The sequence below is a fragment of the Mycobacterium neglectum genome (genome assembly GCF_002591975.1).
Lineage (GTDB): Bacteria > Actinomycetota > Actinomycetes > Mycobacteriales > Mycobacteriaceae > Mycobacterium > Mycobacterium neglectum.
Genome location: NZ_NVQE01000040.1, coordinates 1 through 51,035, shown reverse-complemented (window position 1 = coordinate 51,035; position 51,035 = coordinate 1). Strand labels below are relative to the sequence as shown.

Sequence of the window (51,035 nt, the reverse complement as noted above, 5' to 3'; positions counted from 1 at the left end):
AAGAGGGGTATAAGAGACAGGGGCAGGTGCAGCGGGCGCGGTGGCGCCCGGAGGTGTCGGCACGCTGACCTTGAAGCCGTTGACGATTGCATCGGTGGCTTCGCCCGCCGCCACGACCTGGTCGACGCTGGTGGTCACCGCGAGCGACACCAGATATCTGTCCGGGCCGTTGGCGGCGATGACGTGGCGCCGCGAGGTGTCCAGCGTCATCGAGTTCTCGCGGTAGGTGCCTTCGATGGTCGACATCGGCATGCCACCGATCTCGCCCATCGACCCGTTGGTCGCTCGCCAGGCGGGCAGCTGCTGGCTGTCGAGGAACCCGTGACTGATGGCCTCTCTGGGATCGAACTCTCCGATGAGCTTGTACACCACGACCTGTGCGTTCGATGAGTACAGACCGTTGCCGCCCACGCGGTCGGCGATCACGGCGAATGCGTCGGCCACATTGGGGTCGGGCACATGCGCCCAGCCCCTCGGCATCGGCAGGACGATGTTGAGGGCTTTGAAGTCACGGCTGACCTGCGGCTCGAGGGTGACGCCCTTGTCCCTGAAGAAGTCGTAAACAGTGCCCGCTGTGGCGGGAGTGATCGCCACCTGGGCCGGAACGCCGACCTGCGGTGTGGCGACACCGCCGGGCGTCCCGGCGGTCGCGGGCCCAGCGGCGGTCGCGGGCGTCGCGGGCGTCGCGGCCGGCTGGGTCAGGGCCGCGTTGGGCATCGCCGGGGTCAGTGCGGTCTGGGGTGTGGCCGGGACGGTGAGAGCGGTGTTGGGGACGGCGGGTGTCAGGGCGGTGCTCGGTGTCGCCGCTGTCTGCGACACCACAGCCGGACCGGGTTGCGGAGGCAGCGGTTGTACGGGCTGGGCCCAGGCGGTGGCACCTGTGAACATGAAGACGCCGACGGTAGCCGCAGCCACACTGGTAGCCGGAGTCCTCCAGCGTCGGGCGCTCTCGTTCATCGCCGTTCCGGTCCTTCCCTGTTGCGCTCGTCGACCATTTGGCCAGGCGCCGACTGTATCCACGGCGAAGCGCCGGTCACTAGGCCTGGAATGGACCTGCAACCTTGTTCTGACCGACCGGTGATGCAACCGAGACCAACCCGCGGCCGAATTGCCCGCTCGGCGGGAGCCGATCGGCGGGCTTATACCCTGTTCAGGTGACTGACACGCCCGACGCTGGCACCGACGTCCCGCAGCACCGCTATACCGCGGAGCTCGCCGGGCGGATCGAGCACGCCTGGCAGCAGAGGTGGGCGGATTCTCAGACGTTCAACGTGCCCAACCCGGTGGGTTCGCTGTCGGCGCCCGACGGCGCCGCGCTGCCCGCCGACAAGATGTTCGTGCAGGACATGTTCCCGTATCCCTCAGGCGAGGGTCTGCACGTCGGACACCCGCTGGGCTACATCGCCACCGACGTCTATGCCCGCTACTACCGGATGGCCGGCCGTAATGTCTTGCACGCATTGGGCTTCGATGCCTTCGGATTGCCCGCCGAGCAGTACGCCATTCAGACCGGCACCCATCCGCGCACCCGCACCGAAGCCAACATCGTCAACTTCCGTCGCCAGCTGGGCAGACTGGGGTTGGGTCACGACGCGAGACGCAGCTTCTCCACCACCGATGTCGACTTCTACAAGTGGACGCAGTGGATCTTCCTGCAGATCTACAACGCGTGGTTCGATCCGTCGGCCGACAAAGCGAGGCCGATCGCCGAACTGATCGCCGAGTTCGACTCGGGTAGCCGGACGTTGGATGATGGCCGGGTTTGGTCGGAGTTGAGCGCCGGCGAACGCGCCGACGTCGTCGACTCCTATCGGCTGGTGTACCAGGCCGACTCGGTGGTGAACTGGTGTCCCGGTCTGGGCACCGTGCTCGCCAACGAGGAGGTCACGTCCGACGGCCGCAGCGATCGCGGCAACTTCCCGGTGTTCCGGAAACGGTTGCGGCAGTGGATGATGCGCATCACCGCATACTCCGATCGGTTGCTCGACGACCTCGACTTACTGGACTGGCCGGACAAGGTCAAGGCCATGCAGCGCAACTGGATCGGCCGGTCCACCGGGGCCGCGGTGCAGTTCGCCACCGAGGCAGGCGACATCGAGGTCTTCACCACCAGGCCCGACACCCTGTTCGGTGCGACGTACCTGGTGCTGGCGCCCGAGCACGGGTTGGTCGACGGGCTGACGGCCGCACAGTGGCCCGACGACGTCGACGCTCGCTGGACCTTCGGTGCGGCGACACCCACCGACGCCGTAGCCGCCTACCGCGCCGCGGTTGGGGCCAAGTCCGACCTCGAGCGTCAGGAGAACAAGTCCAAGACGGGTGTGTTCCTCGGCGCATACGCGACGAATCCGGCCAACGGTGAACAGATTCCGGTGTTCATCGCGGACTACGTGCTGTTGGGCTACGGCACCGGGGCCATCATGGCGGTGCCCGGTGGGGATCAACGGGACTGGGACTTCGCGACCGAGTTCGGGCTACCGATCGTGGAAACGGTTACCGGCGGCGATATTTCGCAAGGGGCTTACTCCGGCGACGGCGAGGTCGTCAACTCGGGCTACCTCAATGGGTTGTCCGTCGCGTCGGCGAAGGAGGCGATCACCAATCGGTTGATCGCCGACGGCCGCGGCCAAGCGCGCGTTGAGTACAAGCTGCGCGACTGGCTGTTCGCGCGGCAGCGGTACTGGGGTGAGCCGTTCCCGATCGTCTACGACGCCGACGGCCGCGCCCATCCGTTGCCCGAGTTGGCGCTCCCGGTGGAGCTGCCGGACATCCCGGACTACGCACCCGTGCAGTTCGATCCCGACGACGCCGACAGCGAACCGTCGCCACCACTGGGGACAGCGACCGACTGGGTGAACGTCGATTTGGATCTCGGCGACGGCCTGAAGCCCTACACCCGCGACACCAACGTGATGCCGCAGTGGGCGGGGAGCTCCTGGTACGAGTTGCGCTACATCGACCCGTACAACAAAGAAGAGTTGTGCGCCAAGGAGAATGAGGCCTACTGGATGGGCCCGCGGCCGGCGCAGCATGGACCGCAGGATCCGGGCGGCGTCGACCTGTACGTCGGCGGCGTCGAGCACGCGGTGCTGCACTTGCTCTATGCGCGGTTCTGGCACAAGGTGCTGTTCGATCTCGGCCACGTCAGTTCGCGTGAGCCGTTCAGGCGGTTGGTGAACCAGGGCTACATCCAGGCGTTCGCCTACACCGACACCCGCGGCTCCTATGTGCCCGCCGCCGAAGTCGCTGAGCGGCAAGGCAAGTTCTTCTGGACCGGGCCCGATGGCGAAATCGAGGTGTTCCAGGAGTTCGGCAAGATCGGCAAGAGCCTGAAGAACTCGGTATCCCCCGACGAGATCTGCGACGACTACGGCGCGGACACATTGCGGGTCTACGAGATGTCGATGGGTCCCCTGGACGCGTCGCGGCCCTGGGCGACCAAGGACGTGGTCGGCGCGTACCGGTTCCTGCAGCGGGTATGGCGGTTGGTCGTCGACGAGCAGACCGGCACGGAACGGTCTGGGGCGCACGAGGCGTTGGACGACGCTACCGTGCGCCTGCTGCACCGCACGATCGCCGGGGTGTCCGACGATTACACGAACCTGCGCAACAACACCGCCGCGGCCAAGTTGATCGAGTACACCAACCACCTGACCAAGCAGGGCGTGACGGCCCGGGCGGCGTTGGAGCCGCTGGTGCTGATGGTCGCGCCGCTGGCGCCCCACCTGGCTGAGGAGCTGTGGCAGCGGCTGGGCCATGACACCTCACTGGCGCACGGCCCGTTCCCGGTGGCCGACCCGCAGTACCTCGTCGAGGACACCGTCGAATTGCCGGTGCAGGTCAACGGCAAGGTCCGCGGGCGAATCACCGTGGCCGCCGACGCCGATGCCGATGCGCTGGAGGCCGCGGCGCTGGCCGATGCGAAGGTGCAGGAGTTTCTCGGCGGGGCGACGCCGAAGAAGGTGATCGTCGTGGCCGGCCGCCTGGTCAACATCGTCGCCTAGTTGCGATTTCGGTGCGCAAACAGTCGCTCACCGGTCGTCAGCGCACCGAAATCACATCGCACTAGCGGTGGCGGACGATGACCTCGTGGATGTGGGCGTCGCGGGGCGCGTTGACCGCATCCACTATGACTTTGGCGACAGTCTCCGGACTGAGAAACTGCGTCGGCGTGTACTCGCGGCCCTCGTAGGCGACCAGCCGCTCCTGCATCTCGGTGGCGATCCGGCCCGGGTGCACCGAGGTCACCCGCAGCGAGGGCTCGTCGTTGCGCAGCGAATTTGCAAACCCGCGCAGTGCGAACTTGCTCGCGGTGTAGGACGCCAGGCCGGGTGAGGCGTTGATGCCCGCCCCGGAGTTCACGAATACGACGTGGCCGCCGGCACTGCGCAACGCCGGCAGCAGTGGCAGCGTAAGTGCCACCGGTCCAACCACATTCACCGCCATCGTGTCTTGCCACTCGTCGACGGTCGACTCGGCGACGGTGCCGGGGTAGGCCACGCCTGCGTTGTGGATCAGGACGTCGAGTTCGACGATCGGTTCGACGACGGCCGCTATCGCGTCTGGAGCGTTGAAATCCACCGGCCAGGTGGTGGCACCGAACTCCTCGGCGACCGCGTCGAGTTCGGCCGACGGCCGTCCCGCAAGGAACAGAATGTGGGTCGGTGCGAGTGCCCTGGCGATCGCCGGACCGAGCCCGCGGGAGGCCCCGGTGATCATCGCCGTCGGCATGTCGTCACCCTACCGACCTGCAAGTCGCGCCCGGGCGTCGCATCATTGAGGCGATGGCCCACGATTCGAGCTTCGCTCCCACGCAACTGGCGGCCCGCGCCGCGTACCTGTTGCGTGGCAACGACCTGGGCACGATGACGACCGCGGCCCCGCTGCTGTACCCACATATGTGGAGTTGGGACGCCGCTTTCGTGGCGATCGGGCTGGCGCCGCTGAGCGTCGAACGCGCGGTGGTCGAACTCGACACGCTGCTGTCAGCCCAGTGGGCCAACGGCATGATTCCGCACATCGTGTTCGCGAACGGCGTCGACGGATACTTCCCCGGGCCCGCTCGGTGGGCGACGTCTGCGCTCGCCGTCAACGCCCCACGCAACCGGCACACGTCGGGCATCACCCAGCCGCCGGTGCACGCGATCGCGGTGCAGCGCATTCTCGACCATGCGCGCAGCCGCGGCCGGTCGACCCGGGCCGTCGCCGAGGCGTTCCTCGACCGCCGGTGGGACGATCTGGTCCAGTGGCACCGCTGGCTCGCCGAAGCCCGGGACCCGAGGTCGCGAGGCCGCGTCACGCTGTACCACGGGTGGGAGTCCGGCATGGACAACTCGCCGCGGTGGGACAGCTCGTACGCCAACGTGGTGCCCGGCCGCGTGCCCGAGTACCAGCGCGAGGACAACGTGATCGTCACCGATGCCAGCCAGCGCCCGTCGGACATCGAGTACGACCGCTATCTGTGGCTGCTCGAAGAGATGAAGTCGGCACGCTACGACGACGAGCTGCTGCCCAAGGTGATGAGCTTCGCCGTCGAGGACGTGTTCGTGTCGGCGATCCTCGCGGTCGCGTGCGACGTGCTTGCCGAGATCGGCGAGGACTACAAACGCCCGCACGCCGACGTGCGCGACCTGTACTCCTGGGCCGAGCGGTTCCGAAAGGGCGTCGTCGAAACCACCGACGAACGCAACGGTGCGGCAAGGGATTACGACGTACGGGCCGAGAAATGGGTGTCCACCGAGACGGTCGCGCAGTTCGCGCCGCTGCTGTGCGGAGGGCTGCCCCACGACAAGGAACGCGCACTGCTGCGACTGTTGGAGGGACCACGATTCTGTGGACATCCGGACCTCAAGTTCGCGCTGATCCCGACGACGTCCCCGGTCTCGCGCGACTTCCGTTCGCGTGAGTATTGGCGGGGCCCGGTGTGGCCGGTGACCACGTGGCTGTTCTCGTGGTGCTTCGCTCGCCGTGGCTGGGCGGAACGGTCGTCGATCCTCAGGCGCGAGGGTCTGCGGCAGGTCAGCGACGGCACCTTCGCCGAGTACTACGAACCGTTCACCGGCGAACCGTTGGGCAGCATGCAGCAGTCATGGACCGCGGCGGCGGTGCTGGACTGGTTGGGCTGAAGCCCTATTCGGCGATGCGCTCGAGCGGGACGAGCGCCTTGCGCAGCGTCTCGAGTTCCTCGGGGCCGAGCTTCTCGAGCAGCTTGGCGAGGAAGGCGCGCCGATTGGCCAGCGCTTCTTGATGCTGAGCCAGGCCCTCGGGCGTGATGTCGACCAGTACCGCCCGCAGGTCCGACGGATCGCGGGACCGCTTGACCAATCCCAGCTTCTCCAGCCGGCGGATCGCCACGGTCGTCGTCGGTGTGCGCACCCGTTCGTGTGCGGCCAATTCGGTCATTCGGATCGGCCCCTGCTCGAGCAGTGTCAGCAGAATCGACAACTGGGCGAGGGTCAGATCATTGGTGGCGGCGTCCCGGCCCGGGTCGCTTCTGCGGAGGATGGAGAACACCCGGGAGAGGACGCGTTGTAGCTCTCCGGCCAGTTCAGCGACCTGCGGTTCGGTCTCCACCATAATTTCGGCAGTCTAACCTGTCTGAGCCTGCCAAGTTGTGTGACGAACACGTAAGCTTCACAGTACTTGCGAAAGGAAGCGTTTCAGCCGGTCGGTCTCGGCGGCCTCGAAGACCTGCTCGGGCGCACCCGACTCGACAACCTTGCCGTGGTCCATGAACACGACGGCGTCCGCAGCCGACCGGGCGAACCCCATTTCGTGGGTGACGACGACCATCGTCATACCGTCGGCGCCGAGGTCGGCGATGAGCGCCAGGATGCCCTTCACCAGTTCGGGATCCAAGGCCGACGTGGCTTCGTCGAAGAACATCACCTCCGGGGACATCGCGAGTGCCCGGGCGATCGCCACCCGCTGCTGCTGGCCGCCCGACAGCGTCGACGGGCGTACCGCCGCCTTGTGCCGCAGCCCGACCCGTTCCAGTTGCGCCAGCCCGAGTTCGCGCGCCTGATCGGCGTCGAGCCGCTTGAGCTTGCGCGGCGCCAGCGTGACGTTGTCCAGCACGCTGCGGTGCGGGAAGAGGTTGAACTGTTGGAAGACCATCCCGATGCGCTGGCGCAAGCGGTCCGGATTGTCAGCCAGCACCGACCGCCCGTCGAGCAGGATGTCCCCGCGCTCGGGTTCGTACAACCGGTTCAGGGTCCGCAACAGCGTCGACTTTCCTGACCCGGACGGCCCGATCACCGCGGTAGTGGTGCCTGCGGGTGCGTCGATGTCCACGCCGCGCAGCACCGCACTGGGCCCGAATGACAGGTGGATGTCGTTGGCGCTCAACGAAACTGCATCCATCAGATCATCTCCTGAGAATTCGACAACACGAGCGGATCTTCCTCGGTGGGTTTGGCACCGCGACGCAGTCGGCCGTCGATGTAGTTCACCAGATGAGTCAACGGGACGGTGAGCAACAGGTAAAAGAAACCGGCCGCGACCAGGGGCGACAGATTGCCGGTCTGCGCGTTGAGGTCGCGGCCGACCTGGAACAGCTCGCGCTGATTGGCGATCAGCCCGAGGAAGTACACCAGCGAGGACGCCTTCAACAGCGAGATGAACTGATTCATCAACGCGGGCAAGACCCTTCGAATGCCCTGCGGGACCACCACCAGCCGCATCGAAGTCGGATACGAGAAGCCCAGCGCGCGTGACGCTTCCATCTGGCCGGATTCGACACTCTGGATGCCGGACCGGAAGATCTCCCCGACGTATGCCGCCGCCATCAGCCCCAGCGCAGCGATCCCGAGTGGATACGGGTTGTTGCCGGTGAGCCCGCCGACCACCGGTCCCAGGCCGAGGCCGATCAACAGGATGATCACCACTTCGGGCAGTCCCCGGAAGATGTCGGTGTACACCCGCGCAGGCCATCGCAACCAACGGTGCCGGGAGATCCCGGCCACCGCCAACGCCATGCCGAGGACCAGGCCGATCACCGCCGCACTGACGGTCAGAAGCAGCGTATTCGGCAGACCGGTTTTCAACAGATCGGGAATCGCCTGCTTGTACAGCTCCCAGTTCCCGAACGCGGCGGCGAGTTGCGCCAGGGTCGACTTCGGCGCCGCCGCACCCGAAGACGCTTCTTGGTTTTCGGCCGCGATGGCGTCGAAGTCGGGCAGCTGAGGGACCGGCGCCGCCTTCGACCCCGGCTTCCATCCGGGCGGCAGAGCGCGCGGCACCCAGTCGGTGTAGAGCCGCGACCAGGTGCCGTCGGCGATGATCGCGTCCAGCCCGGAGTTCAGCGCGTCGATGAGCGGAGGGTTGTCGTTCGCGACGGCCCACGCGACGAAATTGTCCAAGCTGAAGGTGTTTTCGATGATCTCGGCAGGATCGCCCGGCTGCACCGTGCCCACCGCCTGTTGTGACGGGGCCACCCACGCGTCGATCTGCCGGGTTTTCAGACTGGCGTAGACGGTGTTGTAGTCCGGGAACTTCACGGGATCCAGACCGAGCGTGTCAATCACGTAGGCCTCCTGGACGGTGCCCTGCACGACACCGATCCGTTGCCCGGCCGCAAGCTTGTCGAAGCCGGTGATCGGCGATCCGGTCGGCACGACGAGCGAAAAGTAGCCGAAGTCATAGCCATTGGTGAATCCGACGGTGCGGCGACGCGCCTCGGTCGTGGTGATCGAGGATGACCCGACGTCGAAGCGTCGCGACGCCACCTGTGCCAGCAGACCGGAGAATTCGGTGCCGACGAAATTGATCTCGAGACCCAGCTTTTCGGCGATCGCGCGCAGCAGCTCGTTGTCGAACCCGGTGAACTGGCCTGCCGAGTCGATGCAGATGCTCGGCGGGGCGTCCGACAGCGTGCCGACGGTCAGGGTGCCCGGCGTGCTGAGTCCCAGCGCGTCGACGTCGATGCGGTCCAGCGGTTGCACGGTCGCGGTGGTGTACCGGTCCTCGGCGGGGCCTTTCGCCGCGGCCGCGAGGTTGGTCGGCAGCGCGCTGGCGCTTTCAATGCCAGGAGGTGCGCACTGGTCGACCTGAGCCGACGCGGGCGCAGCCATGGCCATCCCGGCGATCAGTACGGTGATGAGCGCGACGGTGAATGTCTTACAGGGCCTCATCAATGCAAGGTATCCACCGACGGCGCGGTCACACCGCGTTGCGCTCAATCAGAACGCATCTGTCGGGGCGCCGGCGGGCTTGAACACGCCGCGGCGCACCAACTCGGCGAGCATGATCCGGCCCATCGCCTCGGCCCGTTCCGTGTTCGCGGCGCGTGCGGCCGCGGCGTCGCCGCGGTGAATGGCGTTGAGCTCAGCCTCGTAGAACGGCAGCAGGTCCCGGTGGTTGTCGAGGTACGCCAGCCAGAACGCCCGTGGCATGAACGACTGCGACCCCCGGATGACCGCCAGCAGTCGTGGGCCTGAGTACTCGTCGTTGATCAGGACGCGGAACTCCCAGGCCGCTTCCTGGAAGGCACGCGAGTCCACGTTGGCGCGCATCGTCGCGAGCAGCGCCTCGAGTTGTCGCAAATGCTCGGGGTCGTGGGCTTCCGCCGCGCGCGCCGACGCGATGCCGCTGAGCATTCCGTAGATCTCGTGGTGCTCGCGGACCACCGACTCGTCGAAGAGCTCTACGTACGCCCCGCGGTGGTACTGGGTGGACAGAATGCCGTCGTGCTCGAGCTGGACGACCGCTTCTTGAATCGGGACCCGCGAGACGCCGAGTTCCTGCGCGATCTCGTTGCGGTCAACGCGGTCTCCCGACCGCAGTTTGCCGGTCAAGATCAAGTTGACCACGTGGGCGACCACGAGGTCTTTCTCCTTGACCCCATACTTCTTGGGCATGGCAGCACCAGCCTCTCACGGCACCTACCCGACCCGGAGCCGTTACGCAGCTTCAGTAATTAGCCGTTGCGGCGGTCGCGCCAGCGGCATAGAGCTTCGGCCCGCGTCAGATCGTAATCAGGCCCGTTGACACCTACGGTCAGGAGGGCGACTCCGAGCCCGGCCAGCGCGTCGGCCTCCTTGATGAGCGCTTCCTCGTCGTCGCCAGAGACACCTGCCGACCTTTCGATCTCGGCTGGCTCGCGGCCTGCTTCGGCGCAGTGGCCGTCGAGGATCTGTGCCTTGCGCGGGTACTCGGCGCTGTCGGCGAAGCTGTGCCAGATGTCGGCGTACTGGGCGACCAGGCGCAGCGTCTTGCGCTCGCCGCCACCTCCGATCAGGATCGGGATATCCCGCGTCGGCGCTGGATTCAGCTTGGCCAGCCGCGACGTGATCCGGGGGAGCGCGCCGGCGAGGTCATCCAGCCGTCCGCCCGCAGTGCCGAATTCATAGCCGTACTCGTCGTAATCCTTCTGCTTCCAGCCCGACCGGATCCCGAGGATCAGCCGGCCGTCACTGATGTTGTCGACGGTGCGGGCCATATCCGCGAGCAGTTCCGGGTTCCGATACGAGTTGCACGTGACCAACGCACCGATCTCCAGGCGCGACGTCTGCTCTGCCCAGGCGCCGAGCATCGTCCAGCATTCGTAGTGCGCACCGTCGGGGTCACCGTAGAGCGGAAAGAAGTGATCCCAGTTGAACGCGACGTCGACACCGATGTCTTCGGCTCGCCGCACCGCGTCGCGGAGGTGGCGGTATTGAGGGGCATGTTGTGGCTGTAGTTGGACGCCGATGCGTACGTGTCTCTGGGAAGGGAGGCTCACCCGTCAACCGTACGTTCGCTCACACCCCGATATTCCCGTCCGCTCGCCACACCGCAACCACCGACGGCCGCGCCGTGCCGTTTCCGCCCTCGGGCCAGCGCGAAAGCGGGTCGTCGATGCTGTTGTCGTCGTTCTCGCCGGGATGCTGCACACAGACGGTCACCAGATCGTCGGTGACGATCGGGCCGCATGTCTCTGCCCCTAGCGGCACGGTGAGGAATTGCTTGGTCTCGCCGCGGTTGGGGCCCTCGAGCGCCACGGCGAACAGGCCGTCGTTGGAGTCCAAAGCGTTGCCGTCCGTCGAGATCCACAGGTTGCCGTGGCTGTCGAACGCGAGGTTGTCCGGGCAAGAGATCGGGCTGACCTTGGTCTTGTCGAATCCGCCGAAATAGGTGTCGGCCGCGGCCGGATCCCCGCACACGAGCAGCAGATCCCACGTGAAGTCGGTGCCTGCGTGGTCGTCGGTGATCTCGAGGACCTGGCCGCTCTTGTTGTCGTTGCGCGGATTGGACGCATCGGGCGCCGCTTCGCCCGGTGCGCCGCGCTCGTTGTTGTTGGTCAGCGCGACGTAGACCTTGCCGGTCTTGGGATTGGCCTCGAAGTCCTCGGGCCGGTCCATCTTGGTGGCGCCGGCTTTATCGGCGGCGAGTCGGGTGAAGACCGCGGCCTCCTGTGCGGTGACCCCGTCGACCAGCGACTCGGCTTCCCCGTTCGGGCCGGACTTCAGCAACGGGAGCCAGATTCCGGTACCGGCGAACGAGCCCTTCGACGGCAGCTTGCCCGACCCGTCGATCTGATCGGCCGGGATGTCGCTGGACAGCTTGGCGACGTAGAGGGTGCCCTCCTCGAGCAGCGTCATGTTGTGCGCCATCGCGGCGGGATCCGTGCCTGGCTGCATCTTCTTGCTGGAGATGAACTTGTACATGTAGTCGAAGCGTTCGTCGTCGCCGGTGTAGACCACCACGGTGCCGTCGTCGGTGATGTAGACGTTGGCGCCCTCGTGCTTGAGCCGGCCCAATGCGGAATGCTTCACGGGCACCGAGTTGGGATCCCACGGGTTGAGCTCGACGATGTAGCCGAACCGGTTCGGTTCGGTGGGCGTCTTGGACAGGTCGAAGCGCGGATCGAAGTTCTCCCACCGGAGAACGGACGGTTCCAGCGAGACACCGTAGCGGTCGAGGCGGTCGGCATCTACCGGCGGCGGGGCCGGCGAGCCCTCGGCGGCACCGAAGTAGTCCTGGAAGTTCTCCTCACCGGAAAGCACTGTGCCCCAGGGGGTCACACCACCAGCGCAGTTGGCGAAGGTGCCAGCGATTGTCCGGCCGGTCGGGTCGGCGGGGGTCTTGACGAGGTCGGTACCGGCGGCGGGCCCGGTCAGCGTCAGCGGGGAGTCTGCGGTGATGCGGCGGTTGTAGCGGCCCATCACAGGCTTGAGCCCTTCGGAAGTGCGCTCGACCTCGACGACGCCCATGCCGATCGCGGCGACCTCGATGTCGAACTGTTCACGCGTCGGTGCGTCGGCGTTGTATCCGGGGAACATGAACACCGGGTCGACATACTCGAAGTTGGTCACCAACAGGAAGCGGCCCTGCTGTCCTTCGATCGGCAGCAGTCCCGCGAAGTCGTTGTTGAAGCCGAATTGGCCACGCTGTGCGGCGCCGGTCTGCTTGGTGACGTCGAACGCCGGTGCGTCGGGAAGGACGGGGTCGCCCCAGCTGATCACCACCGCTTGCTCGTAGCCGTCGGGGATGACCACGACGTCCTCGCTGTTGGGTGCGACCGAGGCGAACTTCATGCCCGGCGGCGTCTCATCGGGCGCCGTCGATGGCGCCGGAGTCGCGGCGGGCTGTTCGTCGGTTCCGCAGGCGGCCAACGCCGAACCCGCGCCGACAGCGAGTACCGCGATCCCACCGGCCTGCAGCATCGAGCGACGGGACACCGCCTTGACGACGTCGCCGAAGTACTCGTTGTCGCTCGTGTTGCGCACCGGTTTGGAGCACGCGTCCCCGCACTTGTAGACGCAGGTGATGTGCTGGCGCTTGGACTTTCCGTTGTGGCTGACGAGCAGATTGAGGGGCACGAGTGCCATGGCGGTTCCTTCGGTATGGGCGGTCGGCCGGGGCTGTGGCCAGACGGCGAAAACCTACGACAGCTGGGGTAGCAGTCGGTGAGCAGAAGGTGAACGGAAGACCAACGGTGTTGGCGCGTCACTTCACCTTGCCGGATCGGCAAGGGCCTTGCGTTCAGGCTCGGCGCGTCGGTCGTCGAATCCGACGACAGCAGGTGGCGCTAGTCGGACAGCACCCCGCGCAGGATCTCGACGAGCTTGAGCGGCTGGTCGCTCTGCACGGAGTGGCCGGAGTTCTCGACAATGTGCACGGTCTGGAAACCCGGTGCGATACGGGCGAATTCGGCGGCATCGTCGTCGTTGACGAAGAACGAGTTCGCGCCGCGCACCAATGTGGTGGGCGTGTCGAGGTTGGGGACGTCGTCCCACAGCCCGTCAAAGCCCTCGCCCTTGCGGAACGAGTCGTAGCGCCACGTCCAGGTGCCGTCGTCGAGGCGTTTGGCGTTGTGGAAAACCCCGCGCCGCAACGATTCTCGGTCCCGATGCGGTGCGGCGGCCATGGTGACCTCAAGCATCGAGTCGAAAGTGGGGAACGTCTTCTCGCCCTGGACCAACGCGACCGTGCCCTTCTGCTCGTCGGTCATCTCGGTGTGCCGCTCGGGGGCCGATGGCGTCACGTCGACGAGGACCAGCTTGCGCACGAGTTCGGGCGCCGTCACCGCCAGTCGAAGGGCCGTCAGCCCGCCCAGTGACATCCCGACGACGAGGTCCGCATCCGGAGCGAATGCGCGCACGACCGGCTCGACCGCGGTGGCGTTCAGCTTGGGGCCGTAGTCGCCGTCCTCGCGCCATGCCGAGCGGCCGTGCCCGGGCAGATCGACCGACAGCGCGGGCTCGCCAAGACCGATGATCACGGTGTCGAAGGTGTGTGCGTTCTGACCGCCGCCGTGCAGGAACACCACCCGAGGTGTGCCATCGCCGAATTTCAGCGCACTGACGGCCGCGGTGTCGATGCGCTCGACGGCTGGCAGCGAGCCCGTCACACCGGCCTGCCGGGCGTTCTCTTTGAGGAAAGTGAACTCGGATAGCGAAGCGAGCTCGTCATCAGCGCTGATGTCGGTCATTAGGGCACCCTACATAAACGCCGAAATTGCATTCCCGCAGGCGTCTTCTCGAACTTTCGCTGCCGGAATGCAATTTCGCGCCGAATCAGCCCTCGATGAAATCCTCGAGCTGGGCCCGCGCGATGTCGTCGGGCAGCTGCTTCGGAGGGCTCTTCATCAGGTACGCCGACGCGGCCACGACCGGTCCGCCGATACCGCGGTCCTTGGCGATCTTCGCCGCGCGCACGGCGTCGATGATGACGCCGGCCGAGTTCGGCGAGTCCCACACCTCGAGCTTGTACTCCAGGTTCAGCGGCACGTCACCGAAGGCGCGGCCCTCGAGACGCACGTAGGCCCACTTGCGGTCGTCGAGCCAGCCGACGTGATCGGACGGACCGATGTGCACGTCCTTGGTCTTGAACTCGCGCTGCAGGTTGGAGGTGACCGCCTGGGTCTTGGAGATCTTCTTGGACTCGAGGCGCTCGCGCTCGAGCATGTTGAGGAAGTCCATGTTGCCGCCGACGTTGAGCTGCATCGTGCGGTCGAGCTGCACGCCGCGGTCTTCGAACAGCTTGGCCATCACGCGGTGGGTGATCGTCGCGCCGACCTGGCTCTTGATGTCGTCGCCGACGATCGGCACGCCCGCGTCGGTGAACTTCTTCGCCCACACCGGGTCGGAGGCGATGAAGACGGGCAGCGCGTTGACGAATGCCACCTTGGCGTCGATGCAGCACTGCGCGTAGAACTTGTCGGCCTCTTCGGAGCCGACGGGCAGGTACGAAACCAGTACGTCGACCTCGTTGTCCTTGAGCACCTTGACGACGTCGGCCGGCTCGGTGTCGGACAACTCGATGGTGTCGGCGTAGTACTTGCCGATGCCGTCGAGGGTCGGACCGCGCTGCACGACCACGTTGGTGGGCGGCACGTCCGCGATCTTGATGGTGTTGTTCTCCGACGCGAAGATGGCTTCGGAGAGGTCGAAGCCGACCTTCTTGGCGTCGACGTCGAACGCGGCGACGAAGTTCACGTCACGCACGTGGTACGGGCCGAGCCGCACGTGCATCAGGCCGGGAACCGTGACGTTCTCGTCGGCGTCTTTGTAGTACTGCACGCCCTGCACCAGCGAGGACGCGCAGTTCCCCACTCCGACGATTGCGACGCGCACGTCTGAACTAGAAGTCATGACGGCTTCTTCCCTTCTTTCCCTGTCCTGCAACCCGGTAGTACTTACGGCTGTTCAGCCCGTTGCTGCGCGGTTCGTTCCGCCGCAATCAATTCGTTGAGCCATGTCACTTCGCGCTCGCTGGACTCCAACCCGAGCTGGTGAAGCTGGCGGGTGTAGCGGTCGATCGAGCTGCTGGCCCGCGCCACTGCCTCGCGCAGGCCTTCGCGGCGTTCCTCCACCTGACGGCGGCGCCCCTCCAGAATCCGCATCCGCGCTTCGGCGGGCGTGCGGTTGAAGAAGGCCAGGTGGACTCCGAATCCGTCGTCCGAGAAATTCTGCGGCCCGGTGTCGGCGACCAGTTCGGTGAAGCGGTTGATGCCCGCTTCGCTGAGCCGGTACACACGCCGCGCACGGCGCATCTTCGGAATGCCCTCGGGTGCGGCGTCCTCGACGATCAGCCCGTCGGCCTGCATGCGGCGCAGCGCCGGATACAGCGAGCCATAGGAGAACGCCCGGAACGCGCCGAGTAGGCCTGTCAGTCGTTTGCGCAGCTCATAGCCGTGCATCGGCGATTCGAGGAGAAGTCCCAGGATGGCGAGCTCCAACATTCGAATCACCTCCCCGAAAGAGTTTGCTTGGCCGTTACGGCGGTCCAACACCTCTGGCAATAGTATCGCGCCGATATATTCGGCGCCAACGAAGGGCTAAGTCCCCACGAACTGCGACGACGTCAGTCGACGGTGTCGATGCGCTTGACCGTGCCGTCGCCGGCGAAGGTGACCGAGCCGCTGCCGAAGTCACTGGAGACGTTGGCGCGCAGTGTGAGCTCGCCGGGAGTGGTCGAATCCCGGGTGGGGTCGATGGTCAGGTAGGTGTTTTCCTTCTTCACGTCGGCGGGGTTCAGGCCGACGGTCTCCGCGGCGCCGCGCAGGATGCCGACCGCGGTTTCCACATCGAAGGCGGCCAGGTCGACGAGGACGTCGTCCTCGCTCTTCGCCTGGGTCGACGGATCGTCGAATCCGCCCCGATAGGTGTAGCTCAGCTTCCGCCGTTCATCGCTGGGGTCGGGCCGGTAGAGCACTGCGTACTCGGGATAGATCACCATGTCGTACCCCATGGTGTCGCCGAACCGCTGGCGCATCTGCTCGAGCAGGCCGTTGAGGCCGCCGAGGGACTGGAGCTGCTTCGGCGGGGTCAGGACCTTCCCGGGGATGCCGTCGGACTTGGCGCCGGGGTCGGAGGTGAAACTCAGCGGCGAGGTGGTGTTGCCATAGAGGCCCCAGCCGATTCCCACACCGAATGCGACGAGCACGCCCGCCACGGCAAGGCGCAGCCCCCAGCCGGCGCCACCGGCCACTGCGGGCAATTTGGGACGTCTCTTGAGATCGGGCAACTGGACCGGCGCGTTGGCGGTCTGCAGGTCGGAGATCAGCGACTGCAGATCGCCCAGCGTCTCCGACTGCGTCGCCAAGGCCACCCGTGTCCGGTGCTCCTCCATCGACAGCTGCCCGTCGGCGAGCGCGCTGTCGAGGATCCTGCATGTGTCGTTGCGGTCGCTGTCCTTGGCCCGCGTTCCTGCCGTCTGCCGGTTCGCCACGACGATGATCGTAAATGTCAGGCGTCCAGGTCACCGCCTACGGGGAGTAAGCCACGGCGGCGTCGCGCCTCCGCCGCCGCGCGGTCGACGTACTCTGGTCTCCGTGCGATTGCAGCGACAGGTGGTGGACTACGCGCTTCGTCGGCGGTCCCTGCTGGCGGAGGTCTACTCGGGACGCACCGGGGTCTCGGACGTCTGCGACGCCAATCCGTATCTGCTGCGAGCCGCGAAGTTCCATGGGAAGCCCAGCTCGGTGACCTGCCCGATCTGCCGCAAGGAGCAGCTCACCCTGGTGTCGTGGGTGTTCGGCGATCACCTGGGCGCCGTGTCCGGTTCGGCGCGCACCGCCGAGGAACTGGTCCTGCTGGCAACCCGCTTCGACGAGTTCTCCGTACACGTGGTGGAGGTATGCCGCACCTGCGAATGGAATCACTTGGTCAAGTCGTACGTCCTCGGCGCCATCCCGCCACCGAAGGGATCGCGCACACCGAGGCGGACCCAGACGGCGCGCAGTCGTGCGCGCACGGCCAGTGAATAGCGAAGGGCGCCACGACCGGTCAGCCGACGACGTCCGTGCAGGGCGTATGGCTGATGGTGTGAGCGACCCGGGACCCAAGCCGTCCGACGACGCGGGACGGCACCGCCAGCGGGCCGATTCGCCCGGCCCGCCCCGCACGCGCAGCCTTCCGCCCGACGACAGGCGCACCGCCATCTTGCCGCCGGTGCGCGATGTCGCTCCGCCCCAGTGGCGCGACCCCGTCGACGCGGTGAAGGCCGCCCTCGACGGCACACCGGCGCCGAAGCAGCCGCCCCCTGTGCCACCGCGCCGTCCGCCAGGCGGTGGAGGGCCGCCCGGAGGCCCGCCGGAAAGGCAGCCGGCGCACCGTCCGCAGATCAACTGGAAGTGGATCCGGCGCGGGCTGGTCGCGGCGGTGGCCGTGATGATCGTGCTGCCGATCATCACCTTCGCGATGGCCTACATGATCGTCGACGTGCCCAAGCCCGGCGATATCCGCACCAATCAGGTCTCGACGATCTTGGCCAGCGACGGCAGCGAACTGGCGAAAATCGTTCCGCCGGAAGGTAACCGCGTCGACGTCGACATCGACCAGATACCGGTGCAGGTGCGTAACGCGGTGATGGCCGCCGAAGACCGCGACTTCTACTCCAACCCCGGATTCTCGTTCACCGGCTTCATCAGGGCCATGAAGAACAACCTGTTCGGCGGCGACCTGCAGGGTGGCTCCACGATCACCCAGCAGTACGTGAAGAACGCGTTGGTCGGCGACGAACGATCGGGTGTCGGCGGCCTGATCCGCAAGGCCAAGGAAGTGGTCATCTCGACGAAGATGTCCGGCCAATGGTCCAAAGATCAGGTGCTGCAGTCGTATCTGAACATCATCTACTTCGGTCGCGGCTCCTACGGCGTCGGCGCCGCATCGCACGCGTACTTCGGTAAACCCGTCGAACAGCTCAACGTCGCCGAGGGCGCCCTGCTGGCCGCGCTGATCCAGCAGCCGTCGGGGCTTGATCCTGCCGTCAACCCGGACGGCGCACTGGTGCGCTGGAACTGGGTGCTTGACGGCATGGTGACCATCGGGGCGCTTTCGCCAGAAGAGCGTGCGGCGCAGGTGTTTCCGCCGACGGTGCCACCGGACCAGGCCAGGGTGGCCAACCAGACCACCGGCCCCAACGGTCTGATCGAACACCAGGTGCAAAAGGAACTGCTCGAGCTGTTCGACATCGACGAGCAGACGCTGAACACCGAGGGCCTGCAGATCACCACGACGATCAACCCCCAAGCGCAGCAGGCCGCCGAGGAAGCCGCGGCCGAGTACCTGGAGGGGCAGGACCCCGACATGCGCACCGCGATCGTGTCGATCAATCCGAACAACGGCGGGGTCGAGGCGTACTACGGCGGAACGGACGCCAACGGCTTCGACTTCGCGCAGGCCGGGCTGCCAACGGGTTCGTCCTTCAAGGTGTTCGCGTTGGTGGCGGCACTGCAGCAGGGCATGGGCCTTGGCACACAGGTCGACAGTTCGCCGGTGTCCATGAACGGCATCACGATCAACAACGTCGAAGGCGGTGGCTGCGGCACCTGCAACATCGCCGAGGCGCTGAAACGGTCGCTCAACACGAGCTACTACCGGCTGATGCTCAAGCTGGAGAACGGGCCGGCCGATGTCGCGGAGGCCGCGCATCAGGCGGGCATCGCCGAGAGCTTCCCCGGTGTGGATCACACCTTGTCAGAGGACGGTCAGGGCGGACCGCCGAACAACGGAATCGTGTTGGGCCAGTATCAGAGTCGCGTCCTGGACATGGCGTCGGCGTACGCGACGATCGCGGCGTCCGGCGTCTACCACAAGCCGCATTTCGTGCAGAAGGTCGTCAACTCCGCGGGCGAGGTGTTGTTCGACGCGTCGCAGCAGGACAACGAGGGCGAACAGCGCCTCGACAAGAAGGTCGCCGAGAATGTGATCGCCGCGATGCAGCCCATCGCCGCGTACTCCAACGGCCATGCGCTGGCCGGCGGTCGTCCGTCGGCGGCCAAGACCGGCACGAACCAGCTCGGGGACACCGGCGCCAACCGTGACGCGTGGATGGTCGGCTTCACGCCGTCGCTGTCGACGGCGGTCTGGGTCGGCACCACCGAAGGCACCAAACCGCTGGAGAACAGTTACGGATCGCCGGTCTATGGATCCGGCCTGCCGTCGGACATCTGGAAGGCGACGATGGACGGTGCGCTGGAAGGCACCGACAACGAGACGTTCCCCAAGCCCGAGGAGATCGGCGGCTATGCGGGTGTGCCGCAAGCGCCGGCGCCGCCTCCGTCGTCCCAGCCGCCGGATGTGCCGCCCGTGCCGCAGACAACCGTGATCCAGCCGACGATCGAGTTGGCGCCCGGAGTGACGATCCCGTGGGGTCCGCCGACCACCGTGCCCGTCGGCCCGCCCGTGCCCGCCGCACCCGGTGCGCCACCGCCACCGCCGCCGCCGGGGGTGCCGGGAGCGCCGCCGCCTCCGTGACCGACGCAGTAGATCGGGACGATGACGGCGAGCCGACTACGGGCTCGCCGTTGCCGTCGACCGCGTCGCCGGCCAACCTGGCTTATGCCGAATCGCCGGCTCGGCCGGCAGAAGACCTGCGGAGCCTCGACAACCGAGACCTGCCCAGCCGCACCGACACGATCGGCGCCGCGCTGTCCGAGACGATCGGCGGACCGGTCGGCAGGCATGCGCTGATCGGCAGGCAACGGTTCTTCACACCGCTGCGGGCGATGCTGCTGATCGCGCTGGTGCTACTCGCGCTGGGCTACTCGACCAAGGCCGCATGCCTGCAGACCACCGGTACGGGCGCACCGAACCAACGCGTCGCCAACTGGGACAACCAGCGCGCGTACTACGAACTCTGCTACTCCGACACCGTGCCCCTTTACACCGCAGAACTGCTGAATCTCGGCAAGTTCCCCTACAAGTCCAGCTGGATCGAGAAGGACTCCACGGGCCAGCCGAAGGTGCAGTACGACGGGAGTACCGCGGTGCGGTACATGGAGTATCCGGTGTTGACGGGGCTGTATCAGTACGGATCAATGGCGCTGGCCAAGTCGTACACCGCGCTGTCCAAGCTGGTGTCGTTGCCGATAATCGCCGAGGTCGTGATGTTCTTCAACATCGCCGCGTTCGGGCTGGCGCTGGCATGGCTGGCGACGGTGTGGGCGACATCGCAGCTGGCAGGCCCACGACGGGTGTGGGATGCGGCATTGGTAGCCGCGTCACCGATCGTGATCTTCCAGATTTTCACCAACTTCGACGCGCTCGCAACGGCTTTCGCGACGGGGGCGTTGCTCGCCTGGGCCCGGCGAAAACCGGTCCTGGCCGGGACGCTCATCGGTCTCGGCGTGGCAGCGAAGTTGTACCCGCTGCTGCTGCTGATCCCGCTGGCGGTGTTGGCGGTGCGTACCGGAAAGGTGCGCGAGGTCGGTAAGACGGCGATTGCCGCGGTGGTGACGTGGGTGGTGGTGAACCTGCCGATCATGGCCCTCTTCCCGCGAGGATGGTCGGAGTTCTTCCGGCTCAACACCCGTCGCGGCGACGATATGGATTCGATCTACAACGTGGTGAAGTCGTTCACCGACTGGCAGGGTTTCGATACCGACCTCGGCTTCTGGGAGCCCCCGACGGTGACCAACACGGTGTCGGCGTTGTTGTTCGCATCATGTTGTATCGCAATCACTTACATCGCGCTGACGGCCAAGCAGCGGCCGCGGGTGGCGCAGGTGGCGTTCCTCGTCGTTGCGGCCTTCCTGCTGACGAACAAGGTGTGGAGCCCACAGTTCTCGCTGTGGCTGGTCCCCCTCGCCGTCCTCGCGCTGCCGCATCGCCGCATCCTGCTCGCGTGGATGACGATCGACGCGCTGATATGGATACCGCGGATGTTGTACATCTACGGCGAGCAGAACAAGGGACTGCCCGAGCAGCCGTTCACCGTCATGGTGCTGCTGCGCGACATCGCGGTGATCGGCTTGTGTGCGCTGGTGGTCCACCAGATCTACCGGCCGGAGAAGGATCTGGTGAGGTTTGGCGGCCAGGTCGACGACCCCGCCGGCGGTGTCTTCGACGGGGCACCCGACGCTCCGCCGCGATGGCTGCCCGATTGGCTCCGCCCGGATCGGGACAGGATGCGGGTAAGCGCCCCGCCGGAGCCCGATCCCGAACTCGTCGACGCCAAGTAGCCGCGACGGCCGAACGCCGCCTCCGATTGCGCCGCCGCCGAGCAGTGCGATTTCGCAGATCAGCGGGCATTCCTGTAGCCTGGGCCGGTTGCCGACGCAGGTAACCCTCCTGCCACGGAAATCGCCGTGGCCGAACTAGACCGTAGGAGGTGATGGGTTCTTATGCGTCCATACGAAATCATGGTCATCCTCGACCCCACTCTCGACGAGCGCACTGTTGCTCCGTCGCTGGAGACGTTCCTGAACGTCATCCGAAAGGACGGCGGCTCTGTCGACAAGGTCGACATCTGGGGCAAGCGCCGGCTGGCATACGAGATCGCCAAGCACGCCGAGGGCATCTACGCCATCGTCGATGTGAAGGCCGAGCCCGCGACGGTGTCCGAACTGGACCGCCAGCTCAACCTGAACGAGTCCGTCCTGCGGACCAAGGTCATGCGGACCGACAAGCACTAAAGGCTGCCGTACGTCGGAGCGGCTCCGTAGGCTCGCCTGCGACTGACTTCGCGCGACAACCCAATCCAGGAGGATCACGTGGCTGGTGACACCATCATCACGGTTATCGGAAACCTGACGGCAGACCCCGAGCTTCGGTTCACCCCGTCAGGCGCAGCCGTCGCCAACTTCACAGTGGCGTCGACTCCGCGCATCTTCGATCGTCAGACCAATGAGTGGAAGGACGGCGAAGCGCTGTTCCTCCGCTGCAGCATCTGGCGCGAGGCGGCGGAGAACGTGGCCGAGAGCCTGACCCGTGGTTCACGCGTGATCGTCAGCGGACGGCTCAAGCAGCGTTCGTTCGAAACCCGTGAAGGCGAGAAGCGCACCGTGGTGGAGCTCGAGGTCGACGAGATCGGCCCGTCGCTGAAGTACGCCACAGCCAAGGTGAACAAGGCCAGCCGCAGCGGCGGCGGTGGCGGTGGGTTCGGTAGTGGCGGCGGCGGTGGCTCCCGCAGCGCCGCTCCGGCCGGTGGCTCCGACGCCAAGCAGGACGATCCGTGGGGCAGCGCTCCCGCGTCCGGTTCGTTCAGCGGTAGCGACGACGAACCCCCCTTCTGACTTCAATTTCAATTACCAGAAAGAGATAGACAATGGCGAAGTCCTCGACCAAGAGGCGGCCGGCTCCCGAGAAGCCGGTCAAGACCCGCAAGTGCGTGTTCTGCTCCAAAAAGGGCAAGAACCAGATCATCGACTACAAGGACACGGCACTGCTGCGTACCTACATCAGCGAGCGCGGCAAGATCCGTGCTCGTCGCGTCACCGGTAACTGCGTGCAGCACCAGCGCGACATCGCGATCGCGGTGAAGAACGCCCGCGAGGTGGCGCTGCTGCCGTTCAGCTCGTCGACGCGATAAGGACAAGATATGAAACTCATTCTCACTACCGAGGTGGAGCACCTGGGTATCTCGGGCGACATTGTCGAGGTCAAGGACGGCTACGGACGCAACTTCCTGTTGCCCCGCGGCATGGCTGTCGTCGCGTCGCGTGGCGCCGAGCGCCAGGCCGAGGAGATCCGCCGGGCCCGCGAGGCCAAGGCCGTCCAGGGGCTCGAGCATGCTCGGGAGCTCAAGACCACGCTCGAAGGTCTGGGCGCGGTCGAGCTGTCCGTGAAGGCGGCCGGGGACAGCGGGAAGCTGTTCGGTTCGGTCACGGGCGCCGACGTGGTTGCGGCCATCAAGAAGGCCGGCGGCCCGAATCTGGACAAGCGCACGGTGCAACTGCCCAAGGCGCACATCAAGTCGGTCGGCACCCACCCGATCACGGTGCGGCTACATCCCGACGTGGACGCTTCGGTGTCGGTGAGCGTCGTCGCCGGACAGTAACCTCAGCAGCAATACGGCCGGGTGAGAACCTGTTCTATTCTCACCCGGCCGTTGCTGTGCGTGCCGGAAGGTGCTGGCGAACTTCGCGCGGTAGTTAGGTGACAGCGAAGCTAACCCGCTGTTAACCTGCGCGGCCCCAAGCCGAAACACAACACGCCCGAGACCGCAACCGATGACGACACGCCGTGGGAATTCCCATCCACAGAATTCCATGGGGTTTATGGTGCGGCTATCTGCGCGGATGCTCTGAAAAAAGAAAGTTATCCACAGGTTCTCCCCAACGACTCAACATGCCTGTCCAGACCTATCCACAGGCGATGCACAGGTCTATGAACAGGGTGGGTTTGTTGTGCTCCCAGCAACGTCTAGCGTTGGCCGTCGCAAGTCCGTGAGGACGATCGATCGGGGGCGGATTGTCCGAAACTTGTCTCAATGCCGCGGTAGCCTTTAGTCGAACGAGTGTTCGACCTAGTTCTGGGGAGGTGTAGCTCCGTGGCTGTCGTGGATGATCTCGGCCATTCGGACATGGACGCCGCGCCACCCCGCGAGGACTTCGGCCGCCAGCCCCCGCAGGACGCCGCAGCCGAACAGGCGGTGCTCGGCGGCATGCTCCTGAGCAAGGACGCGATCGCCGACGTGCTGGAGAAGCTGCGTCCTGGCGACTTCTACAAGCCCGCGCATCAGAACGTCTATGACGCAGTCCTGGACCTGTACGGCCGCGGTGAGCCGGCCGACGCGGTGACTGTCGCGGCAGAGCTGGATCGGCGCGGGTTGTTGCGCCGCATCGGTGGAGCGCCGTATCTGCACACGCTGATCTCTACGGTGCCGACCGCAGCCAACGCCGGGTACTACGCGGGCATCGTGGCGGAGAAGGCCTTGTTACGTCGCCTCGTGGAGGCCGGCACGCGCGTCGTGCAGTACGGCTATGCGGGTGCGGATGGCGCCGACGTGGCCGACATCGTGGACCGCGCGCAGGCCGAGATCTACGACGTGACCGAGGGCCGCAATACTTCGGAAGACTTCGTGCCGCTGGAACAGCTCCTCCAGCCGACGATGGACGAGATTGATGCGATCGCATCGGCGGGTGGGCTGGCGCGTGGCGTGCCGACGGGCTTCACCGATCTCGACGATCTCACCAACGGCTTGCATCCGGGGCAGATGATCGTCATCGCGGCGAGGCCCGGTATGGGCAAGGCGCTCAAGCTCGATACCCCGCTGCCTACGCCGACGGGCTGGACGACGATGGGTGAGGTCGCCGTCGGCGATCAGCTGATCGGTGCCAACGGTGAGCCGACGCAAGTGGTCGCGGCGACGGACGTCATGTTCGGACGGCCGTGCTTCGAGGTCGAGTTCTCAGATGGAACGGTGATCGTCGCCGACGCCGAGCACCAGTGGCCGACAGAACGCGGTATCCAGGTCACCGCGACCTTGCGTGCCGGCGTGGATGTCGTTACCGCAGCCCGGGTTCCGGCGCTCGTGACGGTTGGTGGGGGCCACCGATCAACGTGGGGTATTGAAGCGGTGCGCAGGGTCGACAGCGTTCCGGTTCGGTGCGTCGAGGTCAGCGCTGAAGACCATCTGTATCTGGCTGGAACGGGAATGATCCCGACGCACAACTCAACACTGGGCCTGGACTTCCTACGGTCGTGCTCCATCAAGCACCGCATGGCGAGCGTCATTTTCTCGTTGGAAATGAGTAAGTCCGAGATCGTGATGCGCCTGCTGTCGGCCGAGGCGAAGATCAAGCTCGCCGACATGCGCTTGGGCCGGATGAACGACGACGACTGGACCCGGCTGGCGCGGCGGATGAGCGAAATCAGCGAAGCGCCTTTGTATATCGACGACTCGCCGAACCTGACGATGATGGAGATCAGGGCGAAGGCGCGTCGGCTCAAGCAAAAGTCGGACCTGCGCCTGATCGTTCTCGATTACCTGCAGCTGATGACCTCCGGCAAGAAGGTCGAGTCGAGACAGCAGGAGGTCTCCGAATTCTCGCGTCAGATAAAGCTTTTGGCCAAGGAGCTGGAAGTCCCTGTCGTCGCGATGAGTCAGCTGAACCGGGGGCCCGAGCAGCGCACCGACAAGAAGCCGATGCTGTCGGACCTACGCGAAAGCGGCAGTATCGAGCAGGATAGCGACATGGTGATCCTGCTTCATCGACCGGATGCGTTCGAGCGTGATGACCCGCGTGGTGGTGAGGCGGACTTGATCATCGCGAAGCACCGCAGCGGTCCGACGAAGACGATCACCGTCGCGCATCAGTTGCACCTGTCGCGCTTCACCAACATGGCGAAGGGCTGACGGCGGGCGTCCATCGCAGATGCTGAGGCGTAGATTCCGAGGCTCGCAGACACCGCCGCGGTCAGCCCAACGAGACCGGAGCCGACGTCGTCGATGTTGCTGACCCGGCACCATTTGGGCTGTGGCGCAGGACTTCCGGTGACGGCCTCGAAGGTGGCCGCCCGAGAAGCCGAACCGATCCGCTGCGAGCGCGTCGTAAGCAGTCGATGGAACCCCTCTGCTTCGGCCCAACCGGTTCCCTCAGGGAACAGCGGAGTTGCCCCCGGAGAGTGGCGCCCGTGCCATGTGCATCTCCTCGACTCACTTGATCTGAGCGAAATACGCGCTACCGTCGGGGTTATGGCGCGGAAGACTCTAACTCAAGAGGTGGCCTGGAGGTTCTTCTATCTTCCGCTGATCATCGGTTTGATGATCGGTGCGGGCATCGCATCAGCGACGGGCCAGTGGTGGTGGGCGGCGATCGGAACGGTCTGCGGGGCCGCGATGGGTGAGGCTGTCCGCAGATTTCGCCATTCCGGTGGTGCTGGAGAGGATCAGAGCAGACGGATTCCGCCCGTCAGCGGAAGTACGGATACTCCTGAATCCAGTTGAATCCGCGCTTGCGCAGTGTGAACGCCTGCAGGTCGACGCGCTCGAGCGACATCGTCACCGGCCGGCCGTCGACGTGCCCGTCAAGCCGCAGGAGGTCTGGAGAGGGCCGCTCGAAGTTCAGCGCGGCGAGCGGGGCAGGCTGGTCCGGCATGGTGAGGGTGAGGGTTCGACCGTCGACCGTTACGGGGGCGTCGACGAGATCGCCGTTCATCTGCTGATACGTGACCACCTCCGGCATGTCGAAAATGACACGCTGCCAACGGTGTTCGTCATCCGTCGAGGGAGGGACCGCCCTCTCGTCGCGGGTGAACTCCGTCACCGACCAGATGCCGTACAGCTCAGGCTTTGGTCGACCGCCGCCGTACTCGTACCAGCCCTGCCAGTTCAACAGCACGCAGCCCGCAAGCACCCAGACGCCCAGCACCGCCTGGACGACCGTCGCGGTCCGGTTGGCTCTTTTGGAGGTGAACAGCGGCGGCTGCGTCACCGGCTCCGCCGATCGCTGAAGGACAAAGACATTCGCCAATCGGCGGGTCTGCGGCACCAGCAGGACCACGCTCATCAGCAGTAGATGCAGCGACAAGATCTTGACGGGGACGTCGTAGGTCATGTTCAGTAGGAACACCTGCCCCATGCTGGCCAGGCTGAGCAGGGCGCCCAGTGTCGCGGTCCGCGGCAGGAACAACAGCAGACCCGCGCAAAGCTCCACCGCGCCGAGTGCGATCTCATACGCCGGGGAGCTACCGACCTGCAGCCACAACACCGACGCCGGGCTCAGGTCACCGAACGGGCGCAACAGCGCAGCCAGCGGCGGGGCGGGCATCTGGGTCGGAATGACTTTGGCTAGTCCGTAGAAGAGCATCTGCCCGGCCAGACACAGCCGAAGGAACGTCAGGAACCAGGCATTGAGACGGGTGTAGTCGACGCGCCGACGGTCCAGCACCGTCCACACGATCGTCGCGACCGTGGCGATGATCAGGAGGCAGCACAGCAGCAACCAGATGATCGCTTGGTCACCGCTACCTGAATCCTGGTGCAGCACGGCATCGAACCCGAAAACGTGTCGTGCGACCCAGCTGAGGGCGGGTTCGGCCAGGATCATCTGCCAAATGGCGGCCTGGTCGGGAAGTGACACGCTGAAGATCCCGGTGTATACGAACAGAATCTGGGCAAACGTCAGACAGAACAGACCGAAGTACACAAACGCGAAGCGGAATAGGACCGCGACGCCCCGGTTCCATGGCTCACGCGGCATACCCGGCCTGCGATCCTTGGCATCGACGAGTCCCGGGGTGAAAGCCATACGCCACAACCGTAACAACGGCGCACGGACGCCCGACAGTCTCCCGCCGTTGGGGCCAGTTCTGTCGGCGTGCGGAAGTCCGCTCGGTGCCCACCGCACAGCACTCGGCGCGCGACTTCGGCGGCAGCCAGGGAGTGACTGGACGTATACCCGTTGACGGTATCGAGCGGCGAATGCACAAGTGCTCCACCGCGGTCCTCCACGGTGACTGCGGCCCGATATCGGTTGCTGCGGCAGTGATCTTCGGTGGGTCCGTCAGTTATTGAACCCGTGCCCGAACATAACCGGTGATTCGAAAAGCGGCCTTGCGAGGAACACCCGGTTTCTGTGACGGTGGAGTCGAAAGGAGTTCGTGATGACCTTCACCCGGGCAAGGACGATGGTCGGGGTTCTGTTGTTCACGCTGGTGGCGGTTGGGTGTACGCGCGAAACATCAGAAACATCCGGCCCTGCCGCCGCACAACCGAAAGCCACCGGTACCCCCAGCGCGTGCAACCTCGTGTCGGCACCCATGACGCCGATCCCCTCCCGGGCCGACGAGCCACACGTCGTTATTCCCCAGCCGACAGGCTGGCAGCGTGAGTCGGAGCAGGAGTCGGAGGATCGCCGGTTCGCGATGGCGAACGGGAATTTGAGGGTCGGCCGCATCGCGTCGGCGTCAGTGGAGCTCAGGACATTGGTGGGCCATCGCGATCCGGCGACGGAATTCGAGAACATGCGTGCGAAGGCCGAAAAGGACTCCGGCAACAGAGATCTGACTGCGACCGACTCCGAGGTGTGCGGGTTTCCCGGCCAAACGTTCCGCTATATCCGGACCACGGCGGGGTTGCCTCCGGCGGCCGAGACTCTGCTGGTAGTCGTTGTCCCCGCGACCGGCAAGACCCACGAGGTCGCCCTCACCACCAGAACCACCCACGGCAACGATCCCGACTACCAGCGCGCAATAGAAACGATCCTGTCCGGGGTGCAGGTGCTGACGCCGACTGCATGAGATGTCTGGCAGGGTTTGAGCAGAACTCGCCGCCACTGGGTCGCCCCGAACGAGGGCACCCGACGGTGTCATCCCGAAGGGACCGCGCGACCGCTGCCCCGAGGACGCAGACGACGGGCACTACGTAGGTGTCGGCGTCAAAGGCGGCGGGAACCTCTGCGGGTGGCGGCATGGGTAGAGGGACACATTGACGGGTCGTCTCCGAGCCTGTCCGTCGTCAACGGTCGCGGATGGTGGCATGATGGGCGGCCACGCGGCCGGTGTAGCCGATCACGCCCTAGATCATCAATCCGCCGGCAGTATTGTCAGAGATTCAGGAGAGCAATGCTCAACGGCGCCTTCGCGGATCTTGCGTGCGGACAACGGCTCTGAGGCGGAAATCGGCGATCCGGTGCGCACCGTCGAACGAGGATTGCCGATGCGCTGCGGGGGAAAGATCTGAACACATGAGCTCCCCTGCCGACGACCGCACTGCACCGATATCGCACTGGTCGCAGATTCGCGGTTGGTTTGGGTGGCGCGACCTGCAGGAGGAGGCCGTGACGACCTTCGCAGAAGGCAGCACGTTCGTCGAGGTCGGCTCTTACCTCGGCCGCAGTCTGTGTTCGCTGGCCGAGGTGGTGAGCGAGTCGAATCGTGAATAACGCACGCGCGGCCCGCTTGCCGACGTCATCGCGGTTGAATAACAGGAACTCCTTAGGATCCCTTCGACTGAGAGTCACACGCAAGGTGTCGTAATAGGTTGTCCCGGTGAACTTGTCGATATCCAGCTGCACGAGCGTGCCGCGCCCTCAGGAAAGCGTCGTGGAGGTCCGTATCGGTGATCTTCTGCCAGGCTGAATCCCTCAGGGCGGATAGGGGTTACGAAGGCTCGTCTTCAGCGGGGGAGTCGTAGTTCGTAGCCAGGTGCTGCAGGATTCGCTCGTTAAGGGTGGCGAGCGTGTCGAGCTCATCTGGGGTCAGCAGATCGATGAAGTTCCGGCGGACGTCCGCCACGTGCCCGGGCGCCGCTTTCTCGATGGCGGCGCGGCCAACCGGGAGCAGGCAGACCAGCGTGCTGCGGGCGTCGGCGGGGTTGGGCTCGCGGCTGATCAGCCCGTCCTTCTGCATGCGCCGCAATTGGTGGGACAGACGGCTCTTCTCCCAGCCCAATGCGTTGCGCAGCTCATGGGAAGGCATTCGGTCCCCGTCGTGATCCGAAAGCAACGCCAGGACCTCGTAGTCGGCCCCGGACAGGCCCGATTCCTGCAGGCCCCGGTCTAGGTGCACGCCGACCTGGTGACGCGCGTCTACGAAGGCCCGCCAGGCGCGGTGTTCACGAGGGTTCAGCCAGTTCGGCTCCATCCGCCTCCACGCTCTCTATCAATTGGTTGACTCCTCATCCAAATCCACTTATGGTGGACGAGTCAACCTTTTTGATCGTACGTCAAGACGGGACAGGTCATGAGCAGCATCAGCATCATCGGCGTGGGGAGCATGGCCAGCGCCCTGGCCAGCCGTGCGCTCGCCGGCGGCAACACAATCGAGATCATCGGCCGCGACCCGGCCAAAGCCAAAGCGTTGGCAGCCACACTCGGCGGCGGCACTGCCAGGACGCGCGGCACGGCCCCGGCCGGGCAGCTGCCAATGGCGCGGGCACTGGAGAACGCGACCCTGCTGCAGCTGGGCCTCATCACCCATTCCGTCAAGGACACCAACCTCTTCCTCGGCGTCAGCATTCTCAGCTGAGGCGCCTCCACCTACCTCAAAAGGACATCACATGCGCGTTTTCATCACTGGCGGTACCGGCCATGCCGGTTCGCACATCATCCCCGAGCTCATCGCCGCCGGGCATGACGTCACCGGTCTGGCCCGGTCGGACACATCCGCAGACGCCCTATCCGCGCTCGGCGCGACGGCGCGTCGCGGCGACCTCGACCATCTCGACGGGCTCAAGGAGGCGGCCGCGGACTCCGACGGAGTCATCCACGTCGCGCATCGGCAAGACCTGCTTCCGACCGGCGGGATGGACGCAGTCGCCGCCGCGGAACTCCAGATCATGCTCGCGTACGGCGAGGCGCTCGCGGGAACCGGAAAGCCGCTGGTCGTGGCGGGCAGCATCGGTTCGGCCGGCAACCTCGGCCGGCCAGCCACCGAGGAAGACCCCGCCCTGCCCAGCGGCGACGAGCACAGGGGCACCCTGCGTGTTCGCAACGTCGTGGAGACCGCCGTGGTCGGCCTCGCCGAGCAGGGAGTGCGCTCGTCGATCGTGCGGCTTCCGCCCATCGCACACGGCACGACCGACAGTGCCGGCTTCCTGCCGGGGCTCATCGCGCTCGCGCAGGAGAAGGGCTTCGCCGGCTACCCCGGAGACGGTGAAAACCTTTGGGGCGCCGTGCACATCCGCGACGTCGCCTCCCTGTTTCGTTTAGCGCTGGAGCAGGGTCCGGCCGGTAGATATTGGCACGCGAGTGAGGACGGGGACACCCCGCTTCGCGAGATCGCCGAGGCCATCGGCAGCCGTCTGGGCCTGCCCGCCGTGAGCGTTCCCATCGACGTACTGATGCTGCCGGGATACTTCGGGATGTTCACGAATCTGGTCACGATGGACCTACCGGCGACCAGCATCATCACGCGCAAGACGCTGGGCTGGGAACCCATTCAGCCCAAACTGCTCGCCGATCTGGACAACGGCCATTACTTCTCCGGAGTACGCGCATGACCACGTTCGCCCCACACCGCGACACCCTGGAATCTTTCGCCGACTGCATCAACGACGGCGCAGACGGACGCACCCTCAGCGGTTTGCTCGCCGAGAACGTGGCGCTGTACGGCCCCTTCGGCGATGAGCCAGTCGTCGGCCGCGAGACTGCCGTGGAAACCATAAAGGCCGTCAACGGACTGTCGTCCGACGACACGTACATGGAGGTCCTCAGTGGCAAGACCCACCACGCCGCACATTTTCGGCTGCAAGTCGGAGACGCTGCGGTCAACGGCATCTTCTTCGTACTGATGGATTCTGACGGCAAGATCGCCGAGGTGTCCATCTTCTACCGGACGTTGCCGGCCGGCGTTGCGTTGCAGCGCAACCTTTCCGAGGTAACGGGCATGCCGCCGTGGGAACTGCGCACGAACGGGGCTGACGACGCCTCCCCGCTTTCTTGATACGTCACCAACCCGGGCTTCGGGTGGAGGAATCAACCGTTCGACAATCAATCAAGATAGGACAGCTCATGAGCAATATCAGCATCATCGGCACCGGAAATATGGCCAGCACCATCGCCACGCTAGCGGTAGCAGGCGGCAACACCGTCGAGGTCATCGGCCGCGATCAGTCCAAGGCCACTGATCTGGCCAAGACACTCGGCGGCAGCACCACGGCGGGAGAGTTCGGCGCCGTCCCGGCCGGCGACATCGTCATCGTGGCCCTCGGGTACGCCAACGTCGTACCGGTCGTCGGCCAGTACGGAGACGCCCTCGCGGGCAAGGTCATCGTCGACATCTGCAACCCCGTCAATTCCACGGGCGACGGGCTCGCCATCCCCGATGGCACCTCGATCGCGCAAGACGTTGCCGGGGCGGCCCCGGCCAGCGCCCGAGTGGTGAAGGCGTTCAACACCACCTTCGGCGCTGTCCTGGCCAAGGGCCGGCCGCTGGACGTCTTCATCGCCGGCGACGACGAGCGCGCCAAGACGGCCGTTGCGGAGTTCATCGAGAGCCTCAAGCTGCGCCCGCTCGACGTCGGCGGCCTGAACATGGCGCACTACCTCGAAGGAACGGGCCTGGTGATGATCGGTCTCGCCCAACACGGGGTGGGGAACTTCGACTTCGCCCTCGGTGTGACCGAATTTTCCGGTTGAGCCGCACCGCACCGTTAGGTAAAGCAGCGCACGAACGCGGGCACTGTCACGCCACCTAATCGTTGATGGTTCACCGAAAGGTATTGCTATGAAAGAAGTCAATGAAGGCTGGCGACCGGCTGTGGGCAGAGGGGCCTCGTGATGAAGCTAGGTTTCGCGATTCCCACAGTCGGGCCCGCTATCAGCAGCGCCGTCGGCCTGAGCGCGTTCTGCCGCGGGCTCGAGGATCTCGGTTATGACACCCTGTGGGTCGCCGATCGGTTGCTCACACCGGTAGACATGCAGAGCACCTATCCGGGCAAGGAGCAGCCGTACCCGTCGCAGATGACCCGATACCTCGATCCGGTGCTGCTGTGGACGGTCGCCGCGACGGCGACCAGCCGGGTTCGGCTCAACGCCAGTACGCTCAACACGTTCTATTACGAGCCTACGCACCTGGCCCGGCTTCTGACCACACTCGAGGTGCTCAGCGACGGCCGCCTCGACGTTGGCGTCGGCGTCGGCTGGATGAAGGACGAACTCGACATCGCGCGCGGCGCGAACTGGCACCAGCGCGGACGGATGCTCGACGACCTGCTGGCGTTCCTGCACCTGTGGTGGACGACCACCCCGGTGTCCTGGGACAGCGAATTCATCTCTCTGCCGCCGGTCCATGCCGACCTGCGCCCGGTCCAGGCTGGCGGCCCGCCCATCTGGATCGGCGGGGCAAGCGAGGCCACTATGCGCAGGGTCGGCCGCATCGGCACCGGCTGGCTCGGCGTCGACGGGCTGCAAGACTCGTCCAACCACCTGTGGTCGATTGCCCGCCGCGCAGCGCAGGACGCCGACCGCGATCCCGACGCGCTGAAAATCGCCATGCGGATCAACCTCGAACCTGGCACATCCGTTGACTCGGTTGCCAACAAGCTCGAACGACTCGCCGGGTCCGGTATCGATGAGGCGATCGTGGACACCTTCGCACTGTTCCCCATCCTCGACCAGATGCTTGACTTCGCCAGCCAGGTAATCGCCAAATGGAGTGGTCATGGGAAAGCTTGACGGCAAGGTAGCGGTGATCACTGGCGGATCAAGTGGTATGGCGCTGGCCGGTGCCAAGTTGTTCGTTGAGGAAGGAGCTCATGTTGTCATCTCAGGTCGGCGGCAGGAAGCTCTGGACGAAGCCGTCGAGTTGATCGGCCGGGATGTGACTGCCGTGCAGGCTGATTCGGCCAACCTGGATGATCTGGACCGGTTGTTCGACGCGGTCAGGCAGGAAAAAGGCGCCATCGACGTGTTGTGGACCAGTGCCGGGACGGCCGAGGAAGGCAAGCTCGGCGAGATCACCGCGGAGCACTTCGATGCCACTTTCGGGCTGAACGCGCGCGGCACGCTGTTCACGGTGCAGAAAGCGTTGCCACTGTTCAACGACGGTGGCTCGATCTTTATGACCGGGTCGATCGCTTCGGTGAGGGGCTATCCGGCCTGGAGTGTCTACGCCGCGAGCAAGGCTGCGCTGCATGCGTACGCCCGCGTGTGGTTGGCCGAGTTGAAGGACAGGAGGATCCGCGTCAACGTACTGACCCCGGGCCAGGTCGTCGCGCCAGGACAGGAGCAGATGTTCGACGACGAGACTAAGGCGGCGATGGAAGCGCGGGAGGCGTTGATCCCACGGGGAGAGAACGGCAGCCCTCAGGAGATAGCGACGGTCGCATTGTTCCTCGCCTCGGACGATTCGAGCTTTGTCAATGGTATGGAGTTGGTTGTCGACGGCGGCACTACGGCAGTCTGACTACGCACCGCGGTTGAGCAGAGGACAAACGGATCCAGCAGCTGCCGGCGGTGGTTGTCAAACACGTCAGGGGGCAACAGCTCTCTGAACACGGCGTACCGATGTTGATAAGTCGGCTTTCAGCCCTGCAGTCGCTCAACCACGCGCCAGGTGAAAAGCAATGGGGATGTTGATCTCACGGTCCGGATGCCCCGCCTTCCTTCGCTCGTCGCGAACGCGCTGTTACAGAGCTTCGCTGCCCGCTCGACCGATAACTGAGAGACCTTTGCCGGAGGCCCGTATCACCAGGTTTAGCGTTCGACTCTTGTACATCGGCGGGCTGGCTCGCCGCGAGTTCACCACGCTGTCAATCCGCGCGTGTGTCGATGACGCGCTGTGCGATGTCGACGAGCTTGGTGTTGGTGTCTTGAGACAGTTGTCGAAGCATGGCGAATGCGCGGACGTCGTCGACTTTGTAGCGTTCCATGAGGATGCCTTTGGCCTGGCCGATCCGGTCGCGCGTGGACAGCGCCGAATTGAGTTGATCGCCTTCGCGGGTCGCCAGGATCGCTGCGGCGGCATGCGCGGCGAGCACCATCCCGATGGTTTCGGCCTCGGTGTCCCACAGATTCGGCTCATATCCGAACAGGTTCAGCGCGCCCGCGGTGCGGTCGGCGGTGTACAACTTGAGCGACAGTGCGCTGCGAAGGCCGAGCTCAGCGACCTTGGGGGCGTAGTGGGGAAAGCGTGGCTCGTCGCGGAAGTCGTCGGTGCGGATCACGACCTCGTCCAGCGCGGCCTGCAGGCAAGGCCCCTCGCCAGTGGTCATCTGCAGATCGTCGAGCTCGAACATGAGGTCGGATGTGGGCGCGAGCGTTTGGTGGGTTCCGCCTGTGCCGACGAGGAGTACACCGGCGATGTCGACGCCGGGAATCAGTTCCTTCGCGGCCGCGGTGACGTCGACGAGCACGTCGTCGATCGGGCGCAACGCGATCACCTGCGCCAACTCCGCCATGCGCAGCGCAAGAGCGTGGTTCTGCGATGTCATCCCGCGATCATCCCCCTTCCGTAGGTCCGTCCGAACGTTTGGGTCGATCGGCTGCGGGGAAACGCTTGAATTCAAGTGCGTGCGGTGGCCGGCCATCGCACACATCAGGTCCCGCTGGTTCAGACACAGAGCTGGCGGGACCGCACGTCCCACCCCGAGTCGGTGAACGCGGGAGCGGGGCACCGCCAGACTTGGCACGGTCCGCCGACTCGGCATCGCTGGCGACAGATTTAGCGGGCGTTCAGGCGACGGTGGAGTTCGGTGTTGAGCGCTTGGGCCTCTGCGAGTTGATCTTCGAGAACGATGATGCGGCAGGCAGCCTCCAAGGCGGTGCCTCGGTCGACGAGTTCGCGGGCTCTGGCTGCTACCCGTAGTTGATAGCGTGAGTAGCGACGATGTCCGCCTTCTGAGCGGTGGGGAACGAGTAGGTTCGCCTCGTCGAGGCTTCGAAGGAATCCCGGTGTTGTGCCGAGGATCTGGGCAGCACTACCCATGCTGTAGGCCGGGTAGTCCTCGTCATCGAACTTGTCGTTCGGATCACCGCCGGCTGGACCGCTAGTCGTCTGAATCAACACCTTTCACAGGACCGGCGGGCGGCCTGGCGCCCGAAGCAATGGCCCACCCACAGTAAAGGGCCGGCGCCCCGGAATTAGTCGCACCGGGGGCGCCGGCCCTGAGGAGATCACTACCATCCTTCGATACTGCTGTGAAATCTGCGGCATCGGCCCGGCTGATGAACAACGCGGGCGATCCGACGGTAACTCCTCCTTCCTTGTGCGGGAACTGCACTTACCTACTACCTGCCATTCTCAGCGGCCATCGACTGTCCCGACCATCACGGACTCCAGGTCGCGGCCGCCCTTTCTGTACCTCACGGGTAGTTCCGTCATCTCCCGTGCCAATCACCCTCTGTGTCGCTACACGACGAACTCTATCCGCGCCAAAGGGAAATGTCTACCCTCGCCGCGATAGATTTTGCATCTTGTCAGGGATAGAAAGTGTTCTACGATCGCCGTATGGCTGCCTCGAATCCCGGATCGGTGGGTACGGACACGATCTTGCGTCACCTCGACTCGGAGGCCGCCGCGGTCGGCATCGAGGTGACGGTGTATCTGCCGTGGGGCGCAGCGACGGGTATCACGGTGCCCGGTTCATATTTCGGCCAGTACGTTGCCAAGTTCTTCTCCATGAACGACGCCGACGATGTCGCCGGCCGTATCGGCGCGCTCGAAACCGAGCAGCCCAGAATCTTCCTCCACCTGCGCAAAGCCCGCTGCTACGTCGCCGGTACGGTCGTCGAACACGACTCGCTGCGCATCCGCCTCGCCGATGTGTCGGCGTGGACCGTGACCGGCATCAAGATCCCCTCCGGTGCGGCCCCACCCCAGGAGTGACCGCACACACTGCGGCGACGCTCCCTACGTAACGCACCGCGGCGACGCGTCGCGGCCTAGTAGGACCAATCTCCACATCCTGCCGGGCTTGCAGCGGCGACCAGACATTCCGCGTCTAGGCAAGTTGGCCGAACGTTCAGGCAGACGCGTTTGTCGCAGACGAACTCACCTCGACAGCCGAAACGCAATCCTGAGCAGCGTTCGGGGAGCGGACGCTTGATAGCATGCTGTCATCAATACTGATGCTAGGCTGTCATATGCGCACGACGGTGACTCTCGATGACGACACGCTCGCATTGATCAGGCGGCGGATGGCCGAGCGGGGATTGTCCTTCAAACAAGCTCTGAACGACGCGATCCGAGACGGTGCTGCGGGCAGGCCCGCGCCGGCCGCGTTCGCAACGCGCTCGGCGGATCTGGGTGTCCCGTCGGTGAGTTTGGATCGAGCGCTCCAGCTGGCCGCTGAACTCGAAGACGAGGAGCTCGTTCGCCGTCAGCGGCGGGGAGCATGAGAATCGTCGACGCCAACGTCCTGTTGTACGCAGTGAATTCGGCGAGTGAGCATCATGAAGCAAGCAGGCGTTGGCTCGACGGCGCTTTGTCAGGCGCTGACATAGTTGGGTTGGCATGGGTGCCACTACTGGCCTTCGCCCGGCTCACCACAAAGCACGGTTTGTTTCCGTCTCCGCTCAGCCCGCAGGATGCGATGGCACAGATCCGGGACTGGTGCGCGGCACCGAGCGCAGTGCTCGTCCACCCGACCACCCGACACCCCGACGTGCTGTCCGACTTGCTGTCGCAGGTGGGTGCCGGCGGAAACCTCGTAAACGACGCCCACCTCGCAGCGCTGGCAATCGAGCACCGCGCGAGTGTCGTCACATATGACAGCGATTTCGGTCGATTCGATGGCATGCGTTGGAACACGCCGGAATCGCTGCTGGCCTGACCACGCCGTATCCGACCCCGGACACGCGAACGACTAGCGCTCGACGCCGCGTCGTCGGCGGTCTCGCTGGCACGCGGGCGCATTCCCACCCATGCGGCGCGAGGTTTCACGGCTCGAGTCTCGTCAGCCGACGCAGCCCGAACGCACGGTCGAGTATCCGACTGGCGTGACGTACGTCTACGAGCGTCGCTCCCAGCACAACATGCAGCCCGTCGAAATCCGCTGAGAGGCAGCCGTTCCCGCAACGCGCCACCCGGAATGGTCGCCGGCGACGCTTGCAGGTGACACAGGGGAACGGGCAGCGCAAAGCCGCCGGTGAACCCGCTGCCGAATATGAGACCATACAGGCCCGCACCGGTACCTCACGATGGAGACGGGTTGCCAAGCGACTTTCCCGATACGGCCAAGCTGCATCGAGTCCTGGAACTCGCCGCGTGGGCGCCCTCGGTGCGCAATTCGCAGCCCTGGCGTTGGCAGGTCGACGACGCAGGACTACATCTGGACGCCGATTGGGACCGGAGGGTTGGCGACGCCGAAGCCGACCGGCGCAACGTACTGCTGGGGTGTGGCTCCGTGCTGAATCATTGTTCGGTGAGCTTCGCCGCGGCGGGTTGGCAAGCTCGCATCCGCCGCTTTCCCGACGACGGCCACCTGGCGTCGTTCGAGCTGATCGACCGCGCCCCTTCCGACGCTGTCGTCGAACTGGCAACCGCGATCCCGCTGCGCAGGTCGGACCGACGCGATTACGCGGCGTCACCTCTGCCTCCGTCGACTCTCGAGCTGCTGCTCATCCGAGCCGCTCGATACGGTGTCCAAATGAGTGTCGTGCCCAAACTCCACTGGATGCGGTTGCCGGAGGGCGCAATTCGATTGACATACGGACGCGAATTCGACGACGGCCCGCGCCGCGGCGCCGCCGACGGCGCCCTGCTGGTCCTTGCCACGGAGACCGACGACGATGCCTCGCGGTTGCGTGCGGGAGAGGCGCTGAGCCATCTGCTGCTGTCAGCCACCGCACTCGGACTGGCGTCCTGCGCTCTGACCGAGCCCATCAGTGACATGCGCGACCGATTGGCGCTTGCGTGCGAGCTCTTCGACGCCGAAGCCTATCCACAGACGCTCATCCGGCTCGGCTCCGCGCCCGCGAACGCGTCCGATTGTCCCGCCACTCCGCGACGGTCGGTCGCGGAGACGACGGCGTGGATGGCCTAGTGGACGGTCTTACTCAGTGGGGCTTTCTTGCCGGCGTGAGGTGGGTCAACTCACAGAGCCAGCGCCCGTCGCGGCGTACGAAGACGTCGGAGGTCCATTCGTCGTTCTCGAACCGCTCGCCTTGATACGTACCGGTGTTGACGACCCGAGCGACGATGACCGCGACGTCGCCGAGGTCGACCACTGAGACCACCTCGCTGCTGAAGGTGTCGTGGAGCACTGCGCCACTCGCGACAGACGCCAAGAACTGACTGCCAGCAACCACACCGTCTTGCGATACGAATATCCATCCCGGTGTGGTGAAGGCGGCGATGCGATCGACGTCGTTCGCGAGGAGCGCATCGTCCCAGTTGTTACAGAGCCGCGTGAACGTTTCGACATCGCCTGTTTGTTCCGTCATGGGTCCGACGATGGCACCGTTCCGGCGAGCTGTCTTGGATAATTTTGACAGCACTACGGGCTGCCGCTGGACTGACTGAACAGATCGTCGTCGCCAGCGGAGACCACTTGCGGAGGTGTCGTCAGGCTGTGGCGTCAATCGCGCTGATGGTGAGTTCGAAGGGCCCCTGCTGTTTGTCGAGAATGTAGACCGACACCTGGCTGATGCGTGAGGGATCCAGGGTCTGCGGCGCGTTGGGTGCGGGATCGAGGCGCATGCCAACCGGCTGGAAGCTCTCGATGGGCAGTTCGTATGTCCGCTGCACGGCGGCCTCGGTGGTGAAGCGCTGGATGTAGGACCAGGGCTGCCCTTCAGTGCCCACCTTCAACAAGTAGGTCTTGCCGTCGCCCAGAGCGTGCACGCGGATTGACTTGGCGCCCATTGCTCTTCGCCCGATATCGGGGTCCTGCGAACTGCGGGCCGAGGCGAACCCGCCATTGTTCTCCAGCGAGATGTCCCCCGAGAACACGAGGCCGCCACCGTCGTCGAACGTAATCCGCGAGGTGGACATACCGCCCATGACAGGGTCGTTGACCGCTGTCCAGGTGGCTACCTCGCCGGCCACGCCAAGGTCGACGAGAACGACGTCGGACCCGTCAGACGCGACTGCCCGGGCGGACGAGCCAGCAGCCTCTGGCGCGTTCGTCGTCTCGTCTGCGGTGGGGGATCGCCCGTCGCTTCCGCACGACACAACCAGAGTCGCCGAGCATGCGAACAAGATGCCGACAAGCCCACGCTGTAATCGATGGCCTCTGAACATGTGCGCGGGGTCAACACCGACTTGGGTCGGCATTCATCTCGCGGCTTCGCATCGGCATGCCATCGATCACGCTATAAATCGTTTGAAGATCTGGTACCTCGTTGACGCGCAGTTTCTCGCCGCCGTCTTTTCCGATCAACAGCACGCTGAAGGCGTTTTCACCAATCGCATACTGGTTCGTCAAAGCCTGTGACTCATCGGCGTCGATAACGTGACCATCGAGCGTGCTGTTGCCGTCGGTTACCACCAGGCCAAGCACCATGTCACGGCTGACAAAGTCACAGCGACTGGCCTCGATTCGGCTCAGCGTTTCAACGAGCCGTGGGTCGTTTTCCGTAGGCGCGAACAGCAGTAGTGGACGCCGCTCCCAGCGATAGTCACTGAGTTCGGCGGCCGCGGCAGTAGGCGCTCCGAGGGCAGTGCTCGTTATTAAAACAACGAGCGTGAGTGCCAATCGCCGAACACTGCGCTTCTCGACCATATTAGTTCTCGACCTTACCGACTCATCTCGGTTGTCGAGATGTGCCAGCCGCGGCACCTACCGCGTGATCTACAGAATTGACGATGAGCGCCAACGCGTGACCGTCGTCGGCGTATTCCAGCGCGGTGACGCCTACCGTGGCCGATAGCAGCGGTAGGTGTGCAGGTTTGTGTCCGCGTGACGGAGTGACCGATCTGTGCGATCGGTCGGCGTGACAGGCCGAAACCGCGGACGTGTCATCCGATGCGTCCGGCGAAACCACAGAGCCGGCGACCCCGTGGGTCACCGGCTCTGGACTGCGACGGTGTCGCGTCAGCGATGTGCGATTTCATGGCGCTGGGCAATCGCCAACAGTTCCTCGCGAACCGTTGAATTGGGGAGGCTGTTGATCCGCGCGTAGAGGCGGCGCCGTTCTCTTGCCCGCTTGGCGTTGGCGCGGTACTGCGTGATGGACATTCCTTTTCAACTCCTTGATTACACCCGGATCTCGGGGGCCTTGACGGCGCTTGGTGTCGGGTGACGGGGATCGCCCGCTGAGCCGACCAGCTCAATGGTCCTTGTTAAATCTGTGTAAAGCAACCTGCGACGTATGAGATTCGATACACCTCAACGCATTTGGTACGAAAGCAATGTCGCCCCGCGGCATCGGCTGTGTGCCGGGCAACATGTCACCTCTACTGTGGCGAAGCCCACGTGTCAGGTGCTTGGCACCTTCGATCAGGAGTCGATATGGGAACGTGGCGGCGACGGGGACCACAAGGTCCGTCAAAACGACTGGACTAACCGATGCCGCAGGCGCCCACGATGCCCGTCGGCTCCTAGACGATGGACATGGACAGGATCCTGTGGTGCCTCGCCAGGCGGCATGCCGTTGATGTTGTTGTGTCGATTGCCGTGTGAAATGCCGCATTGCCATTTCGCGGTCGTGTCGGCGACACTGCGGCGAAGCTACCCTCCGTCATGCACCGTCCGGGAAAGGGCTGGAACTCGTGAGTTCACCTGCCGACGACCGCACTGCACCGATAACGCACTGGTCGCAGATTCACGGTTGGTTCGGCTGGCGCGACCTGCAGGAGGAGGCCGTGACGACCTTCGCAGAAGGCAGCACGTTCGTCGAGGTCGGCTCCTACCTTGGCCGCAGTCTGTGTTCGCTCGCCGAGGTGGTGAACAAGTCGAATCGTGAGTACACCGTGGTCGGAGTCGACTCCTGCCGCGGCAGCGGACGTGAGGGCACCGCGGCCAAGGACTCTCATGCCGCTGCCGTCGCCGACGGTGGCGGCACCCTCGCCGGGCAGTTGCACCGCAACGTCCTCGCGTGCGGGTTCGCCGACCGGGTGCACCTCTTGGTCAGCCCGTCACCAGCGGCGGCGGCGCTCTTCGCCGACGGGTCCCTGGCCTGGGTACACCTCGACGCCCGCCATGAGTACGACAGCGTGCTCGCCGACATCGACGGCTGGCTACCGAAGGTGGCACCGGCTGGTTGGCTATCCGGCGATGACTATGACGAGCAGTGGTGGCCGGGTGTTGTTGCGGCAGTGCGGGATCGCTTGCCCGATGCCCAGGAATGCTCCACCCGACAGTGGCGTTGGGTTAAGCCGCAGGCGTCGTCCCGCTGATCGCCTCCCATTGCCCATCGCGATCATCTTCCGCCGTCAGCTGTGCGAACTGCGCCAGAAGTCGTCCCATTCGGACTTGGTGCGGTAGTCACTGACGAGGTCAGCGCTCGGGAACGGCGCCATTTGATCCAGAAAGTCCTTCACGTTGGACGGGTCGTCCGGTGCGGATATCTCGGAGTTCGCAGCGGGCTTGCCGTCGGCGAGCTGAATGGCGAAGCCCTCCTCGGTCAGCATGTAGTGGATGTAGAGCTTGGCGGCGTTGGGGCTGTCCGTCTTCGCCGCGTACGCGATCACCGACGGGAATGACTGCAGTGCCCACGGTTTCATGCCGTCGCAGAGAGCCAGGTGGTAGCCCTCCTTGTCGATGTTGCGGAACTTCGCCATGGAGATGGGGCCGAAACTCGGCTCCTGCTGGCCGGGGGCGCCGACGGCCTCGGAGACTTCCTCGTCGTTACGGGTCAGCTTGGGATTGTTCTGCGCGAAACGCTTTACCCATTCGTGGGCAGCATCGGGCTGGTCCGTGGTCAGGTCCGAACCGAAATGCTCCTTGTAGGCGCTTCGTAGTGCGGCGTCGTCGTTGAGGGCCATCGTGTTGAACCAGTAGGGGTACTTGGCATTGCTCAGCGGGTCGGCCATGGCGACGCGTCCATCGAACTCTTGGTCGGTGAGCTGCCAGATGTTGGACACCGGGCAGCTCGAGTAGGTCTGATTGTTGTAGACCCAGCCCATCGGACCGTAGTGAACGATCAGGGGGTACTGATCCTCGGGCTTGATCGAGCCTTTCATGTCCCCGGGAATCCAGTTGACGAGGACGCCCTGATCCAGCAACTCGACGGCGTAGGTGGGGAGGTCCTCGTTGATGACGACGTCACCGATGACGTTGCCGGACTGGTTTTCCTTCAACACTTTGTCGATGGCTCCGAGCTCGACCTTCACCCCGGTGGCCTCGAGGCCGTATTTGGCGGCGAAGGCCTCGGCGGTGGCGACGACCTTGGTGGTCTGGTCGTAGATCGTGATGCCGGGTTCGGTGCGGGCAGCGGCGATCAGTGCGTCGAGATCGAAGCCCGCCGGATCCTCGTCGGGCTGGGTGGACTCTTGCACCAGCGGGGGCGACGTGGCGTCGGCGTCGGTATCGGTGGGACCGGGCGGCGCGCAGGCCGCTGTCACCAGCAGCGCGAGGACCGCTCCGGCACGCGTAATGCGCCGGAGGCGAGAATTGTTCTTGTGCATGACTTCTCCTTCGTTGGCGAGCAATTAGAGGATGGAGCGGGCAGAGCGCCACTGTGCGTCGACACGATCGCCTTCGGTATCGAACACGTGAACATCGTTAGGAGCGACACGGATTCGGATGTCATCCCGACGATGTTGATGCAGGGCGCAACCGTCAGCTCGGGCATACCGTCTGGTTATGTCCGGACAGTACCCAGCCCGGTCCACCGTGTCAGGTATTAGCCGATGTAGGTCGCAGCGCTGACCTCGGAACTCATTCGGTGACGGTCTGCGCAGGCCCGGCTCTTCCCTCAGTCAGCTTCTGGATCATCCCCGCGAGCGCATGCTCTCGAGGTTCGACGCGTTGGAGGTCCACCGGATCACCGGTGCGCACCACGCCGGGTCTGACCACCTCTGCATAGCTGCCGGCACAGACGGCCTCGCCCAGCGAGGGCACTTGCTTGCGGCCGACTCGAGCGATCGTCTTCAGCACACCCAGGTCCCTCGGCAAACCAGGTTGAGCGAGCGTCGTCATCACGCAACGCGGCACTGGCATGACGACATGAACGACGACCGCAGCGCCAATATTCAGGCGACAGCCGAGCCAGTCGTCTTCCTCGCCCAGTTCGCCACCGTCGTCGATGAGGATGTTCGGCCGCAGTCGCCGCGGATCCCAATCACCGGCAGGGTATTCGGCCGCCAACCCCCCTAGCGTGCGCGCGGCCAGGACGTGCAGCGCGCCGATGTCCAGGAGGGTGCCAGGCGCTGCCATGCCGACGTTGAAGTCCCTGATCTGCTCGCCGTCTTCGTCGCGGAACAGGGATCTCATTGCTCCTGGTTCGACGCCCTCGATGCCAGGCAGGGCCAACTCTGCTGAGGCGCCCTCCGGCGCGCTGGTGAGCAGGCGCACGTCGCGACCCAACAGCGCCGACACGCGGCGCGTCAGCTCGGACGGGTCATCTCGCACCACCGCGCCGTCGGGAAAGGTGACCTCTATCGGTGGGACCGGCGCGTCGGGCCGCGGCGCCGACAGGAATCGCGCGCGGCACTGCATCAGGGCGCTGTAGCGCTTGGGACGCTTCGCGCTTACCACCTTGCCTGTCTCGACGTCCAAGAATCCGTATGCGCGGTCACCCACCACACCGCCAGGGCCGATCAGGACCTCCCCGACTTCCTCGCCCATCATCGACTTGACGGGGTGATGCCAGAGCCGGCCAACGTATGCACCCGTCGTCCGTGGATTCATCGAGCCTCCATTCGAGTTTGGGGACATCCTGGCTCCTTAAAACGAATGTTCCTTCGGTATAGGGATGGTGCAATTTCTGGTGCGAACATGTCAAGAACGAATATTCATTTTGTGGCATGCTGCTGCCATGCCGAAGGTCAGCGAGGAGCACCGGGCCGCACGACGAGAGCAGATCATTGACGCGATGCTGCGTTGTGTCGCTCGCGACGGTTTTCACAAGACGTCCATGGCGGCCGTGGTCGCGGAGTCCGGCTTGTCGGCGGGTGCGGTGTACCTCTATTTCAAGGGCAAATCCGACCTCATCAGGGCGATCGCCGAGCTGGTGGCCGGCCAGGGACTGTCAGTCGTGTTGGATCGTGCCGCCGTCGACGTTCCGCCGCCACATCAGGTGCTCGCGTCTGTGCTGGAGCGGGTCATCGCAATAGGCGATGAGCGCGGGGTCGAATTGCATCGAGTGGCGCTGCAGGTCTGGGCTGAGGCCGCTCGCGACCACGAGATCATGGCGATCTACCGGCGCGAGGGTGGCCGTGGCCTCGCGGCGTGGGCCACCTATGTCGAGCGCGCGATCACCGCGGGGCACCTGCCGAGCGACGCTGATCCGGCACGGACGGCTCACACCCTGATCGGACTGATCCCGGGCTTCATGGTGCAGCGGCTTTTCTTCGAGGACCTCACCCCCGCGTCGTACGCAGCGGGCCTTGCCGATCTGATGGGCGATCCAGACCCGACGCGGTAGGCAGTTCAGCGGCCTGCTGTGGCATCGGCGCTTCGGCGGCGCCGCGCGGCGACCACGGACAACCAGGCCGCTGACACAAGGAAGTAGAAGGCGCCGAACGCGGCGTAGGGCGCGATGTCTGCGACGTTGGGCAGCGCGGTTCCGCCTGCCTCGCGGAGAAAGTTCGCGCCGGCGGCGGCAGACTGCACCCCGCTGATGACCATCACCCATTGACCGCCTGCGTGCTTCCTACGACGCACCGCCGTCGCCAATTGCAGCAGGCCCGACAGAGCCGCCCACACACCGAACACGCCCAAGACCGCGTGCATGCTGTGGGAGAGAGCGACCGCCACTGCGACGGTGGTCAGGCCGCTGACGGCGGTGTTGAACAACTGCGTCGGGTTGCGCCGGAGGCCGCCGTTGCGCCGCGCATCGATCACGTTGGCGACTGCATCCCATGCCGGATAGATGACCAACAGCACGGCCGCGACGAGAGGCAACTTCGGGCCGACGGTCAGCGCGGCGGCAACCCACGCGATCGAGATTGCGCCCCGCAGAGCGTAGTACGACTTCAGCCAACGGTCGGGGTCGGTCGACGGCCGGCCGTCGATCATGTGATCGGACATCTTTCTCCTTGCTCGATAGGCGGAGCGAACTCCCACTCGCCCCAGACTGGGCCGTGCACCTGCCGGCCGGTTATCAACGTTAGCACTTCAACGATATCGGCGGTAGCATGGGCAGTGCGGGTGACCGGACCGCACGACCTCGCCGTTGAGATGGACCACAGGACAACCCTTTCCGGCAACCGGGTTGCCCGCCGGCAACATGAAGGGAAGCTGAGATGACACACCTGACTGGACAACGAGCGCTCGTGACCGGTGGGGCGCGCGGGATCGGCGCGGCGATCGTGCGCAGACTCGCCGCTGACGGAGCTGCCGTTGCCTTCACCTATGTGTCTTCGACCGCCGAGGCCGAGGCGTTAGTCGCCGCTGTTGGGGCCGATGGCGGAGTGGCAGTGGCACTTCGAGCGGACGCCGGCGACGCCGGACAAGTCACGGCCGCTGTGCAGCAGGCGGTCACGGCCCTTGGCGGGCTCGACATTCTTGTCAACAACGCCGGTGTCGGCGTCTTCGGAGATGTCCAGTCGTTACCCATCGACGAGTTCGATCGGCAGGTCGCCGTCAATGTGCGCGGCGTCTTCGCCGCGACACAGGCGGCGATTGCTCACCTCGGCAACGGAAGTCGGATCATCAACATCGGCAGCGTATTTGCCGACCGCATGGCCGTGCCCGGATTCGCGGTCTACACCCTGACGAAGGGGGCCGTCGCCGGCTTCACCCGGGGCTTGGCCCGTGAACTGGCACCGCGCGGAATCACGATCAACAACGTTCAGCCGGGACCTACCGCCACCGATATGAACCCCGACGAGGGAGAACTCGCCGAGGTACTACGCACGTTCATTGCCCAGGGGCGGTACGGGCGACCACACGAAGCTGCGGCGGTGGTCAGCTTCCTGGCCGGCCCCGACGCGGGTTTCGTCACCGGCGCTACATGGAACGTCGATGGCGGCTACGCGGCTTGACGGGCGCATGACGGCCAAAAAGGTTGGCGTGCAGACAGTTTCCCCAATTCCACGCTCTTTTCAGGAGTCTGATTGCCTGGGTCCACCAGTGTTATCGTTGGAAACATGCCGATTGACGCTCGTGGATCCACGTCGGACCGATTATTGGCGGCGGCGGCAGAACTCCTTCAGGAGGGGGGAGTCGATGCGGTGTCCACCCGTGCGGTGGCCGCTGCCGCAGGCACGCAACCGCCGATTCTCTACCGCCGATTTGGTGACAAGGACGGCCTGATCGAAGCAGTCACCCTGCACATCCTCGAGGATTACATACAGAAGAAGCGCAAACTCCTCAAGCAATCGGGGGACCCGGTCAATGATCTGCGCCGACTATGGGACCTGTTCGTCGCCTTCGGATTCGCACAGCCCGACTGCTTCGCACTGATCTACGGAAACGTGCGGCGGGGTGACGCGATCTCAGCGGCCGCCGAGACGACGGTGGCCATGCTCCAAGAGGCGATTGCCCGGATAGCCGACGACGGCAAGCTGCGAATGAGCGTCGAGCGCGCTACGGGTCTGTTCCAATCCTGCGGCGTGGGTTTCGTCATGACGCAACTGACAATTCCGGCGGCAAAACGGGACCGAGAACTGAGCGACATCGCCCGTGAGAACGCTGTCTCGAGCATCGTGGTCACTTCGGGAGCAAGTAAGGTTCGCAGCACATTGACCGGGCGGGCTACGGCTCTGCGGCAAGCCATCGGGGACAACGACCTGCCCCTTTCCGCCGCTGAACGCGATCTCTTGGTGGAATGGCTGGGCCGTATCGCCGACCAGCGCCGTCGCTGACGTCGACGGGCAGTAGCGAACCGTGTTGTCAGTCAAGGACGTTCATCATGAGCTGTGATCAGGGGTTGTGAACGCGCCGATGATCGCGTCTTCTCTTTGGCCATGCACTCGCCCATTCGGCATACCGACGAGCAGCGATATCGACTAATTTGAGTTCCACCCGCAGCTGCCGCCAAGACGAGCACCGGAAGGGTGTGTTCTCAATGACGAGAAGCCCAGTCGATAAGACCGACGAGACCTCGCTGTTAAAAGTCCTCGGCAGCTGGGACGTATTAGCCCTGGGCTTTGGTGCCATGATCGGCTTCGGCTGGGTGGTGCTCACGGGGGACTGGATTGGCTCTGCGGGAACGCTCGGAGCCGTGCTGGCGATGACCGCAGGCGGTGTGATCATGGGCGTGGTCGGCCTGACGTACGCCGAGCTCACGGCGGCCATGCCCAAGGCAGGAGGAGAGCACAACTTCTTGCTACGCGGCATGGGCCCGCGGTGGTCGTTTATCGGCTCCTGGGGCATCGTGGGCGGTTACGTGACCATCGTGGCATTCGAAGCGGTGGCCCTTCCCAGAACCGCGCTGTACCTCTTCCCGGACCTCAACCAGGTATATCTGTGGGAGGTTGCGGGCAGCCCCGTCTATCTCACGTGGGCACTGGTCGGCGCGATTGCCGCGGTCGTCATCACCACCATCAACATCCTCGGGGTCAAGTTCGCGAGCGTGGCGCAGACGTTTGTCGTGGTGCTGCTGTTGGTCATTGGTCTGATGCTGGTCTTCGGCTCCTTCACCGGCGGCGCAACGGACAACATGGCACCGCTCTTCACCGGCGGCGCGGCAGGTTTCTTCGCGGTGCTCGTGGTGGTCCCGTTCTTGTTCGTCGGATTCGACGTCATCCCGCAGTCCGCGGAGGAAGTGAACGTGCCGGCCCGTCAGGTCGGACGCTTGGTCGTCGTCGCCGTGGTCCTCGCGACCATCTGGTACGTCATGACCATCCTGACAACGTCGTCGGCGATGAGCGCGGCCGATCTGACAGAGGCGGACATCGCCACCGCGGACGCGTTCGGTGCCCTGTTCAGCAGCGACCTCATGGCGAAGCTCCTGATCGCAGGAGGCATCGCTGGAATCCTCACCTCGTGGAACTCGTTACTGCTCGGTGCATCGAGATTGATGTACTCGATGGCGCGCTCCGGCATGCTGCCCGCCTGGTTCGGCAAGCTGCACCCGAAGTTCCGCACTCCAATCAACGCACTGCTGTTCATCGGTGGTCTTTCGTTCATCGCCCCGTTCTTGGGCGAGGCGATGCTCGGTTGGCTCGTGGACTCCGGCTCTCCGAGCATCGTCATCGCGTACCTGCTGGTGTCCATTGTCTTCGTGGTTTTGCGTCGACGGGAGCCGCAGATGGATCGGCCGCTACGGGTCGGCGGGAACGGGAACGGTGGCCTGTTGATCGGCGGTGCCGCCGTCGTGCTCTGCGCCGGGCTGTTGTGTCTCTACCTGCCGGGCATGCCTGCGTTCCTCGACATGCAGCCGTGGATCCTGTTCGGTGCGTGGTGGGTGCTCGGTGTGTTTTTCCTGCTCCGCATCCCAACGGGTGTCAAGCCCGGCGAAGACGCCGAACATCGGTTGCTGGACGCGCTGAAGCAGCGTCGAGTGCCGGCGGGCAGCGACGGGCTCAAGTAGCCGCCGTCTCGTCATCCCTACGGCTGCCACCACCTGAGCCCGAACCGCCACCAGTCACACGAATTTCGGGACGGATCGCCGGGAGTCCGATAACGCCGAGGCACGTCCAGACGTCTAGACCTGGTTCATGCCACCGTCGACGTAAACCTCGGAACCTGTCATGAAGCTGCTTGCGTCCGAGGCGAGGAACACCACGGCGGCGGCCAACTCCTCGGCGTCGCCGATCCGCTGCATCGGGTTCGACGCCAGCTCGTCGAGCAGGGCTTGGCGCTCCTCTTCATCGGCAGCCAGTTCCGTCAGACCGGGCGTCATGATGGGGCCCGGAACGATGGTATTGACCCGGACTCCGCGGTCGGCCAACTCTGCCGCCCACGTGCGGCCGAAGGACCGGATGGCAGCCTTGGCCGCGGCGTAGGCGCCGAATGCCGGAGTGCCCCGAGTGGCCGCCGTCGAGCCGGCCAGCACGACCGAGGCGCCGGGGTTGAGCAGTGGCAGGGTTTTCTGCACGGTGAACACCGTTCCTCCGACGTTACGGTTGAACGTGTCGATGAGGTGTTCGGGCGTCTCCTCCGCCAGGGTCACGTACTCACCGCTGCCGGCGTTGGCGAAGACGATGTCGAGTCCGGTACCCGAGGCGCGAATGACGTCAACCAACCGGTCCAGGTCCTCGATACTGGTGACGTCGCCGGCGACGCCCACCACACCGGCACCGAGAGACGCTGCGGCGTCCTCGACGCGCTGTCGGGTGCGGCCGGTGATGAACACCTGCGCGCCCGCGTCGGTGAACGCCCGGGCCGTCGCGTAGCCGATGCCGGACGTGCCGCCGGTGACCAGCGCTGTCTTGCCTTCGAGTTGAGGCATCTTGCCCTCCTTGTCGTCGGGGTCGTCGGGGACGTCCGTAACGCCGTCCCCTGCAACCAGGTGGCATGTCACGCATATTCCGTCGACATCCGGTACCTGTTCGGCGGGACCCTTCAAGTCGGTTCGCCTTCCCGCCAACGGTCCGAGTATCGGTCGTCGGCATCCCCAGCGGTGATCACATTGACGGACGAGTGGACATTGACGGTGTCAGTTCATAGCCTGTCCGAGACATATGTAGCCGGGGGGCTTACATCAAAGGATCGTGAAAATCCGAATGAGTCGGGTGCGCCACTCTGTGCGGCGAACGGCGGGCGGATTTGCGGCCGGTGTCATGGTGTTAGCCATCGCGATAGCGGGCGACGTCAGCGCGGACCCGGCGGCTGACGCGCTGGCCAAGCTCGATGAGTTGTCCCAACAGGCGTTGCAGACCCGGGAAGCCGTCACCGCCGCCCAACGCGATGCCGACGACAAGATGGCGGCCCAAACCGCTGCAGAAGACCGCCAGCGCGCCGATCTCGAAGCCCTGGATGTGGCGAATGCCCAACTCGCCACCAACCAAGCAGCAGCCGACCGGGTGGCGGCGACGACGTATATAAGTGGACGCACCGGTCAGTTGGCGGCGGTGATGACCGCAGGTTCTCCCCAGGAGTTGATCGACCAGCTGTCCCTGCAGCGGATAGTCGTCGCCGAGACGGCAAACCAGATGAAGGCCTATCAAGCCGCGCGTGAGCGCGCCGCCGCCGCCGCCGGGGCATCGGAGAAGTCGGCCGCTGACGCCCGCGCCGCGGCCGAGCGGTCCGCCGCAGTGCACGCAGACCTGCAGGCGAAATGGAAAGAACTGCTGCGCAAGATCACCGCGGCGGAGGCCAGGACGCAACGGTTAAGCCCGGCCAACAGGGCGTTGGCGACAAAGCGGCCGGCCTTGCCCCCGTTCCACCTGTCCCCTTTACCCATCCGACCCTGGCCACGAATCCCCCTGTTGATATCCGGGTTGTCCGCCGCTCCATTAAAAAACAAACCACATCATCACGTCACAGTGAGCACTCCCACAGCATAC

General features: G+C 65.0%; 54 protein-coding genes. 30 read left to right on the top strand and 24 right to left on the bottom strand.

Going from position 1 to position 51,035, the window contains the following annotated elements; all coding sequences use genetic code 11:
- A partial coding sequence (locus tag CSQ99_RS24405) for an LpqN/LpqT family lipoprotein (RefSeq protein WP_099041586.1) occupies positions 1-957 on the bottom strand: 957 nt, incomplete at its 3' end.
- 197 nt (positions 958-1,154) lie between these two features.
- On the opposite strand from CSQ99_RS24405, the gene leuS reads away from it, so the two are divergent.
- Positions 1,155-4,004 (top strand): leucine--tRNA ligase, encoded by a 2,850-nt coding sequence (gene leuS / locus CSQ99_RS24400; RefSeq protein WP_099041578.1) that lies wholly within the window; start codon positions 1,155-1,157, stop codon positions 4,002-4,004.
- 61 nt (positions 4,005-4,065) lie between these two features.
- Here the strand turns inward: leuS and CSQ99_RS24395 are convergent, their stop codons facing one another.
- Entirely contained in the window at positions 4,066-4,731 is a 666-nt protein-coding gene (locus CSQ99_RS24395) for an SDR family oxidoreductase (protein WP_099041577.1), read from the bottom strand.
- Between the two features lie 53 nt (positions 4,732-4,784).
- Here CSQ99_RS24395 and ggh point away from each other — a divergent pair, with 53 nt between their 5' ends.
- The gene (gene ggh / locus CSQ99_RS24390) at positions 4,785-6,125 is read left to right on the top strand and encodes a glucosylglycerate hydrolase (protein ID WP_099041576.1); all 1,341 of its coding nucleotides are present in this window, start codon (positions 4,785-4,787) and stop codon (positions 6,123-6,125) included.
- A gap of 4 nt (positions 6,126-6,129) precedes the next feature.
- Here the strand turns inward: ggh and CSQ99_RS24385 are convergent, their stop codons facing one another.
- The 10 genes from CSQ99_RS24385 to CSQ99_RS24340 all read right to left on the bottom strand — a co-directional run bounded on the left by CSQ99_RS24385 (position 6,130) and on the right by CSQ99_RS24340 (position 16,653).
- Positions 6,130-6,576: a MarR family winged helix-turn-helix transcriptional regulator gene (locus CSQ99_RS24385; protein WP_099041575.1), complete on the bottom strand. Its 447-nt coding sequence runs from the start codon at positions 6,574-6,576 to the stop codon at positions 6,130-6,132.
- A gap of 57 nt (positions 6,577-6,633) precedes the next feature.
- Positions 6,634-7,362: an amino acid ABC transporter ATP-binding protein gene (locus CSQ99_RS24380; protein WP_099041574.1), complete on the bottom strand. Its 729-nt coding sequence runs from the start codon at positions 7,360-7,362 to the stop codon at positions 6,634-6,636.
- Positions 7,362-9,131 (bottom strand): ABC transporter substrate-binding protein/permease, encoded by a 1,770-nt coding sequence (locus CSQ99_RS24375; RefSeq protein ID WP_099041573.1) that lies wholly within the window; start codon positions 9,129-9,131, stop codon positions 7,362-7,364. The genes CSQ99_RS24380 and CSQ99_RS24375 overlap by 1 nt, the downstream gene beginning before the upstream one ends.
- Before the next feature lie 48 nt (positions 9,132-9,179).
- The gene (locus CSQ99_RS24370) at positions 9,180-9,857 is read right to left on the bottom strand and encodes a GntR family transcriptional regulator (protein ID WP_099041572.1); all 678 of its coding nucleotides are present in this window, start codon (positions 9,855-9,857) and stop codon (positions 9,180-9,182) included.
- A gap of 59 nt (positions 9,858-9,916) precedes the next feature.
- The gene (locus CSQ99_RS24365; protein ID WP_099041571.1) at positions 9,917-10,720 is read right to left on the bottom strand and encodes an LLM class F420-dependent oxidoreductase; all 804 of its coding nucleotides are present in this window, start codon (positions 10,718-10,720) and stop codon (positions 9,917-9,919) included.
- A gap of 19 nt (positions 10,721-10,739) precedes the next feature.
- Positions 10,740-12,809, bottom strand: a complete 2,070-nt coding sequence (locus CSQ99_RS24360; protein ID WP_099041570.1) for a PhoX family protein — start codon at positions 12,807-12,809, stop codon at positions 10,740-10,742.
- A gap of 200 nt (positions 12,810-13,009) precedes the next feature.
- Positions 13,010-13,912, bottom strand: a complete 903-nt coding sequence (locus CSQ99_RS24355; RefSeq protein ID WP_099041569.1) for an alpha/beta fold hydrolase — start codon at positions 13,910-13,912, stop codon at positions 13,010-13,012.
- An 85-nt stretch (positions 13,913-13,997) separates the two neighbouring features.
- Entirely contained in the window at positions 13,998-15,074 is a 1,077-nt protein-coding gene (locus CSQ99_RS24350) for an inositol-3-phosphate synthase (protein WP_099041568.1), read from the bottom strand.
- Between the two features lie 44 nt (positions 15,075-15,118).
- The gene (locus CSQ99_RS24345) at positions 15,119-15,664 is read right to left on the bottom strand and encodes a PadR family transcriptional regulator (protein ID WP_099041567.1); all 546 of its coding nucleotides are present in this window, start codon (positions 15,662-15,664) and stop codon (positions 15,119-15,121) included.
- Between the two features lie 122 nt (positions 15,665-15,786).
- Positions 15,787-16,653, bottom strand: a complete 867-nt coding sequence (locus CSQ99_RS24340) for a DUF1707 SHOCT-like domain-containing protein (protein WP_099041566.1) — start codon at positions 16,651-16,653, stop codon at positions 15,787-15,789.
- 103 nt (positions 16,654-16,756) lie between these two features.
- On the opposite strand from CSQ99_RS24340, the gene CSQ99_RS24335 reads away from it, so the two are divergent.
- From CSQ99_RS24335 to CSQ99_RS30815, 9 genes are all read left to right on the top strand, one after another.
- A complete protein-coding gene (locus tag CSQ99_RS24335) occupies positions 16,757-17,191 on the top strand; it encodes a DUF5318 domain-containing protein (RefSeq protein ID WP_099041565.1) in 435 nt (144 codons plus the stop codon).
- Between the two features lie 46 nt (positions 17,192-17,237).
- The gene (locus CSQ99_RS24330) at positions 17,238-19,682 is read left to right on the top strand and encodes a transglycosylase domain-containing protein (RefSeq protein WP_245909064.1); all 2,445 of its coding nucleotides are present in this window, start codon (positions 17,238-17,240) and stop codon (positions 19,680-19,682) included.
- A 77-nt stretch (positions 19,683-19,759) separates the two neighbouring features.
- Positions 19,760-21,388: a glycosyltransferase family 87 protein gene (locus CSQ99_RS24325; protein ID WP_099041585.1), complete on the top strand. Its 1,629-nt coding sequence runs from the start codon at positions 19,760-19,762 to the stop codon at positions 21,386-21,388.
- A 162-nt stretch (positions 21,389-21,550) separates the two neighbouring features.
- On the top strand, positions 21,551-21,841 hold the full coding sequence (gene rpsF / locus CSQ99_RS24320; protein ID WP_099041564.1) for a 30S ribosomal protein S6: 291 nt from the start codon (positions 21,551-21,553) through the stop codon (positions 21,839-21,841).
- Positions 21,842-21,919: 78 nt separating this feature from the next.
- Complete coding sequence (locus CSQ99_RS24315; RefSeq protein WP_099041563.1) at positions 21,920-22,441, top strand: single-stranded DNA-binding protein; 522 nt, start codon at positions 21,920-21,922, stop codon at positions 22,439-22,441.
- A 32-nt stretch (positions 22,442-22,473) separates the two neighbouring features.
- Positions 22,474-22,737 carry a 30S ribosomal protein S18 gene (gene rpsR, locus CSQ99_RS24310; RefSeq protein WP_014210198.1) on the top strand — a complete coding sequence of 88 codons (264 nt, stop codon included), beginning with the start codon at positions 22,474-22,476 and terminating at the stop codon, positions 22,735-22,737.
- Positions 22,738-22,746: 9 nt separating this feature from the next.
- Positions 22,747-23,205: a 50S ribosomal protein L9 gene (gene rplI, locus CSQ99_RS24305; RefSeq protein ID WP_099041562.1), complete on the top strand. Its 459-nt coding sequence runs from the start codon at positions 22,747-22,749 to the stop codon at positions 23,203-23,205.
- A 492-nt stretch (positions 23,206-23,697) separates the two neighbouring features.
- Positions 23,698-25,506: a replicative DNA helicase gene (dnaB, locus tag CSQ99_RS24300; protein WP_099041561.1), complete on the top strand. Its 1,809-nt coding sequence runs from the start codon at positions 23,698-23,700 to the stop codon at positions 25,504-25,506.
- Between the two features lie 339 nt (positions 25,507-25,845).
- Positions 25,846-26,097 (top strand): hypothetical protein, encoded by a 252-nt coding sequence (locus CSQ99_RS30815; protein WP_141562727.1) that lies wholly within the window; start codon positions 25,846-25,848, stop codon positions 26,095-26,097.
- Here the strand turns inward: CSQ99_RS30815 and CSQ99_RS24295 are convergent.
- Entirely contained in the window at positions 26,063-27,400 is a 1,338-nt protein-coding gene (locus CSQ99_RS24295; protein ID WP_245909063.1) for a DoxX family protein, read from the bottom strand. The genes CSQ99_RS30815 and CSQ99_RS24295 overlap by 35 nt on opposite strands.
- A 355-nt stretch (positions 27,401-27,755) precedes the next feature.
- On the opposite strand from CSQ99_RS24295, the gene CSQ99_RS24290 reads away from it, so the two are divergent.
- Positions 27,756-28,391 (top strand): LpqN/LpqT family lipoprotein, encoded by a 636-nt coding sequence (locus CSQ99_RS24290; RefSeq protein ID WP_099041560.1) that lies wholly within the window; start codon positions 27,756-27,758, stop codon positions 28,389-28,391.
- A 446-nt stretch (positions 28,392-28,837) separates the two neighbouring features.
- On the top strand, positions 28,838-29,035 hold the full coding sequence (locus tag CSQ99_RS24285; RefSeq protein ID WP_176561200.1) for a hypothetical protein: 198 nt from the start codon (positions 28,838-28,840) through the stop codon (positions 29,033-29,035).
- 217 nt (positions 29,036-29,252) lie between these two features.
- On the opposite strand, the gene CSQ99_RS24280 is transcribed toward CSQ99_RS24285, so the two are convergent.
- Positions 29,253-29,735 (bottom strand): MarR family transcriptional regulator, encoded by a 483-nt coding sequence (locus tag CSQ99_RS24280; RefSeq protein WP_099041559.1) that lies wholly within the window; start codon positions 29,733-29,735, stop codon positions 29,253-29,255.
- A 99-nt stretch (positions 29,736-29,834) separates the two neighbouring features.
- On the opposite strand from CSQ99_RS24280, the gene CSQ99_RS24275 reads away from it, so the two are divergent.
- The 6 genes from CSQ99_RS24275 (at position 29,835) to CSQ99_RS24250 (ending at position 33,998) form a co-directional block, all read left to right on the top strand.
- Entirely contained in the window at positions 29,835-30,119 is a 285-nt protein-coding gene (locus CSQ99_RS24275) for an NAD(P)-binding domain-containing protein (protein WP_099041558.1), read from the top strand.
- A gap of 31 nt (positions 30,120-30,150) precedes the next feature.
- Complete coding sequence (locus CSQ99_RS24270; RefSeq protein WP_099041557.1) at positions 30,151-31,092, top strand: SDR family oxidoreductase; 942 nt, start codon at positions 30,151-30,153, stop codon at positions 31,090-31,092.
- Entirely contained in the window at positions 31,089-31,535 is a 447-nt protein-coding gene (locus CSQ99_RS24265; RefSeq protein WP_099041556.1) for a nuclear transport factor 2-like protein, read from the top strand. The genes CSQ99_RS24270 and CSQ99_RS24265 overlap by 4 nt, the downstream gene beginning before the upstream one ends.
- 68 nt (positions 31,536-31,603) lie before the next feature.
- Positions 31,604-32,230 (top strand): NADPH-dependent F420 reductase, encoded by a 627-nt coding sequence (locus CSQ99_RS24260; protein ID WP_099041555.1) that lies wholly within the window; start codon positions 31,604-31,606, stop codon positions 32,228-32,230.
- Positions 32,231-32,371: 141 nt separating this feature from the next.
- Entirely contained in the window at positions 32,372-33,268 is an 897-nt protein-coding gene (locus CSQ99_RS24255) for a TIGR03619 family F420-dependent LLM class oxidoreductase (RefSeq protein ID WP_099041554.1), read from the top strand.
- Positions 33,255-33,998, top strand: a complete 744-nt coding sequence (locus CSQ99_RS24250) for an SDR family NAD(P)-dependent oxidoreductase (protein WP_099041553.1) — start codon at positions 33,255-33,257, stop codon at positions 33,996-33,998. The genes CSQ99_RS24255 and CSQ99_RS24250 overlap by 14 nt, the downstream gene beginning before the upstream one ends.
- A gap of 346 nt (positions 33,999-34,344) precedes the next feature.
- Here CSQ99_RS24250 and CSQ99_RS24245 read toward each other — a convergent pair whose 3' ends face one another.
- Entirely contained in the window at positions 34,345-35,025 is a 681-nt protein-coding gene (locus CSQ99_RS24245; protein WP_099041552.1) for a GAF and ANTAR domain-containing protein, read from the bottom strand.
- Positions 35,026-35,255: 230 nt separating this feature from the next.
- Positions 35,256-35,597 carry a helix-turn-helix domain-containing protein gene (locus tag CSQ99_RS24240; RefSeq protein WP_425437865.1) on the bottom strand — a complete coding sequence of 114 codons (342 nt, stop codon included), beginning with the start codon at positions 35,595-35,597 and terminating at the stop codon, positions 35,256-35,258.
- 444 nt (positions 35,598-36,041) lie between these two features.
- Between CSQ99_RS24240 and CSQ99_RS24235 the strand changes: the two genes are divergently transcribed.
- From CSQ99_RS24235 to CSQ99_RS24220, 5 genes are all read left to right on the top strand, one after another.
- On the top strand, positions 36,042-36,419 hold the full coding sequence (locus CSQ99_RS24235) for a hypothetical protein (protein WP_099041551.1): 378 nt from the start codon (positions 36,042-36,044) through the stop codon (positions 36,417-36,419).
- A 257-nt stretch (positions 36,420-36,676) separates the two neighbouring features.
- Positions 36,677-36,931 carry an antitoxin gene (locus CSQ99_RS24230; RefSeq protein WP_099041550.1) on the top strand — a complete coding sequence of 85 codons (255 nt, stop codon included), beginning with the start codon at positions 36,677-36,679 and terminating at the stop codon, positions 36,929-36,931.
- The gene (locus CSQ99_RS24225; protein ID WP_099041549.1) at positions 36,928-37,365 is read left to right on the top strand and encodes a type II toxin-antitoxin system VapC family toxin; all 438 of its coding nucleotides are present in this window, start codon (positions 36,928-36,930) and stop codon (positions 37,363-37,365) included. The genes CSQ99_RS24230 and CSQ99_RS24225 overlap by 4 nt, the downstream gene beginning before the upstream one ends.
- Before the next feature lie 91 nt (positions 37,366-37,456).
- On the top strand, positions 37,457-37,591 hold the full coding sequence (locus CSQ99_RS31715) for a hypothetical protein (RefSeq protein WP_281258509.1): 135 nt from the start codon (positions 37,457-37,459) through the stop codon (positions 37,589-37,591).
- Positions 37,592-37,743: 152 nt separating this feature from the next.
- A complete protein-coding gene (locus CSQ99_RS24220) occupies positions 37,744-38,577 on the top strand; it encodes a nitroreductase (protein WP_099041548.1) in 834 nt (277 codons plus the stop codon).
- A 13-nt stretch (positions 38,578-38,590) separates the two neighbouring features.
- On the opposite strand, the gene CSQ99_RS24215 is transcribed toward CSQ99_RS24220, so the two are convergent.
- The 4 genes from CSQ99_RS24215 to CSQ99_RS31065 all read right to left on the bottom strand — a co-directional run bounded on the left by CSQ99_RS24215 (position 38,591) and on the right by CSQ99_RS31065 (position 40,713).
- Positions 38,591-38,977 carry a nuclear transport factor 2 family protein gene (locus CSQ99_RS24215; RefSeq protein WP_099041547.1) on the bottom strand — a complete coding sequence of 129 codons (387 nt, stop codon included), beginning with the start codon at positions 38,975-38,977 and terminating at the stop codon, positions 38,591-38,593.
- Positions 38,978-39,098: 121 nt separating this feature from the next.
- Positions 39,099-39,809, bottom strand: a complete 711-nt coding sequence (locus tag CSQ99_RS24210; protein ID WP_245909060.1) for a CIA30 family protein — start codon at positions 39,807-39,809, stop codon at positions 39,099-39,101.
- The gene (locus CSQ99_RS24205) at positions 39,787-40,257 is read right to left on the bottom strand and encodes a DUF4174 domain-containing protein (RefSeq protein WP_099041546.1); all 471 of its coding nucleotides are present in this window, start codon (positions 40,255-40,257) and stop codon (positions 39,787-39,789) included. The genes CSQ99_RS24210 and CSQ99_RS24205 overlap by 23 nt, the downstream gene beginning before the upstream one ends.
- Before the next feature lie 312 nt (positions 40,258-40,569).
- On the bottom strand, positions 40,570-40,713 hold the full coding sequence (locus tag CSQ99_RS31065) for a hypothetical protein (protein ID WP_099041545.1): 144 nt from the start codon (positions 40,711-40,713) through the stop codon (positions 40,570-40,572).
- A 533-nt stretch (positions 40,714-41,246) separates the two neighbouring features.
- Here CSQ99_RS31065 and CSQ99_RS24195 point away from each other — a divergent pair.
- Positions 41,247-41,873, top strand: a complete 627-nt coding sequence (locus CSQ99_RS24195) for a class I SAM-dependent methyltransferase (protein WP_099041544.1) — start codon at positions 41,247-41,249, stop codon at positions 41,871-41,873.
- A 36-nt stretch (positions 41,874-41,909) separates the two neighbouring features.
- Here CSQ99_RS24195 and CSQ99_RS24190 read toward each other — a convergent pair whose 3' ends face one another.
- The gene (locus CSQ99_RS24190) at positions 41,910-43,103 is read right to left on the bottom strand and encodes an ABC transporter substrate-binding protein (protein ID WP_099041580.1); all 1,194 of its coding nucleotides are present in this window, start codon (positions 43,101-43,103) and stop codon (positions 41,910-41,912) included.
- Positions 43,104-43,356: 253 nt separating this feature from the next.
- On the bottom strand, positions 43,357-44,328 hold the full coding sequence (locus tag CSQ99_RS24180; RefSeq protein ID WP_176561199.1) for an MOSC domain-containing protein: 972 nt from the start codon (positions 44,326-44,328) through the stop codon (positions 43,357-43,359).
- A gap of 127 nt (positions 44,329-44,455) precedes the next feature.
- Here CSQ99_RS24180 and CSQ99_RS24175 point away from each other — a divergent pair, with 127 nt between their 5' ends.
- Positions 44,456-45,064 (top strand): TetR/AcrR family transcriptional regulator, encoded by a 609-nt coding sequence (locus CSQ99_RS24175; protein ID WP_176561198.1) that lies wholly within the window; start codon positions 44,456-44,458, stop codon positions 45,062-45,064.
- A 5-nt stretch (positions 45,065-45,069) separates the two neighbouring features.
- On the opposite strand, the gene CSQ99_RS24170 is transcribed toward CSQ99_RS24175, so the two are convergent.
- Positions 45,070-45,669 carry a DUF308 domain-containing protein gene (locus tag CSQ99_RS24170; RefSeq protein ID WP_099041540.1) on the bottom strand — a complete coding sequence of 200 codons (600 nt, stop codon included), beginning with the start codon at positions 45,667-45,669 and terminating at the stop codon, positions 45,070-45,072.
- A gap of 215 nt (positions 45,670-45,884) precedes the next feature.
- Between CSQ99_RS24170 and CSQ99_RS24165 the strand changes: the two genes are divergently transcribed.
- The 3 genes from CSQ99_RS24165 to CSQ99_RS24155 all read left to right on the top strand — a co-directional run bounded on the left by CSQ99_RS24165 (position 45,885) and on the right by CSQ99_RS24155 (position 49,117).
- Positions 45,885-46,625, top strand: a complete 741-nt coding sequence (locus tag CSQ99_RS24165; RefSeq protein ID WP_099041539.1) for an SDR family oxidoreductase — start codon at positions 45,885-45,887, stop codon at positions 46,623-46,625.
- A gap of 105 nt (positions 46,626-46,730) precedes the next feature.
- A complete protein-coding gene (locus tag CSQ99_RS24160) occupies positions 46,731-47,447 on the top strand; it encodes a TetR/AcrR family transcriptional regulator (RefSeq protein WP_099041538.1) in 717 nt (238 codons plus the stop codon).
- A gap of 203 nt (positions 47,448-47,650) precedes the next feature.
- A complete protein-coding gene (locus CSQ99_RS24155) occupies positions 47,651-49,117 on the top strand; it encodes an APC family permease (RefSeq protein WP_099041537.1) in 1,467 nt (488 codons plus the stop codon).
- A gap of 114 nt (positions 49,118-49,231) precedes the next feature.
- Here the strand turns inward: CSQ99_RS24155 and CSQ99_RS24150 are convergent, their stop codons facing one another.
- On the bottom strand, positions 49,232-49,978 hold the full coding sequence (locus CSQ99_RS24150; RefSeq protein ID WP_099041579.1) for an SDR family oxidoreductase: 747 nt from the start codon (positions 49,976-49,978) through the stop codon (positions 49,232-49,234).
- 274 nt (positions 49,979-50,252) lie between these two features.
- On the opposite strand from CSQ99_RS24150, the gene CSQ99_RS24145 reads away from it, so the two are divergent.
- Positions 50,253-51,035: coiled-coil domain-containing protein (locus CSQ99_RS24145; protein ID WP_425437866.1), on the top strand; the 783-nt coding region annotated here is incomplete at its 3' end.

Bases quoted from the DNA above. Each gene is read 5' to 3' on its own strand.
- CSQ99_RS24395 (WP_099041577.1), bottom strand. From the start codon at position 4,731: ATGCCGACGGCGATGATCACCGGGGCCTCCCGCGGGCTCGGTCCGGCG.
- ggh (WP_099041576.1), top strand. From the start codon at position 4,785: ATGGCCCACGATTCGAGCTTCGCTCCCACGCAACTGGCGGCCCGCGCC.
- CSQ99_RS24385 (WP_099041575.1), bottom strand. From the start codon at position 6,576: ATGGTGGAGACCGAACCGCAGGTCGCTGAACTGGCCGGAGAGCTACAA.
- CSQ99_RS24380 (WP_099041574.1), bottom strand. From the start codon at position 7,362: ATGGATGCAGTTTCGTTGAGCGCCAACGACATCCACCTGTCATTCGGG.
- CSQ99_RS24375 (WP_099041573.1), bottom strand. From the start codon at position 9,131: ATGAGGCCCTGTAAGACATTCACCGTCGCGCTCATCACCGTACTGATC.
- CSQ99_RS24370 (WP_099041572.1), bottom strand. From the start codon at position 9,857: ATGCCCAAGAAGTATGGGGTCAAGGAGAAAGACCTCGTGGTCGCCCAC.
- CSQ99_RS24360 (WP_099041570.1), bottom strand. From the start codon at position 12,809: ATGGCACTCGTGCCCCTCAATCTGCTCGTCAGCCACAACGGAAAGTCC.
- CSQ99_RS24355 (WP_099041569.1), bottom strand. From the start codon at position 13,912: ATGACCGACATCAGCGCTGATGACGAGCTCGCTTCGCTATCCGAGTTC.
- CSQ99_RS24350 (WP_099041568.1), bottom strand. From the start codon at position 15,074: ATGACTTCTAGTTCAGACGTGCGCGTCGCAATCGTCGGAGTGGGGAAC.
- CSQ99_RS24345 (WP_099041567.1), bottom strand. From the start codon at position 15,664: ATGTTGGAGCTCGCCATCCTGGGACTTCTCCTCGAATCGCCGATGCAC.
- CSQ99_RS24330 (WP_245909064.1), top strand. From the start codon at position 17,238: ATGGCTGATGGTGTGAGCGACCCGGGACCCAAGCCGTCCGACGACGCG.
- rpsF (WP_099041564.1), top strand. From the start codon at position 21,551: ATGCGTCCATACGAAATCATGGTCATCCTCGACCCCACTCTCGACGAG.
- rpsR (WP_014210198.1), top strand. From the start codon at position 22,474: ATGGCGAAGTCCTCGACCAAGAGGCGGCCGGCTCCCGAGAAGCCGGTC.
- rplI (WP_099041562.1), top strand. From the start codon at position 22,747: ATGAAACTCATTCTCACTACCGAGGTGGAGCACCTGGGTATCTCGGGC.
- CSQ99_RS30815 (WP_141562727.1), top strand. From the start codon at position 25,846: ATGGCGCGGAAGACTCTAACTCAAGAGGTGGCCTGGAGGTTCTTCTAT.
- CSQ99_RS24295 (WP_245909063.1), bottom strand. From the start codon at position 27,400: ATGGCTTTCACCCCGGGACTCGTCGATGCCAAGGATCGCAGGCCGGGT.
- CSQ99_RS24290 (WP_099041560.1), top strand. From the start codon at position 27,756: ATGACCTTCACCCGGGCAAGGACGATGGTCGGGGTTCTGTTGTTCACG.
- CSQ99_RS24285 (WP_176561200.1), top strand. From the start codon at position 28,838: ATGAGCTCCCCTGCCGACGACCGCACTGCACCGATATCGCACTGGTCG.
- CSQ99_RS24280 (WP_099041559.1), bottom strand. From the start codon at position 29,735: ATGGAGCCGAACTGGCTGAACCCTCGTGAACACCGCGCCTGGCGGGCC.
- CSQ99_RS24275 (WP_099041558.1), top strand. From the start codon at position 29,835: ATGAGCAGCATCAGCATCATCGGCGTGGGGAGCATGGCCAGCGCCCTG.
- CSQ99_RS24270 (WP_099041557.1), top strand. From the start codon at position 30,151: ATGCGCGTTTTCATCACTGGCGGTACCGGCCATGCCGGTTCGCACATC.
- CSQ99_RS24265 (WP_099041556.1), top strand. From the start codon at position 31,089: ATGACCACGTTCGCCCCACACCGCGACACCCTGGAATCTTTCGCCGAC.
- CSQ99_RS24260 (WP_099041555.1), top strand. From the start codon at position 31,604: ATGAGCAATATCAGCATCATCGGCACCGGAAATATGGCCAGCACCATC.
- CSQ99_RS24255 (WP_099041554.1), top strand. From the start codon at position 32,372: ATGAAGCTAGGTTTCGCGATTCCCACAGTCGGGCCCGCTATCAGCAGC.
- CSQ99_RS24250 (WP_099041553.1), top strand. From the start codon at position 33,255: ATGGGAAAGCTTGACGGCAAGGTAGCGGTGATCACTGGCGGATCAAGT.
- CSQ99_RS24245 (WP_099041552.1), bottom strand. From the start codon at position 35,025: ATGACATCGCAGAACCACGCTCTTGCGCTGCGCATGGCGGAGTTGGCG.
- CSQ99_RS24235 (WP_099041551.1), top strand. From the start codon at position 36,042: ATGGCTGCCTCGAATCCCGGATCGGTGGGTACGGACACGATCTTGCGT.
- CSQ99_RS24230 (WP_099041550.1), top strand. From the start codon at position 36,677: ATGCGCACGACGGTGACTCTCGATGACGACACGCTCGCATTGATCAGG.
- CSQ99_RS24225 (WP_099041549.1), top strand. From the start codon at position 36,928: ATGAGAATCGTCGACGCCAACGTCCTGTTGTACGCAGTGAATTCGGCG.
- CSQ99_RS31715 (WP_281258509.1), top strand. From the start codon at position 37,457: ATGCGGCGCGAGGTTTCACGGCTCGAGTCTCGTCAGCCGACGCAGCCC.
- CSQ99_RS24215 (WP_099041547.1), bottom strand. From the start codon at position 38,977: ATGACGGAACAAACAGGCGATGTCGAAACGTTCACGCGGCTCTGTAAC.
- CSQ99_RS24210 (WP_245909060.1), bottom strand. From the start codon at position 39,809: ATGCCGACCCAAGTCGGTGTTGACCCCGCGCACATGTTCAGAGGCCAT.
- CSQ99_RS24205 (WP_099041546.1), bottom strand. From the start codon at position 40,257: ATGGTCGAGAAGCGCAGTGTTCGGCGATTGGCACTCACGCTCGTTGTT.
- CSQ99_RS31065 (WP_099041545.1), bottom strand. From the start codon at position 40,713: ATGTCCATCACGCAGTACCGCGCCAACGCCAAGCGGGCAAGAGAACGG.
- CSQ99_RS24190 (WP_099041580.1), bottom strand. From the start codon at position 43,103: ATGCACAAGAACAATTCTCGCCTCCGGCGCATTACGCGTGCCGGAGCG.
- CSQ99_RS24180 (WP_176561199.1), bottom strand. From the start codon at position 44,328: ATGAATCCACGGACGACGGGTGCATACGTTGGCCGGCTCTGGCATCAC.
- CSQ99_RS24175 (WP_176561198.1), top strand. From the start codon at position 44,456: ATGCCGAAGGTCAGCGAGGAGCACCGGGCCGCACGACGAGAGCAGATC.
- CSQ99_RS24170 (WP_099041540.1), bottom strand. From the start codon at position 45,669: ATGTCCGATCACATGATCGACGGCCGGCCGTCGACCGACCCCGACCGT.
- CSQ99_RS24165 (WP_099041539.1), top strand. From the start codon at position 45,885: ATGACACACCTGACTGGACAACGAGCGCTCGTGACCGGTGGGGCGCGC.
- CSQ99_RS24160 (WP_099041538.1), top strand. From the start codon at position 46,731: ATGCCGATTGACGCTCGTGGATCCACGTCGGACCGATTATTGGCGGCG.
- CSQ99_RS24155 (WP_099041537.1), top strand. From the start codon at position 47,651: ATGACGAGAAGCCCAGTCGATAAGACCGACGAGACCTCGCTGTTAAAA.
- CSQ99_RS24150 (WP_099041579.1), bottom strand. From the start codon at position 49,978: ATGCCTCAACTCGAAGGCAAGACAGCGCTGGTCACCGGCGGCACGTCC.